The organism is Rhizobacter sp. Root1221, assembly GCF_001425785.1.
Taxonomy (GTDB): Bacteria; Pseudomonadota; Gammaproteobacteria; order Burkholderiales; family Burkholderiaceae_C; genus Rhizobacter.
Genome location: NZ_LMDI01000003.1, coordinates 55,323 through 110,789 on the forward strand (window position 1 = coordinate 55,323; position 55,467 = coordinate 110,789).

Below are 55,467 nucleotides of genomic sequence, written 5' to 3' on the forward strand. Positions count from 1 at the left end.
ACATGCTGGTGTTCCGCGACATCCGCGAACTCTGGACACTGCCGTTCGACGGCGCCGACCTGCTCGCCGCCCGTTCGGCCGACCACACCGCGCGCCGCCCCCAGTTCAGCGTGATGCTGCTGGATTGCGAGCGGCTGAAGTGGGATCCGGCCTCGGTGGTCGAATCGCTGGATTCGGGCCGCCTCGACTACGAGCGGCTCATGTACGACATGGCGCTCGCGTCCGAGGTGCGCGCCGGCATCGACCCGGAATGGAACTCGCTCGAACACCACGAGCCCGGCCGCACCGCGCTGCTCCACTACACCGACATGAGCACGCAGCCGTGGGTGTATGCCCGCAATCGCCATGGCCGGCTCTGGATGCGCGAGCTGCTGTCGGCCGTGGACGACGGGTTCATCTCGGTCGACGAGATCCGCGACCACGTGGAACGCCAATGGGTGCGCCCGTCGCTGCTCAAGCAGGTGCTGGCCCACAAGGAGCGGCTGTCGCCGCTGTCGGGCTGGGGCTGGCTGGACGACCGGCGTTTCGTGGCGCCCTACCGCAGCATCAAGCGGGCCTGAGCGCCGCCATCACCCATCACATCAGCACGATGTCATAAGCCTCCGGCGACCCGGTGGCCTCGGCCTGCAACGAGATGGGCTTGCCGATGAAATCGCTCAAGCCGGCCAGGTGCTGGCTTTCCTCGTCGAGCAGCATTTCCACCACGGTGGCCGATGCGATGACGCGGAATTCCTTCGGGTTGAACTGGCGGGCCTCGCGCAGGATCTCGCGCAGGATGTCGTAACACACCGACCGCGCCGTCTTGACCTGCCCCTTGCCGCTGCAGATGGGGCACGCCTCGCACAGCATGTGCGCCAGCGACTCGCGCGTGCGCTTGCGCGTCATCTCGACGAGGCCCAGCTGCGTGAACCCGCTCACCGTGATCTTCGTGCGGTCGCGTGCGAGCTGCTTGCGCAGTTCGGCGAGCACCGCGTTCTGGTGGTCCTCGCGGGCCATGTCGATGAAGTCGATGATGATGATGCCGCCCAGGTTGCGCAGGCGCAGTTGCCGCGCGATGGCCTGGGTGGCTTCGAGGTTCGTCTTGAAGATGGTGTCGTCGAAGTTGCGGGCACCCACATAACCACCGGTGTTCACGTCCACCGTGGTCAGGGCCTCGGTCTGGTCGATGATCAGGTAGCCGCCCGACTTCAGGTCCACGCGGCGCGCCAGCGCCCGGGCGATCTCGTCGTCGATGTTGTACAGGTCGAAGATGGGCCGCTCGCCCTTGTAGTGCATCAGCTTGCTGACGGACGTGGGCGTGAACTCGTTGCCGAACGCCACCAGCTGGTCGAACTGCATGCGCGAATCGATGCGGATGCTCTGGGTGTTGTCGCTCGCCAGGTCGCGCAGCACCCGCTGGACGAGGCTCAGGTCCTGGTGCAGCAGCTCGCCCGGCGGGGTCTTGAAGCTGCGCTCGCGGATCAGGCCCCAGGTCTTGCGCAGGTAGGCGATGTCGTCGCCCAGTTCGTCGTCGGTGGCATCCTCGGCGTTGGTGCGCAGGATGAACCCGCCGCCGTTGTACGGGGCCGTTTCATCGGCGGGTTTGCCGGCCAGCAGGTTCATGCGCGTGCGCAGCTGTTCGCGCAACTCGTGCGAGCCGATCTTCTGCGAGATGCCGATGTGGTCGTCCTGCGGCAGGAACACCAGCAGGCGCCCGGCGATGCTGATCTGCGTGGACAGGCGCGCGCCCTTGGTGCCGATGGGGTCCTTGATGACCTGCACGGTGAGCGTCTGCCCTTCGAAGACGAGGCGTTCGATGGGGGGTGGCGGCGCGGCGCCCGGGCCGTGTTCGGCACGCGGCGAGCCGGCCACGTGGACGTCAGCCACGTGGAGGAACGCGGCGCGTTCCAGGCCAATGTCGATGAACGCGGACTGCATGCCCGGCAGCACCCGGGCCACCCGGCCTGCATAGATGTTGCCCACGAGGCCGCGCTCGAGGGTGCGCTCCACATGGAGTTCCTGCACCGCGCCGTTCTCGACGACACCGACACGCGTTTCCTGGGGCGACCAGTTGATGAGAATGTCTTGCATTGGAGAACGGGGTGTCCGGTGAGGCCGCGTCAGGCCGACGCGGCGGGGAAGCGCAAGCCTGCCTGCCGAAGCAGTTCTGCCGTCTCGTACAAAGGCAAACCCATGATAGCGGAGTAGCTGCCTTCGATCCGCGAGATCCAGGCCGCGGCGGCACTCTGGATCGCATAGGCACCGGCCTTGCCGAACGGTTCACCGCTGGCCACGTAGGTGGCGATCTCGTCGGCCGCCACGGAGGCCATGTGCACCTTCGACACGTTGACGGCGATGGCCTCGAACGCACCATGGGCCACCGCCACCGCGGTGATCACGCGGTGGGTGTGGCCCGACAGCTTGGACAACGTGCGTTGTGCATCGGCCGCGTCGGCCGGTTTGCCCAGGATGCGGCGCCCGAGGGCCACCGTGGTGTCGGCGCACAGGATGGGCGCGGGGGCGAGGCCCCGTGCCGTCCAGCGCGCGCGGGCGGCGCCGAGCTTGGCCCGCGTGACCCGCGCCACGTAGTCTTCCGGGCGTTCGCCCGCACGTTCGGCCTCGAGGGCCTCGGTGTCCTCGTCGGGGTCGGCCAGCAGCATCTCGTGCCGCACGCCGATCTGCTCGAGCAGCTGGCGCCGGCGGGGGCTTTGCGAGGCAAGGTAGATGAAGTCGGTCATGGGGGCGCCGGGCCGCTCACTCCCGGTGATAGGGGTGGTTCACCAGCACGGTCCATGCACGGTACAGCGCTTCGGCGAGCAGCACACGCACAAATGCATGAGGCAGCGTGAGATCGGACAGGCGCAGGGTTTCATCGGCGGTGGCCTTCAGGGCCGGGTCGAGCCCGTCGGGGCCACCAATGAGAAGCGCCACGTCACGGCCATCGTGCTGCCAGGCCTCCATGCGGGCGGCCAACTGCACGGTGGTCAGGCGGGTGCCGCGTTCGTCCAGCACGACGCGCCGCACACCTTTCGGCAATGCGGCCTCCAGGCGGGTGGCCTCCGCGGCCATCAGCTGTTCGGCCGTCTTCGAGCCGCGGGCTTCCGCCTTGACGGCCTTCAGCTCCAGGCGCATTTCCGGTGGAAAGCGCTTGGCGAAGTCGTCGTAGGCGGTTTCCGCCCACGACGGCTGCCGCTGCCCGACCGCGGCGAGCAGCAGCTTCACTTGCGGGCGGCAGGCTTCTTGGCCGGGGCCTTCTTCGCGGCCACCGGCGTGGACTTCACCCCGGTGGTGCGCGTGACGCCGGCCTTCGGCGCCGCGGCCTTCCTGGCCACGACCTTCTTGGCCGCCACCTTCTTGGCGGGCGCCTTCTTGGCCACCGGCTCGTTGACCTTCATCGTGCGCACCGGTGCCGCCGCCTTTTTCGCGGCGACCTTCTTGGCCGGTGCAGCCTTCGCTGGAGCGGCCTTGGCCGGGGCTGCCTTCTTCGCCGCCACCTTCTTGGCTGCGGGTTCAGCAGCCTTGGCCGGGGCCTTCTTGGCAGCGGCCTTCTTGGCAGCGGCCTTCTTGGCTGGCGCCTTCTTGGCCGCGGGTGCCGGCTCCTCGGCCTTGACGAGCTTGGTGCTGCGTTCGGTCTTGTTGAGCTTGACCGGTTTGTCGCCCCAGATTTCCTCGAGGTGGTAGTACTCGCGGATGGTGGGTTGCATCACGTGCACGACGGCAGCGCCGCAGTCCACGATGATCCATTCGCCGTTCACCTCGCCCTCGGTGCGGGGCACCTTGAAGCCTTCGGCTTTGACCGCATCCCGCACGCTGGCAGCAAGTGCCTTGGTTTGCCGGTTCGAGGTGCCCGAAGCAATGATCACGCGCTCGAAGAGCGGCGAAAGGTGTTCGGTGTCAAAGACGGCGATGTCCTGGGCCTTGACGTCTTCAAGGCCATCGACGATGGCGCGCTGCAGTTTTCGGATGTCCATTCAGCTCCCGTGGGTTCCTCGATAGAGGTGGTGTAGGTCAATATAGCGCGCCACGGCGGCAGGCACCAGCGCATCTACGCGCTGTCCGGCCGCCACCTGGGCGCGAATGTGGGTGGACGAGATGTCCATCATGGGGAGCGCCACCGCCTGGTGGGCTACCTGCTCGACTTCGGGACTCGCCTGCAACGGCGCCCCGGGCCGGTTGGCGACCGCAAGTGTCACACGCTCCAGCAACTTCTGCCAGCCGAGCCACGTGTGGAGGCCCGCGTACTGGTCCTGGCCGATGATCAGGAACCACTCTGCGCCCGGCTGCGCGGCCTGAAGCTCCCGCACCGTGTCATAGGTGTAGCTGGCGCCGCTGCGGTCGATTTCGCAGCGGTCCAGCACGAACCGGGGTTCGTCGGCGATGGCAAGGGCCACCATCGCCGCCCGGTGGGTGGCGGACGTGAGCGACCGGGCCTTCTGCCACGGCCGGCCCGCGGGGACCCAGTGCACCTCGTCGAGCTGCAGCTGGTCGAGCGCCACCCGGGCCAGCGTCACGTGGGCCAGGTGAACGGGGTCGAACGTGCCGCCGAAGAGGCCGATGCGTTTCAACGCGATCCCTCGTCCGCCCAGGGGCGCGGACGCAGGAAGTCCGAGTACAGCCGCGCCTCCGGCGTGCCGGGCTCAGGCGCCCAGTTGTACCGCCAGGTCACGACCGGCGGCATCGACATCAGGATGGACTCGGTGCGGCCACCCGATTGCAGGCCGAACAACGTGCCCCGGTCGAAGACCAGGTTGAACTCGACGTAACGGCCGCGGCGGTAGGTCTGGAAGTCGCGTTCGCGTTCCCCGTGGGGCATCGCCTTTCGGCGCTGCACGATGGGCAGGTAGGCACCCAGGAGTGCGTCGCCCACCGCGCGGGTCACCGCAAAGCCGTTGTCGAAGCCGCCGTCGGTGAAATCGTCGAAGAACACACCACCGATGCCGCGCGGCTCGTTGCGGTGCTTGAGGAAGAAATAGTCGTCGCACCACTGCTTGAAGCGCGGGTACAGCGTGTCGCCGAACGGGGCGAGCGCGTCGCGGTTCACCCGGTGGAAGTGCGCGGCGTCTTCCTCGAAGCCGTAGTACGGCGTGAGGTCCATGCCGCCGCCGAACCACACCACGGGCTCCCGCCCGGCCGGCAGCGCGGCGAACATGCGCACGTTCATGTGCACCGTGGGCACATACGGGTTGCGCGGGTGGAACACAAGCGACACCCCCATGGCCTCGAACGGCGCGCCCGCCAGTTCGGGCCGGTGGGCGGTGGCCGACGGGGGCATGGTGCGCCCGCGCACGTGCGAGAAGTTGCAGCCGCCGCGCTCGAGCAGCGTGCCGTTCTCGATGAGCCGCGAACGGCCGTCGCCCTCGAGCGGGCCACCCGGCTCGCGCGCCCAGGCGTCGGTGGCGAAGGTGTCGCCGCCTTCGGCCTCCAGCGCCGCGACGATGCGGTCCTGCAGGCCGAGCAGGTACTGGCGAACGGCAGAGAAGTCCATGCGGTGGTTCAGCGCGGTTTGATGGCGCGGTGGCCGATGTCGCGGCGGAACTGCGCGCCGTCGAAGTGGATGCCCTGCAGCACGTCGTACGCGCGTTGCTGGGCCATTTTCACCGAGTCGCCAAGGGCGGTGACACACAGCACCCGGCCGCCGGCAGACGCGGTGCTGCCCTTGCCTGCCGGCGTGGTACCGGCGTGGAAGACCATCGCATCGGGCAGTTCGGCCGGCAGGCCGGTGATGTCGTCACCCTTGCGCGGCGTGAGCGGGTAGCCGTGGGCGGCCATCACGACACCCAGCGCGACACGGCGGTCCCACTGCAGTTCGACCTGGTCCAGCGTGCCGTCGGTGGCGTGCAGGAAGACGTCCACCAGGTCGCTCTTGAGCCGCATCATGATGGGCTGCGTTTCCGGGTCGCCCATGCGGGTGTTGAACTCGAGCGTCTTGGGCACGCCGTCGTCGTCGATCATCAGGCCGGCGTACAGGAAGCCCGTGAACGGGATGCCGTCGCGCGCCATGCCGGCGATGGTGGGCAGGATGATGTCCTGCATGGCCCGGGCGTGCACGTTGGGCGTGACCACCGGGGCGGGTGAATACGCACCCATGCCGCCGGTGTTGGGGCCTTCGTCGCCATCGAGCAGGCGCTTGTGATCCTGGCTGGTGGCGAGCGGCAGCACGTTCTTGCCATCGCACAGCACGATGAAGCTGGCTTCCTCGCCGCGCAGGAATTCCTCGATCACGACGCGCGCGCCGCCGGCGTTGTGCTGCACGCCGAGCTTGTTGTCGTCGCCGGCGAGCATCCAGTCGACGGCCTCATGGGCCTCGGCCAGCGTCATGGCCACTACCACCCCCTTGCCCGCCGCCAGGCCGTCGGCCTTCACGACGATGGGCGCGCCGATGCGGTCCACGTACGCGTGCGCGGCGGCCACGTCGGTGAACGTGTCGTAGGCGGCGGTGGGGATCGCGTGGCGCTTCATGAAGTCCTTCGCGAAGGCCTTCGAGCTTTCGAGCTGCGCCGCGGCCCGCGTGGGGCCGAAGATGCGCAGGCCGCGGGCCCGGAATTCGTCGACCACGCCAGCGGCCAGCGGCGCCTCGGGGCCCACCACGGTGAGACCGATCTTCTCGGCCTCGGCGTAGTCGGCGAGCGCCTTGACGTCGGTGATGGCGACGTTGCGCAAGTTCGGGTCGAGCGCGGTGCCACCGTTGCCGGGGGCCACATGGACGGCCTGGACGCGCGGGGATTGCGCCAGCTTCCAGGCCAGCGCATGTTCGCGGCCACCCGAGCCGATCACGAGAATTTTCATGGGGTCACCAGTGTGTCTTGCTTGGTCGATCGGTGTGTCGTGTGCCGTCACGGCAGCACGGCGTTGTGGAAGACGTCCTGGGTGTCGTCGAGGTCTTCCATCATGTCGAGCAGTTTCTGCATGCGGGCCGCGTCCTCGCCTTCGAGTTCGACGTTGTTTTCCGCGCGCATCGTCACCTCGGCCACGTCGGCCTTGAACCCGGCGGCCTCCAGCGCGGCCTGCACGGCTTCGAAGCCGGTGGGAGGGGTCAGCACCTCGATGGCGCCGTCGTCGTCGGTGACGACGTCGTCGGCGCCGGCGTCGAGTGCCACTTCCATGATCTTGTCCTCATCGGCGCCCGGTGCGAACACCAGTTGCCCGACGTGCTTGAACTGGAACGCCACCGACCCTTCGGTGCCCAGGTTGCCGCCGTACTTGCTGAACATGTGGCGCACTTCCGCCACCGTCCGGACGCGATTGTCGGTCATGCAGTCGATGATGATGGCCGCGCCGCCGATGCCGTAGCCCTCGTAGCGCACTTCCTCGTACGACGAGCCCTCCAGGTTGCCGGTGGCCTTGTCGATGTTTTTCTTGACGGTGTCGAGCGGCAGGTTGACCGCCTTGGCCTTCTCGATGGCCAGGCGCAGGCGCGGGTTCTCCTTCGGGTCACCCCCGCCGTGGCGGGCGGCGACGATGATCTCGCGGATCACGCGCGTCCACAGCTTGCCGCGCTTTTCATCCTGACGCCCCTTGCGGTGCTGGATGTTGGCCCATTTGGAATGTCCGGCCATGAAGGCTCCTCGTGCGGGCCGTTCCGGGGAGGATTGCTCCCGCCGGCGGCCACTCTGGTGTTCTGAAAAATCAGGGGGTCTTGCGAATAGACTGTGATTTTATAGCCCCCGCACCCACTCCCCGGAGCACCGACATGGCCGAGCCCATCCTGATCGCCCGACACGGCACCGTCGAATGCCATCTTTTGCCTGCGCTGGCGAACCGCCACGGGCTCATCACCGGCGCCACCGGCACCGGCAAGACCATCACGCTGCAGACGCTCGCCGAGAACTTCAGCCGCCTCGGCGTGCCCGTGTTCATGGCCGACGTGAAGGGTGACCTCACCGGCATCACCCACGCCGGCCGCATCGGCGACAAGCTGGCCGCGGTGCTGAAGGAGCGTGGCATCGATGCCCCGGAATCGCTCGCGTGCCCCGCCACGCTGTGGGACGTCTTCGGCGAGCAGGGGCATCCGGTGCGCGCCACCGTGAGCGACATGGGTCCGCTGCTGCTGGCCCGCATGCTGGCGCTCAACGAGACGCAGGCCGGGGTGCTGAACCTCGTGTTCAAGATTGCCGACGACAACGGCCTGCTGCTGCTCGACCTGAAGGACCTGCGCGCGATGCTGCAGCACGTGGGCGACAACGCCAGTGCGTTCACCACCGAATACGGCAACGTGAGCGCCGCGAGCGTGGGCGCCATCCAGCGCGGCCTGCTCCAGATCGAGGAACAGGGCGGCGACAAGTTCTTCGGCGAGCCCATGCTCAACATCGCCGATTTCATGCAGACGGTCTCCGGCAAGGGCGTCGTGAACGTGCTGTCGGCCGACAAGCTGATGAACGCCCCGCGCCTCTACGCCACCTTCCTGCTCTGGATGCTCTCCGAGTTGTTCGAACAGTTGCCCGAGGTGGGCGACCTGGACCAGCCCAAGCTCGTGTTCTTCTTCGACGAGGCCCACCTGCTGTTCAAGGACGCCCCGGCGGCGCTGGTGGAGCGCATCGAACTCGTGGTGCGCCTCGTGCGCAGCAAGGGCGTGGGCGTGTACTTCGTCACGCAGAACCCGCTCGACATCCCCGACACCGTGCTCGCCCAGCTCGGCAACCGCGTGCAGCATGCGCTGCGCGCGTTCACCCCGCGCGACCAGAAGGCCGTGAAATCGGCCGCCAGCACCATGCGCGCGAACCCGGGCCTCGACATCGAGACGGCCATCACCGAGCTGGCCGTGGGCGAGGCCCTTGTCAGCCTGCTTGACGAAAAAGGCCGCCCGAGTGTCACCGAGCGGGTGTTCGTGCTGCCCCCGGGCAGCCAGATCGGCCCCATCACGCCCGAGCAGCGCAAGGTCTTGCTGGCGCAGTCGCTGGTGGCGGGCGTGTACGAGAAGACCGTCGACCGCGAATCTGCGTACGAAAAACTCAAGGGCCGCGCCATCGACAGCGTCGAGGCGGCCGACACCGCGGTGCAGAAGGCGCCGGGCGGGGCTGCACCGGCAGAAGACGGCGGCGGCCTGATGGGCGGCCTGAACGACCTGCTGTTCGGCCACACCGGCCCGCGCGGCGCCAGGCACGACGGCCTGGCCCAGACCATGGCCAAGTCCGCCATCCGCACCATGGGCACCAGCGTGGGCCGCGAGATCGTGCGCGGCGTGCTGGGCAGCCTGTTCGGGGGCAGCACGGCAACGAAACGCCGACGTTAAAAAACGAAGCAAGCGAAGCGCCAGATCAAGCCACCCGCGAGGACCGGCTCCGCCGGCCGACCCGGGGTCGCCCCCTGGGGGCAGGAGGCGAACAGCCGACTGGGGGGCTAATAGACCTCAGGGACGACGATCTCTTGGGGCACCGGCTGCCGCTGATAGTCCTCCCGCCGCTCCCGCTTCGGCAACACCACCGACGGATGCTCCGTCTCCTGGTACGGCATCTGGCCCAGCAGATGGTGGATGCAATTGAGGCGGGCCTTCTTCTTGTCCACCGCCTGCACCACCCACCAGGGGGCCTCCGGGATGTGCGTGCGCTCGAGCATCACTTCCTTGGCCTTGGTGTAGTCCTCCCAGCGGCGGCGGCTTTCCAGGTCCATCGGGCTCAGCTTCCATTGCTTGAGCGGGTCCTGGATGCGGCCGAGGAAGCGCGAGTGCTGCTCCTCGTCGGAGATCGAGAACCAGTACTTGATGACCTGGATGCCCGAGCGCACCAGCATGCGCTCGAACTCGGGCACGGAGCGGAAGAATTCCTCGTACTGGTCGTCGGTGCAGAACCCCATGACCCGTTCGACACCTGCACGGTTGTACCAGCTGCGGTCGAACAGCACGATCTCGCCGGCCGCAGGCAGGTGCGACACGTAGCGCTGGAAGTACCACTGCGTGCGCTCGCGGTCGTTCGGTGCCGGCAGCGCGGCCACGCGGCACACGCGCGGGTTCAGGCGCTGCGTGATGCGCTTGATGACCCCGCCCTTGCCTGCGGCATCGCGCCCCTCGAACAGGATCACGACCTTGTGCCGGCTCGACACCACCCAGTCCTGCAGCTTGACCAGTTCCCCCTGCAGGCGGAACAGTTCCCGGAAATAGCGCTGGCGGTTCTCGCGGTACTCGTCGGAGCGGTGCACCCCGCCCTCGCCGGCATAGGCCTCGAGGGCGCGGTCGTCGAGTTCGAGCTCCAGCTCCTCGTCGTAGCTGTCGATCAGGTCGTCCTGGAGCCGCTGCAGCAGCGCATCGTCTTGGGTGGTCACGGGCAGATGGGGCAAAGCGAAAGTACCGCCACCCTAACCGCTGCCCGTGGCAATTTCGTGAAGGTCAGGGCACCAGCGTGCGGCGCACCTTCGGCACCGCGGTGACCTTGCGCAGGCGTGCTGGCGATGACACCACCTTGTTGGCCAGGAACCCCTGGGCCGAATCGGGTTCCAGCGCGGCCACGACGAGGTTGCCCCACGGCTGGCTCAGTGGCACGTAGTAGCTGCCGGCCGGTGCCTTGAACTCCAGCGTCTCGCGCTCGCCCGCCACCGGCGCACCCGAATTGGCATCAGCCTGCATGCCGTCGAACGCTTCGCTGAGCTGCTCCACCCGCAGGCCGAGGCCCCGCAGGCGGCCCACGGCATTCGACTGGTCGGCACCGAGCCAGTAACCACAGGGGCGGCTGCGGCGCTTGGCGTCGCGCAGTGCCAGCGACGAATCCCAGTTGCTGAGTGCAACGGACTTGTCGGCACCCGTGGACGGGTCCAGCAGCACCAGCGTGTGCTCGGCGGGCGTCAGGCGTGCGTCGATCAGGGCCGTGCCGCTGCACACGTCGGCCCGCACCGACGCATCGACGTACTTGCGGAGCTTGACGAGGTCGTCGGCACGCTGGGCACTGCTCTTGAGCAGCGCACCGATGGCTGCCACGTGGCTGAAGACGCGGCGGCCCAGGTGCGCCCGGCCCAGGTTGCCGCCACGCGATTCGAGCACCACGCTCACCGCGTTGCGCAGGCCGTTGACGTTGCGTGCGGTGTCAGGCCGGGCATTGCCCATCGTCACCCGCTGGCCATCGGCCGCGACACGGTGGGCCCACTCGATCGACAGGCCTTCCTGCTTCAGCGCGCCCAGCAGCGGCTGCCGGAACCACTCTTCGGAGGCCTTCGAGATGAAGTCGGGCACCCCGGCCGTGCCGGCGTACTGCAGTTGCAGGTCGGCCCGCTGGGCACCGCCCACACGTTCCGCGTAAGCCGTGTCCACGGGGTACTCGTGGGCGTCGATGACCAGCAGCGGCCGGTAGTCGGACGCGAGACGCGCCATGGCACGGGCCTCGGGGCTCGTGAGCAGCAGGTGGTCGGTGTCGAGGTCGGTGCCATCCGACAACGCGGCCTTCGCCCGCGCCGCGCCGTCCGGGTTGGCGCGCGGCAGGATGACGACGTTGATGCGTTCCAGCAGGTCCTGCAGGCTGCCGCCCGCCAGTTCCTCGGCGATCAGCAGCAGCGCTTCGGTGCCGGCGGGCTCGTCGCCGTGCTGCTGGGCCACGATCATCACCGTGGGGCGGCCGCCGCGCACGATGACCGCCGGGGTGGGCGACGGGTGTTTGGTGAACACCAGGGCCTGCAGCGGCGCGCCGTCCTGCGAGTTGCCGAGCGGCACCAGCGTGATGCTGGTGGGATTGCCCGTGGGTGTGGATGCGCGGGGCACCACCAGCGCCTGCAGGCGCTCCTGCAGTTCGGCCGGGGTCGTGAATTCCTGCCGGCCGGGCTCGAGCGAGGCCAGCGCATAGGTCACCGGCGGTTCCGGGAACCGTGCCGCGATGGCACCCGGTTCGAGGGGGCTGGTGACGGCCGGCGGAGCCACCGGGGACGCCGGGGACGGTGCCGCGGACACGGTGGACGCAGAGGCAGAGGCCGCCGGGCGCAGCGCACCGGCCGGGGGCAGCACCGGGCCCTTCGGCATCGGGCTCGACCCGCACCCCGCCAGCCAGAGCGCCGGCAGCAGGACCGACATCGGACCCGGCAAACGACGGAGGAAGGTGGGGCGGCGGCGGCGGGACATGCAGGGTTCTCCGGGTTGATCGACCGGACTATAGACGCCAGATCGGAGGGCACCAATCCCTCCTTCGGGGCGCGAACCACACCGGTTCGTGCCGTCTGCACGGCATTTCGCGCCCGCGGGCTGCAGGCCGTCGCAACCGGGTGGTGCAGGCACCGCCGGGCCCCGAGGATCACCCCGTCGACACGCCAACTTGAGGAGACCAGCATGACCCCCGCCCCCACCCAGATCGTCACCCACGCCCCCACCTGGGTCTGGGGCCTGCTGCTGGCGCTGTTGCTGCTGGGCCTGTCCCAGGCCCGCGACCGCCTCGTGGGCCGCCGTGCGGCCATGATCCTCCCGATCGTGATGCTGCTGGTGTCGCTCAACGCCTTGCGCACCGCCTTCGGCCTCGGGACCCTGCCATTCGGCGCATGGGCCCTTGGTGTGGCGGGCACGGCCACGGCGATCGTGCTGGCCGGCTGGCCCCGGGGCATCACGTGGCGCGCCGGCGCCAATCGGTTGGCCGTACCGGGCAGCTGGGTGCCGCTGATGATGTTCCTCGCGATCTTTGCGTTGAAGTTCGCCGTGGGCGCCGCCACCGCGATCGGCGCGCCGGTGACCGGGCATCCCGCGTTTGTCCCGGTGGTTGCATCGGCGTATGGCGCCTTCAGCGGGGTGTTCCTGGGTCGCGCGGCGGCCATGTGGCAGGCGATGCCGACTAGACTCCGGTGCTCCGAAGCGCCGTCCCATTCATGAGCAACCCAGTCGCGCCGCGCCATTTCATCCGTCACCTGGCGATCGTGCTGGTCGTCAACACGGTGATCGCCGCCGCCATGACACTCTCCGGCCGAGGTCCGCTGGCCTATCAGCTCGTGATGTCGCATGCGATCGGCATCACGACCTGGGCCCTGATCGACTTCGGCCGGCTGGCCGTGCGGCGCGACAACGAGAGCGGCTGGCCCGCGGGTTGGCGCGCTTTCGCGCTGCCGGCCCTCGGCGTGGTGGTGGGCAATCTCGCCGGCGGCAAGCTCGGCGACACCATCGTCGGCGGCGACCGCTGGGCGGCGATGTTCACGTCGGCGGACTCCGCGGTGAAGCACGTGTTCCTGCTGGGCGGCATCGGCGCCCTCGTCTCGTATTTCTTCTGGACCACGGGGCGCGCACGGCACTACGCCGAAGCCCTCGTGACCACCCGGCGCGACGCGGCGGAGGCGCAGCTGATGCTGCTGCAGTCCCAGCTCGAGCCGCACATGCTGTTCAACACGCTCGCGAACCTGCGCGCCCTGATCGCCACCGACCCGCCCCGCGCGCAGGAACTGCTGGACCACCTGATCGCGTTCCTGCGGTCCACCCTCGCCAGCTCGCGTGCCACGTTGCACCCGCTGTCGGCCGAGTTCGACCGCACGGCCGATTACCTCGCGCTGATGAAGGTGCGCATGGGTGACAGGCTCACCACCACGCTCGACCTGCCGGACGACCTGGCCGCGGTCCCCGTGCCCACGCTGCTGCTGCAGCCGCTGGTCGAAAACGCCATCAAGCACGGGCTCGAACCCCACGTTGACGGCGGCCGCCTGATCGTGCGGGCCCGCGGCGAGCGTGGCCAACTGGTCATCGAGGTGCGCGACACCGGCGCGGGCCTCGACGCCCCCGCGGCCCACGGCACACGCTTCGGGCTGACCCACGTGCGAGAGCGGCTGGCCACGAAGTACGGCCCGGCAGCTTCGATGACCCTCGCCCCGGCCGCCGATGGCGACGGCGGCGCCCTCGCCACCGTCCGGCTGCCCCTGGAGACCACCCGATGAACCCCACCGCCGTGATCGCCGAAGACGAACCGCTGCTCGCCGCGAGCCTGCAGTCCGAGTTGCGGACGCTGTGGCCGGAGCTCGAGGTGGTGGCCGTGGCGCCGAACGGGCTCGCCGCGGTGCAGCAGGGGCTGGCCCACCGGCCCGACATCGTGTTCCTGGACGTGCGCATGCCCGGCCAGAGCGGGCTGGAGGCCGCCCAGGCGCTGGCCGAGGAGTGGCCCGGCGACACCCCGCTGCCCCTCACCGTGTTCGTGACGGCGTACGACGAATACGCGCTGAAGGCCTTCGACCTGGCCGCGGTGGACTACGTGCTCAAGCCCGTGCGTGCAGACCGGCTGGCCCTCACCTGCTCACGGCTGAAGGACGCGCTGGCCCGCCGCCATGCCGGCGAGACGGGCCACGACGACACCTCGCTCGCGCAGTTGCGTGCGCTGTTGGCCAGCGCGGGAGCGGCACCAGCCGCGAAGCTGGCGGTGATCCAGGCAAGCGCCGGAAACACCATCCACATGGTGCGCATCGACGACGTGCTGTACTTCGAGGCAGCCGACAAGTACGTGCGGCTCGTGACGGCCGAACGCGAGCACCTGATCCGCATGTCGCTCCGCGAGTTGCTCCCGCAACTCGACACCCAGCGGTTCTGGCAGGTGCACCGCGGCACCGTGGTGCGCGCGGACGCCATCGCGACGGCCACGCGCGACGAGGCCGGCAAACTCACGCTGAGCCTGCGCGGCCATGCCGACCGGCTGCCGGTGAGCCGGCTCTACAGCCACCTGTTCAAGGCGATGTGATACCGCCCTGGGCAGGTGCGGCCCCTTCAGCGGCCGTAGTGATCGCGGTGCCCGCGGCGGTCGTCCCAGCCACGGCGCCCATCCCGGTCATGGCGGTCATCCCAGCCGCGGCGGTCGTCGCGCCAATGGTGGCGGTGGTGACGCTCCCACGAACCGCCCACGATGGCAGGCGGGCCCGGGCGGTACACCACCACCGGCGGGCGGTACACCACGGCCGGACGCGGTTCGTAGTAAACCGGCGGCGGCGGCGCGTAGTACACCGGCGGCGGCGCGTAATACACCGGCTCCGAGTACACGACCCCCGGGATGCCGATGTTGACGGACCAGTTGACACCACCCGCATGGGCCACGCCAGCGAACAGGCCACCGGCCAAGGCCAGCGCCGCGAGGAAGGAAGTCTTTCGGACAGTCATGTTTTGCTCCTGGTCAGGCTGCACGCATCCGGCAGCGCCTGACGAGACAACGCACCGGATAGCGTGTCAGACGACACGGCGTTGACCGGAATTCCCTCCGTTACACACCTGATTGTTGCCGTTTGTTAATGCGCGCCGCCTCGCTCGGCGGGCGCCGCGGCTGCGCTGGCAGCGAACCCGATGCCGCACATCGCCTGGATCGGCGGCAAACCCGGGGTCTACAATGGTTCGAGCACGTGCCAGAGATGGCCCAACCCATTGAATTTCAAGCGGATTTCATGAGCGACGACAAGAGCATACCCTCCGGCGCCGACACCAAGCCGAGCAACTTCCTGCGCCAGATCGTCGAGCGCGACCTGGCCCAGGGCACGTACGCCTCGCGCCGGTTCGGTGGCAGCCCCGGAGACGCCGCCCACCACGCCGCCGGCCAGCCCGACCCGGCGCGCATCCGCACGCGTTTCCCGCCCGAGCCCAACGGCTACCTGCACATCGGACATGCGAAAAGCATCTGCCTGAACTTCGGCCTCGCCCGCGACTACGGCGGCGCGTGCCACCTGCGTTTCGACGACACGAACCCGGAGAAGGAAGAGCAGGAGTACGTCGACGCCATCCTCGATGCAGTGAAGTGGCTCGGTTTCGACTGGACGTCGCAGGGCACGAACCACCTGTACCACGCCAGCAACTACTTCGACTTCATGTACCGCGCGGCCGAGGCGCTCGTCGGCGCGGGCCTCGCCTACGTGGACGAGCAGACCCCGGACGAGATGCGCGCCAACCGCGGCGACTTCGGCAAGCCGGGCGTGAACAGCCCGTTCCGCGACCGCACGCCTGCCGAGAACCTGGCGCGCCTGCGCGAGATGCGCGACGGCCAGCACGCCGACGGCGCGATGGTGCTGCGCGCGAAGATCGACATGGCCAGCCCGAACATCAACCTGCGCGACCCGGCCATCTACCGCATCCGCCGCGCCACGCACCACAACACCGGCGACACGTGGTGCATCTACCCGATGTACACCTACGCGCACCCCATCGAGGATGCGCTCGAGAACATCACGCACAGCATCTGCACGCTCGAGTTCGAGGACCAGCGCCCGTTCTACGACTGGCTGCTCGACCACCTCGCCACGCTCGGGCTGCTCGCGCAGCCGCGCCCGCACCAATACGAGTTCGCGCGGCTGAACCTCACGTACATCGTCACCAGCAAGCGCAAGCTGCGCCAGCTCGTGGCTGACGGCCACGTGGACGGTTGGGACGACCCGCGCCTGCCCACCATCGTGGGCCTGCGCCGCCGCGGCTACACCCCCGAGAGCCTGCAACTGCTGGCCGAACGCAGCGGGGTCAGCAAGGCCGGTGGCTGGCTCGACTACAGCGCGCTCGAGATCGCGCTGCGCGACGACCTCGACGCCAAGGCGGCGCGCGCCTGCGTCGTGCTCGATCCCGTCAAGCTCAAGCTCACGAACTTCGCCGACGTGTTCGGCAGCGAGTCGCACCAGGAACCGTGCCACGCCCCGGTGCACCCGGGCCACCCGGAACGCGGCCACCGCGATTTCGTGCTCACAAACGAGGTGTGGATCGAGCGGGAAGACTTCCTCGAGGTGCCCACGAAGGGCTACCACCGCCTCTACCCTGGCAACAAGGCGCGGCTGAAGTATGGCTACGTGATCGAGTGCACCGGCTGCGAAAAGGACGATGCCGGCCAGGTCACCGCCGTGCTCGCCACCCTCGTGCCCGACACCAAGAGCGGCACGCCGGGGGCCGACGCGGTCAAGGTCAAGGGCGTGGTCACCTGGGTCAGCGTGGCCACCGGCCTGCCGGCCGAGGTGCGGTTGTTCGACCGCCTGTTCACCGTGCCACAGCCCGATGCCGGCGGCACCGACTTCCTCACCGTGCTGAACCCGAACAGCAAGAAGGTGGCGCAGGCCTTCGTGGAGCCGTCATTGGCCACCGCGAACGGTGACGACAAGTTCCAGTTCGAGCGGCACGGCTACTTCGTGGCCGACCGCCACGACAGCGCCCCGGGCCGCCTCGTGTTCAACCGCACCACCACGCTCAAGGACACCTGGGCGTCGAAGTGACCGGCGGCACGCCGGGTGCTCAGGCGCCCGGCGGTTTCGGCGGATCGAACGTCACCGGCGAGATGCCGCGGTGCTTGGGCCGTACCACCACCGTGCCGGCCATCTTGTCGTGCCAGCCCTGTTTGCGGGCGTCGAACCCTACCCACATGAAGCCGAGCCCGAGCGGCACCAACGACACGTAGTAGCCGAGGTACCGCACCAGGGATTGGGTGACCGTCACCGGCGCTCCGGTGCGGGCATCGACGATGCGCGAGCCGATCGCCATCTTGCCTGGCGTGGCCTGCTTGTAGACCCAGAATGCCAGCACCGCGGCCGCCGGAAGCACCCATGAGATCAAGCCGTCCGCCGGGCCCGCGAGCATGCCGGTGCGCTCCGGATCGAAGTAAGCCCAGCCATAGACCCAGACGACCAGCGGCGTCACGACGCACATCAGCAGCACCGTGTCGATCAGCGACGCGCCCGTGCGGGCCCAGAAACCGACGTACTCGAGTTCTTCGTCCGCCGGCATGGGGGCTCCCTGATTGGCGGTCATCGCTGGCTGCGCGCCTTGCGCTTGTCCACCTCGGCCAGCTGGGCCTTCAGCAGCTGCTGCAGCACGCGGGCGTTTTCCTCGCTCATGCTGAGCCAGGTGGTGGGGGCGCGGTCTTCGCTGGGCTTGAGCGGCAACACGAGGCAGTCCACCTGTGCGGTGATCAGGCCGTTGCCGTTGTTCATGGACTTGAACCGCTGGACTTCGATGTTGTAGGTTTTCATGACACTTCTCCGTAACAGGATGGAGCGTACCGCACGCCGGCATCGGCAGGCATCCCGAAGAGCCCCTCGGCCACCCGCGCTGGTTCGTTGACGGTGCGCAGCCGGCCGTAGGCTTCCTCGGCCTCGGGGTAGTGGCGGCGCAGGTAGTTCAGCCACTGCTTGAGGCGCCCCGCGCGGGCCTTCGGCTCGATCTTGTCGCACACGAGCGCCCAGAACTGGGCCATCAGCGGCATCAGTGCCACCCAGTCGAGTGGCGGGCGGGCGGGGTTGGCGATGGCCAGTGCCAGGCCCGGGTACGACACCATGCCACGCCCGAGCATCAGGTCATCGCAGCCGGACTGGCGCCGGCACTCGGCCGCATCCGCCACGTTCCAGATCTCGCCGTTGGCCACCACCGGCACGCGCACCGCCTCGCGGATGCCCGCGATGCACTCCCAGCGGGCGGGCGGCTTGTAGCCATCGGCCTTCGTGCGGGCATGCACCACCAGCTCGTCGGCACCGGCGCCGGCAATGGCCAACGCACACTCGACCGCACGCGACGTGTCGTACAGGCCCAGCCGCATCTTTGCCGACACCGGCACGTGCGCCGGCACCGCGCGGCGCACGGCCGACACGATGCGGGCCAGGAGTTCGGGGTCGGCCAGCAGGGCCGCGCCGCCCCCGTGGCGGTTGACCACCTTCGCCGGGCAGCCGAAGTTCAGGTCGATCCCGGCGGGCCCGAGGCCGGCCAGGCGGGCCGCGTTCTCGGCCAAGCACACCGCATCCGAGCCCATCAGCTGCGCGCGCACCGGCACCCCGGCCGTCGTGCGGCCGCCGTGGTTCAGTTCGGGCACGACACGCGTGAACACCCGTTCCGGCAACAGGGTGCCGGTGACGCGGATGAACTCGGAGACACAGCGGTCGATGCCGCCCACCCGGGTGAGGATGTCCCGCAGCGTGAAGTCGAGCAGCCCTTCCATGGGCGCGAGCAGGATGGTCATGGGACAACGGAGCGAAGCCTGCCATTGTCCCCGATGACACCCCTCCATTTGCGCGGAGTCCCGTGAACGGACATCATGTCGCCCTTTCGACCGGAGACTTCGCATGAAAAAACTGCTCTGCCTCGCTGCCCTCACCCTGTCGGCCTCGTTCGCCCACGCCCAGGCCGCCAGTGGCACGCCCGCCGCCGGCGCCAAGGAAAAAGGGTCGGTGACCACCCCGAGCGGCCTCGTCTACCTCTCGCTCAAGGAAGGCAAGGGCGCCAGCCCGGCGGCCACCGACACCGTCAAGGTGCACTACCGCGGCACCTTCCTCGACGGCAAGGAGTTCGACAGCTCGTTCAAGCGCAACGAACCCACCAGCTTCCCGCTCAACCGCGTGATCCCGTGCTGGACCGAAGGGGTGCAGCGCATGAAGCCGGGCGGCAAGGCCAAGCTCACCTGCCCGCCGGCCATCGCCTACGGCGAACGCGGTGCCGGTGGGGTGATCCCGCCGAACGCCACGCTTCAGTTCGAGATCGAGCTGCTGGAAGTGGCGGGGAAATAACTCGCGGGGGGCGGCGCAACGGCCGCCCCCCTTGCCCGTCACTTGGGCGCGGTGAGATAGGCGATCAGCGCCTCGAGCGACTTCGGATCGGCCAACCCCTCGTACTTCATCTTGGTGCCGGGATTCGCCTTCTTGGTCGGCTGAGACAGGTAGCTGCGCAACGTCTCCTGGTTCCACGTCCAACCCGTTCGGCGCAACTCTTCCGAAAACTCGAACCCGGGTTGGGTGCCGGCCTTTCGTCCCAGCGTGCCGAACAGGGTGGGCCCCTTCTTGTTGCGCCCTTCCTTCAGGCTGTGGCACTCACCACATTCCGCCGAGAAGACCGCCGCGCCCGGCGCGTCTCCGGCGGAGAAGGCCGGTTGCGTCCATGCGACCAGGGCGGGCAGAAGCACGGCGCCCCCCACCTTGCGGGCACGTGCGCCCCACGAATTACGTTCCATCATCGCGCAGCCTCCCGGGTCAGAAGGCCGTTCGCAGGGAGAGCGAGAACTGGTCCAGGTCCTTCGCGTTGGTCAGCGGCGCGCCAGATCCCGCGTTCGTGCCGAAAATATCGGTGGCGCTGCCATTGAACTTGCTGAACTTGAACCAACCGGCGGAGAGGCGCACGTTGGCCCACGGTGCCGCCCAGGAGTCCTCCTTGCCGAACGGAACCCACGAGACAAGGACCAAGGTACTGGTGGTGTCCGGCCGGCCGTACGGGAGGAAGCGGACGGCGTCATCCGCGGCTGTCCCGATCATGCGCGCCACCGTGATGTCATAGCTCTGCTGGTAGACGTAGGTCATGGCCAGCGACTGGTCACGGCTGCGCCCGGTAGCGTTGGCCACCAGGCCCGGCACGAACGGGCTCGCCGGCGTGCTGCCGTACTTGCGGCGCTCGAGGATGTTGACGTAGCGCAACTGCAGCATGTGTTCGCGCGAGCCCAGGTATTGGTAGCTCAGGTCGACACCCAGGTCCTTGATGTCATCGGCCGGGCCACTGCGATTCAGCTGGCGCTTGGTGTTCAGCCCCACCAGGCCTACCGAGAAGAACTGCGTCTTCAGGTCCTTCATGTAGGCAAGCCGCCAATAGCTGGTGCCGCTGAGCTTGCCGGGATCATCGGCCGGGTCGAAGCCCAGCCGGTCCTGCGCGGAGACCGACATGGAACGGTAGGTGCCGAGTTCGCCGTACCAGCTCCCGTCGTGGAGGCCGTAGACGCTCGTGCCCAGCACCCTGTTGGCGAGACGCCGCGTGCTGGCCGGGTTGAGCAACGTTCCGTCGGTGCTGGGCACCGTGAAGCCCCGCGCCGGGAGGATCGCGATGGGATCCTGCACGCCCGGGCTGTTGTTGAAGCTCAGGCCGACGAGGGTGTCCTTGTCGGTCACCTTCAAGTCCTGGACGAAGCGCAGGTCCAGGTTTTCGAAGGTGGTATTGACCGTGCTGCCATCGTCGCGACGGCTGACACGCGCCATGCCGCCGACCTGGTCAGCGAACTTGCCCGCCACGTAGAGATCCGCCTCGGACAGGCGTGTTCGCGTCGACCCGGTTTTCGGGTTCACGTTTTCGCCGATGAGTTGAACCGCCAGCGGGATCTTCAGGCCCTTGCCGTCGGAGTCGACGTACCCGCCCGCCTTGAAGCGGATGCCGTAGGGTGTCAGGTTCAGGCCGTACGAGCCCATGTGGCAGGCCGCGCACTCGGAGCCGGTCTGGCGGCTGAAACTGGGCACGGCATGGGCTGCGCCACTGGCCGCGAGCAGCATGACGCCGATCCCCCCTGGTAGCGCGAAAAAGCCCAGCAGCCGCGTCAGGCACTGGCGCAGGATTGTTAGCATGTTGAAGTCCTCGTCTTGATGAAAAAACTCATGGCCGCGGCCGCGGCAACATCGCCGACAGCACGGAGTCCCGCAGCACGAAGTGATGCCACAGCGCAGCCGCTGCGTGCATGACGCCCAGGGCGAGCAGCGCCCACGCTGCGTTCACGTGCCAGGCCAGCAGTTCGTCGCCGAGGTCCTCGTCGGCACCCACGAGGGCAGGCAGAGGCCAGCCAAGCAAGTCGACCGTCCTGCCCTGGGCGTTGATCGAGGCCCAGCCGAGCAAGGGCAACGCGAACAGCAAGGCATACAAGCCGGCGTGCGCAAGGCCCGCCAGGACGCGGCCCGCGAAGCCACCGTCGCCCGGCAGCTTGCCGAGCCTGAGCCGCAGCAGGACGCGGGCGACTCCCAGGCCCAGCACCAGCAGGCCCATGTGCGCGTGCCCCTCGAGAAGCCAGGAACGCAGCGCCTTGCCGTCGAATGCCTCGCGCATCCAGATGAACGAGACACCTGCGCACAGCGCGAGAAGCGTCGTCCAGTGAAACCACACGAGGAGCCGGGGACGTGCGGCCGGCGGTGAGGCGGCCTGTTGTTTGTTCATCACGTCGCGCACGGTGTTCACACGCAAGTGGCCGTCACGTCGTGCGCGTGCTGGAACGTGGTGGTGGACGCCACCGTGACGCTTTGTCCGGCCTTCAATGCCTGCAACTGCGCCGGCGTGAACGTCACCGAATGGTCGTGGCTGGACGTACCGGCAATGCTGTAGGTCTTGTCGGTCGCCGAATCGAGGTCGGCCGCGGCGATCGCGAGCACGTGCCCATGGTTGCCGGAGATCGCGGCGCCCGTGGAACTGCATTGGGGGGCTGCTGCCGCGCCACTGTTGCTGCTGCCGTTGCTGTTGTCGTCATCGCCGCCACCGCAGGCTTGCAACAGCAACAGAATGGCGCCACCAGTGGCTGCGCCCAGGAATCCCTTGCGTGTCATCGTCATTCAATCGCTCCTTGCTTCGACCTGCCGCCCATGTCCCGGCCACGAAGCCATGCCCTCCGGACCGCAGTCCACGGAGGTCATCGCTGTGACCAGGTACTTCTGTCGGTGAGTGCGGCCTGCGCCGCAAGCGGTTGCGGCGGCGTCGAAACAATTTGTTCGAGCGCCCCCGGGCCGGGGGCGCGGCGCGTCAACGCGGAGGCGTGGCCTCGCGGGCACCCGCGGCTTGCAAGACCTTGCGACGCGACGTGCAAGTGGCTGCATGGCGCAGCCCGCCCAAGGCCACGCAGGCATCGATCGAACCGGTGGCATCCAGGGGCTCCTGGCTGCGTTGCAGCAGTGCCCGCATGGCCGTGGCATCGAGCCCCGGCACTGCGCTGAGCAGCAGGGCCGCCACCGCGCTGACGTGCGCGGCCGCGAGCGATGAGCCCGAGCCGAAGTCGTAGTGCCCCCCGGGCTCCAGCGTCAGGATGTCTCGCCCGGGCGCATGCAGCACGTCTCGCCGAGCGGCCCCCCGGCCGGTTGAATCGACCACGATCACGCCCGGGACGCCGGCGGGGAATCCCGACAGGCGGCCGTCTGCCGGCATGGCGCCCACCACGATGCGCCCCTGCTTCAGTGCATGCTCGACCAGGCGGCCGAGCAGTGCGTCAGCAGGCCCGCCCAGGCTCAGGTTGATGATGTGCGAGCCCGCGTCGAGGCTGGCCGCGAGCGCCAGGGCCAGCGTGTAGGAGTTGCATTGCGCACCCGCGCCGCTCGCGTTCTGCCAGCAGGCCTTGTGCACCGTGAGACTGGCTTCCGGGGCGATGCCGACGATGCCCTGGCCGTTGTTCGCGACGGCGGCAATGATGCCGGCGACTTCGGTGCCGTGCCGGTCGCGATTGAACTGGGCTTCATCGCGGTCGACGAAGTTTCGCGTCGCCTCGATGCGGCCCTGCAGGTCGGGATGTGTCGCGTCGACACCGGTGTCGATGACCGCGATGCGCACGCCCTTCCCCCGCGAAGCCTGATGCGCCTCGGCGGCGCCGATTTCGATGAAGCCGCGCTGGAGTCCCACATAGGGGTCGTTGTAGCCCGTCGGGTTGTCGGTCAAGGTACCGAAGTTCTGCAGCGGCTGCGCGATCTCGACCCGCTTGTCTTCGGCGAGGGCCTTCAGCAATTCATCGCGCGACTCACCCGGGGCGATCCCGAGCACCACGCAGTGCAGCCGCAACGCGGTGATCGGCCAGCCGGTGAGCTCGCTCAGGCGGTAGTCCTTTTTCAACGCTGCCACGGTCGCCCTGGCGGTGCTGCCCGCTGAATAACGCTGGGATGCGGCATAGCCGGCCAGCGTGGAGCCCGCCTGGGTGGCCAGTGTTTCCTGCGGGTTGGTGACCGCCACGACGATGAAGCGCTCGGGATGCTCGCGCATCGCCTGGCCCTCGGTGCCGGTGCCCGGCAAGGCAACCGGCGCGCTGCCGCACGCACCGAGCAGCAGGGCAACGGCCAGGCACCAGAAGCGGGCGCAGATCATCATCGGCCGGGTTCGCGCGCCTGGATGGGCTCGACGAGGCGCATGCCCGGTTCAGCGCGCAGGCTCGCGAGTTGTTTGTCGAGCGAACGCCCTGCGGACAGCGGCGCCAAGGCATAGGCCCCCACCGCATTCGGTCCCGCCACCACCTGGAGTTCCTGGGCCGCGAGGAGTGCCTGCAGTTCACCCAGGCTCATGCTTGCGGCGGGCACCACCCGGATCGTGGCACCACGGTCGTGGGCCACCGGGTCGCTCAACGTCTCATAGCTTGGCGCGGGCGTGGTGCGCGAAAGCAGTCCCACGCCCAGCACCGAGATCCCGATCGCTTCGACAACGACGGCGATCGTCAGGCCGAAGATCAGCGTGCCGGCACCGAAACGCCGGCCAGTGTGCCGGCCGTGGTGCCGCGACCCGGCGGCGGATGCGCTGTCATCGGCCGCCTGGTCGATGCGCTTCCACAGGTGCCGCAGCCCTGCGGCGGGGTCGGTCACGACGGCTTGTTCATGCGTCATGGCCGACTGCAGCTCGCGCTGGCGCTCGAGTTCGTCGCGGCAGTCCGCGCAATCGCGCGCATGCGCCTCGACCAATCGGCGCTGCGCGTCGCTGGCGCTGCCGTTGACGACCCAGGGGATGTTGTCCCAGGCCCGATGGTGTTCGGACACGCCTTCAGTTCGATTGTTCATCTTCGTTCTCCTCGGCACGCGCACCGCCTTGCCCGGCCAGCACCGGCAGCAGGTTCCGCAGCTTGACACGCGCGTGAAACATGCGCGCCTTCACCGTGCTGACCTGGCATTCCATGATGCTGGCGATCTCTTCCAGCGAATGGCCCGCGCCGTAGGCAAGCTCCAGGGCCATGCGTTGCTCGGCCGGGAGGCGGCCCAGGCCCTTGGATACCCAGTCCTGCAGTTCATGCGCCGCGTGCGGGTCGACGAGGGAATGCCCCCCTTCGGCCTGCTCGGTCAACTCCAGCGGATCGCCGCCATGCTGACGCAAGGTTTTCAGCGCGCAGCGGTAGGCGATCCCCACGATCCAGGTGGACACGCGCGAGTCGCCTCGAAACTGGTCCGCCTTCTGCCAGACGATCCAGAAGGTGTCGTTGATCACCTCCTGCAACAACCTCGCCTCCGCTTCGTCATCGGACGCGCCAGCGCGTAACCGACGAGGGATCAAGGAGAGTAGCGGCATGGCGTGCGTACGGGGGGCTATTCAGCGGTATCGGTCGGTGAGTGCGCCGGGGCGAGGAAAAAGTTGCGGAAATCTGCTCGGGTCGGGCGCAGCCTGGCCCTGGGGGGCCTTCAGAACGTCCACGTCAGCCCGGCCGCCCAACGGTCCGAGGCGCCCTCACCGTACTGCGCCTTCGCCGTGGTGTCGGTCATGATGTACGACATTTCGAAACGAGCCTGGCCCATTCGCACGCCGATACCGCCATGGCCGTAGGCGTAGCCAAAGCCCGAGCGGCGGTGGAGATCCTGGTAGCCGACGCCTGCGATCAGCGACAAGCCGGGCCGCACGGGGTAGCGTCCGGTCAGGTCATAGGCCACGCTGGCGCGGCTGCCGCCATCGTCCAGCCGCGCATTGCGCAAGCCGGAGACGGACAAGGCCACCAGGTCGCGGTAGAGGAAGGTGGCGTTCAGTTCGTCGCGATCGAAGGGCCGCAGCGATTCACTCGAAGGGTAGGCGTACCGCGCATAGTCCAGTTGCGCGCCCCAGTCTTCGGACAAGGTCCAGACGTAGCCCACCTTGCCGGTGACCAGCCACGCCCCGGCGTCGTCCGACGGCGAGCGCAACGACGTGAAACCGATGCCGGCAAGCCACCTCGACGCGCCGTAGAACGTGGCCGCGGCCTGCACGGACGGCTCGTTGCGGCCCAGGAGAAGGCCCCGGATGACCACGCCGGAGTTCAGTCCGAGCACCAGGTTGGTTTCCTGGGCCTGGGCTGCGCCGCAGCCCAGCGTCAAGGCGATGGCCACGGCGCAGGCGCCCGGCACGCGCGCACGCATGGAATGATCTGGGAAGCGCGCCTCGGTACGCGCCGTGGGGAATGTGTCGTCTGAAGCCATTGATTTGTGTGACGGGATACCGGAGGTCGACGATCCACCGAGGGCCCGGGCATTGTCCGTCGCCTTGCATGCGGAACCGCTCGAACGGCCACGAGGTCGTGTGATTTTGTTACACGCGACACCGCGATAATCCGAGGGTGAGCTTCTCCTTTCAGTCCCTCTGGCGCGGGCAGCCCGGCGCCGTGTTTCGCAGTGCGTCGATGGTGCTCGTGGCCCTGTTTGTCGCGGTGTTCTTCACCGCGGCCATCGGTGCCACCCTGCTGTACCAGCGCCAGCCCGACCTTACTGCGCTGACCGACTACCGTCCGAAGCAGCCGCTGCGCATCTTCACCGACGAAGGCGTGGAGATCGGCCAGTTCGGTTCCGAACGCCGGTACCTGATGCCCATCGGGCAGATCCCGAAGCAGTTGCAGGATGCCGTGCTGGCGGTGGAAGACAAGCGCTTTCGCGACCACTTCGGCGTCGATGCCCGCGGTGTCGTGCGCGCGGTGCTCACGAACCTGTGGCGCTCGCGGCGCAGCCAGGGCGGCTCCACCATCACGCAGCAGGTGGCCCGCACGTTCTACCTCTCGTCGCGCAAGACCTACGTGCGCAAGATCAACGAGATGCTGCTCGCGGTGAAGATCGAACGGCAACTCGGCAAGGACCAGGTGCTCGAGCTGTACATGAACCAGATCTTCCTCGGGCACCGTGCGTACGGGTTCGAGGCAGCGTCGCAAGCCTACTTCGGCAAGACGCTGTCGGACCTCTCGCTGGCCGAATGCGCGATGCTCGCCGGGCTGCCGCAGAACCCCGTCTACGCGAACCCCATCACCAACTTCGAGCGGGCGCGCCAGCGCCAGTGGCAGGTGCTCGCCCGCATGCGCGACGCCGGCATGATCACCGCCGAGGCCGAACAGGCCGCGCGCATCGAGGCGCTGCACATCCACAACGACCGCGACACCACGCTGCACGCCGAACACGTGGCCGAGATGGCGCGGCAGATCGTGTTCGCCCGCTACGGCGACAGCGCCTACTCGCTCGGCCTGAAGGTCACCACCACGCTGCACGCCGAGGACCAGCAGGCCGCCTACCGCGCGTTGCGCAAGGGTGTGCTCGACTTCGATCGCCGCCAGCCCTACCGCGGCCCGGAGGACCAGGAAGACATGCCCGACGGGATGGGGCCGCACGACGCCGGCGTGGCCCAGTTGCTGGCCGACTACCGCGACGACGACGACCTGCGCGTGGCCATCGTCAGCGAGGCCAGTCCGCAGCAGGTGGTGGCCACGCTGGCCACCGGCGAGGTCGTGCAGGTGCGTGGTGACGGGTTGAAGCAGGCGCAGCCGGCCCTGTCGTCACGCGCCAAGGGGGCCGAATCCATCCGGCGCGGGTCGGTGATCCGGCTCGCGCAGGACCTGGGCTCGTCCGGCCAATGGGCCATTCGCCAATGGCCCGGCGTGGAAGGCGCCCTCGTGGCCACCGAACCGGCCACCGGCCGCGTGCGGGCACTCGTGGGCGGGTTCGATTTCGCGCGCAACCAGTTCAACCACGCGAGCCACGCGTGGCGCCAGCCCGGATCCAGCATCAAGCCGTTCCTCTACTCGGCCGCACTCGAACACGGGGTCATGCCGGCCACGCTGATCAACGACGCGCCGCTCGTGCTGCCGGGCGACGTCGAGGCGTCCGGCTGGGACCCGAAGAACTCCGACGGCGGCTTCGACGGTCCCATCACCCTGCGCCAGGCCCTCGCCCGCTCGAAGAACCTCGTGACGATCCGGCTCGTCAAGATGCTGGGGCCCGACGTGGCCCGCGAGTGGCTGGGCCATTTCGGTTTCGATCCCGCGCTGCAACCCGACAACCTGACGCTCGCACTCGGTTCGGGCCAGACGAGCCCGCTGCAACTCGCCTCCGCGTACGGGGTGCTGGCCAACGGGGGCTATCGCGTGGAACCCCGGCTCATCCAGCGCATCACCGACGCCAAGGGCAACGTGCTGTTCGAGGCCCCGCCCACCGAACTCGGCGACGACGCGCGGGCCATTTCGCCCCGCAATGCCTTCGTCACCAACAGCCTGCTCAACGAGGTCACGCGCAGCGGCACCGCCGCGAAGGCGCAGGCGCTGCTCAAGCGGCCGGACCTGTACGGCAAGACCGGCACCACCAACGATGCCGTCGACGCGTGGTTCGCGGGCTTCCAGCCGAGCCTCGTGGCCGTGGTGTGGATGGGCCACGACAACCCGCGCAGCCTCGGCGCGCGAGAATCGGGCGGCGGCCTGTCGCTGCCCATCTGGATCGACTTCATGGGACACGCGTTGCGGGGCGTGCCGGTGGACCAGCCTGCCGCGCCCGACGACGTGCTGAAGCTCGGCGGCGACTGGGTCTACATGGACTGGGCGTTCGGCGGCGCGAAGACCCACGTGGGCTTCGACGATGCCACCGAGGCACTCGGGGCACCCGGCTCGGCCGCCTCCGCCCCGGTGCCCAAGGCCCCCGAGCCGCCGCTGCCCGGCGTGGTCATGGGGCCGAACTGAACGCGGTGTTGTATGCTCGGTTCCGTGAACGCCTCCCTCACCCCGCTTCCCGTCCGGGCCTCCACCCGACGATCCGCTCGACGTCGACGTTGAGCGGTTTCGCCCTGCCCGAACGCAAGTAGCCCGCGTTCATCCTCCAGGCCACGAGACCCCTCGTGGCCTTTGTTGTTTCTGGGGGTGCCGCCGCGGTGGGGTCCCCGGCCCGAGGTGGTTCCGTTCCCGTCTGGTTGTTCCGTCCTCCCTCCACCAGGAACTTCACCGATGACATCCTCCCCTCGCCTTCCCGTCGACGCCCTGATGACCGTCGCCAACCGCCCCGACACCGTGTTCACACGCGGCGACGGCAGCTGGCTCTGGGACGAACACGGCCGCCGCCACCTCGACCTCGTGCAAGGCTGGGCGGTCAACACGCTCGGCCATGCCGCGCCCGAGATCGCGGCCGCACTGGCCGCGCAGGCCGGGCGGGTGTTGCACGTGGGCCCCGGCTTCCACAACGACCGCGCCATCGCGCTCGCCGGACGGCTCACGGCGCTCAGCGGCCTCGACCGCTGTTTTTTCACGAACAGCGGTGCCGAGGCGAACGAAGGGGCCATCAAGCTCGCCCGCAAGTTCGGCCAGGTGCACCGGGGCGGCGCGTACGAGATCATCACGTTCGAGCACAGCTTCCACGGCCGCACGCTGGCCACGATGAGCGCGAGCGGCAAGCCCGGCTTCGACACCCTGTTTGCACCCCAGGTGCCGGGGTTCCCGAAGGCGCGGCTCAATAACCTCGCCAGCGTCGAGGCACTCGTCAACGCCAACACGGTGGCCGTGATGCTGGAGCCCATCCAGGGCGAGGCCGGGGTGGTCGAGGCCACGCCCGGGTTCCTGCAGGCCCTGCGCACGCTGTGCGACTCACGTGGGCTGCTGCTGGTCCTCGACGAGGTGCAGACCGGCGTGGGCCGCACCGGCACCTGGTGGGGGCACGATGCCGCGGGCGTCGTCCCCGACATCATGACGCTCGGCAAGGGCCTCGGAGGCGGTGTCCCGATCGGGGCCCTGCTGGCCCGCGAGGCCGTGTGCTGCTTCGCCCCGGGCGACCAGGGCGGCACCTACAACGGCAACGCGCTCGTGTGTGCCGCGGCCCTGGCCGTGGTGAACGCCGTGGACGCGCCCAGTTTCCTGCCGAACGTGCAGGCCCGCAGCCACCAGCTGCGCACGGGCCTCGACCGCATCGGACACCGGGTAGGCAGCCCGCCGGTGCGCGGCCGCGGCCTGCTGCTGGCACTGGACCTGCCTGGCGCCGGGCAAGCGCTGCAGGTGGCCGAGACGCTGCGCCTGCGCGCGGAGACGGGCGTGCTGGTCAATGCCGTGCGGCCCCAGCGCCTGCGCCTGATTCCGGCGCTGAACATCACCGAGGCGGAGGTTGCCCTGGCGCTGGCGGCGCTGGAGGAGGCGATCCCCTAACGCGGAGGGCGTTCCACGAGGGACGCCATCTCGCGGGCCTGCGCGTCGGCTTCGGCCCGCAGGCCCGTGGCCACGCCTGCCCGGTCGGCTTCGCCGCGGTTCTGGCTCACCTTCCATTTGCCGACGAGCCGCGTGAGGGGAATCTCGATGCCCACGATCACCCGGGCGAGTTGTGCCGTGTACTCGGCCGGGGCATCGGCCACGCGCCACGGGTGCTCGCGGCCCGCCTCGAAGTGGTCGGTCAACTGGCTCACGATGCGCAACACGTCGGCCGGGTCTTCCAGCGCGCGGGCCACGCCGTGCGCCTGCACCGTGGCGTAGTTCCAGGTGGGCACCACCTTGCCATGTTCGCGCTTGCCGGCGTACCACGATGGCGACACGTAGGCCTGCGGCCCCTGGAAGACCACCAGCGACGCCTCGCCACGGGCACACGTCTTCCACACCGGGTTGGCGCGGGCGACGTGGCCCACGAGCGTGCCGAACTCACCGCGCGACGGATCGAGCAGGAACGGGACGGGGTTGGCCACGGGTTCACCGTTGTCCACGACGATCCACGTGCCGAGCGGGTGGGCGTGCACCAGCTCGTGCTGGGCGGCTGTGTCGGCGATGCCGAAAGGAGGAAGGACGTACATCAGGTATTCCAAGGCGGTGGGGCTCGGCCCGACGCGTTGCCAAGCGAACGGCCGCGGCGAACGATGCTGCGAGTATGACGTGGACGTCTCGACCTCGACCGGCACCGACCTGCCTCAGGTTTCCGCGAAGAACTGGCCGGGCGGCTGGCCGAACTGCTTGCGGAACATGCTGGCGAAAGCGCTTGGACTCTCATAGCCCAAGGCCAGGGCGACGTCGATGACTTTCTCGCCGGTGGCCAGCAACTCCAGCGCGCGCAGGAGCCGGGCCTGCTGCCGCCATTGTCCGAACGTGAGCCCGGTCTGCTTCAGGAACAGGCGTTGGATCGTCTTGACATCCACCGCCAGGCGGCGCGCCCAGTCCGCCATGGTGGAGGCGTCATCGAATCGTTGTTGCAAAGCGTCGCAGATCCGAAGCAGCCGAGCGTCGGTGGGCATCGGCAGATGCAGCGGCAGCACCGGCAACGCGCGCAGTTCATCGAGTATCAGCCGCATGACCCGCCCGTCGCGGGTGCCGGGCACATGCGGTTGTCGAACGTCCATCGCGGCACGGATGAGTTCACGCAGCAGCGGCGAGATGCCGACGGCTTGCGTCTGGTCCAACAGCTTTGGCGCGGCAACGGGTGCCACCCGGAGGCTGCGCATGTGCACTTCGCCCACGCAACGAATCGTATGGGTCATGCCCGCCACCATCCAGATGGCACGCGTTGGCGGCACCACCCAACGGCCGGCCTCGCTCTGCACGACCATGACACCTCGCACGGCGTGGATCAGTTGATGTTTCGCATGCGAATGCGGTTCGATGCGCCAGCCGGCCGGGTAGTCCGTCGCTCGCCCCGTGACAGGCGAGGTGGCCCCCTCGACCTTTCCGGGTGCTTCAGGCAAGGGAGTCGGGTCCATGTCCTTTTCGAGATGGTTCGTGGCCGATTGGCGCGAGACAGGCGCAACGGCGCTTCCGATAATTCTGACATGCCAGCCACCGGCCGCGCTCGATCAACTCACAGGACACGCCACATGCATCACCACACACTGCTCGTTCACGCGGGTCGGGAGACCTCGGCTGCCGCGCACTCCGTCAGCCCACCGCTCGTACGCACCTCGACCACGGTGTTCGCCACGTTGGAAGACTACAAGCAGGCCCAGCGCGGGCAGGTCTTCGACGCCCCTCGCTACGGCCGGTCCGGCACCTCCACCACCTTCGAGCTCCAGCGCGCGATGGCGGCCCTGGCGGGCACCGAGGCGTGCATTGCAACGAGCTGCGGGCTTTCGGCGATCACCGCCGTGCTTGCCGCCCACGCAGGCCCAGGGCGGCACATCCTGCTGAGCGATGGTGTCTACGGACCGACGCGCGTGTTCTGCGAGAAAGACCTGGCGCCCTCGGGCACCACCGTGGAGTTTTTCTCCCACGGCGCGGACATCGCGACGCTCCTTCGCGGCAACACCAGCCTCGTCTTCATCGAGACACCGGCCTCCTTGACGATGGAGATGCTGGACGTGCGCGCGATCTGCACGGCTGCGCACGGGCGTGGGGTGCCGGTGGCGTGCGACGCCACGTGGGGAACGCCCTTGTTCTTCGACGCGCACCAACTCGGCATCGACATCTCGGTGCACGCCGCCACCAAGTTCATCAACGGTCACTCCGATCTGCTGCTGGGCCTGTGCACGGGCACCTCCGAAGCGCTGTCGCCGGTGCGCGCCTACTGTGATCGCAGCGGGGCCCATGCCGCACCCGACACCTGCTGGCTGGCACTGCGAGGGTTGCGCACGCTGGCCGCCCGACTCGCGCGCCACCAGGCCTCGGCCTTGACCTTGGCGCGATGGCTTCAGGCGCAATCCGCCGTGCAGCGCGTGCGCTTTCCCGCGCTCCAGACGGACCCGGGCTTTGAATTGTGGCGCTCGCAGTTCTCGGGTGCAGCCGGCCCCTTCACCGTCGACCTCGCGCCGTGCAGCGAGGCCGCTTTCAGCCGGTTCATCAATGGCCTTTCCCTCTTCAGCCTGGGCACAAGCTGGGGAGGGTTCGAGAGCTTGGTCATGCCGGCGGTGCCTCACCACCTGCGGGCCCTTGCCGCGCCCGAGGATGCACCGAGGCTCGTGCGGCTGCACATCGGATTGGAAGACCCGGCAGACCTTTGCGACGACCTGCACTCAGCCTTGCGGAGGATGCATCAGGGTGAAGACGCTGCCACGTGACACCGGCGCTTCTCACGCCGCTGCAGGTGACAGGTGCAGCACCTGCCGCACTTCACGCAACGAGACCCCGCCCACGTTGACGACCTTCAGCGGCCCGGCATCGGCGGCGAACCCGGCGCGCTCGTAGAAGCGAAGCGCGCGTTCGTTGTCGTCGATCACCCACAGTGTGACCGCGGACGCGCCCTGGTCATTCAGTTGGTCGAGCGCCGCATGCCACAGGGCCTGCCCCACCCCGGTGGACCAATACGCCGGCTCCACGTAGAAGGCCCAGATCTCGGCGACACCCTCGCGGGCATCCCCATCGCGCGACGGGCCGAACGCCACGAACCCCACCAGGTCGTCGTCGACGTGGGCCACCACCAGTTCGGGACGGTGCTTGGTCATGGACTCGAGCCACATCGCCTCGCGGCGGGCCACGGACAGCCCGGACAGGTACGCACGCGGCAGGATGTTGCGGTACGCCTGCTGCCAGGAGCGCACATGCACCTCCGCGATTTCGCGGGCGTCATGCAGGCAGGCCGGGCCGGTGCGAATGGGGTGGGGGCTCATGGCCCCATGTTGAACCAGACGGCGTGGCTTGAACCCCCTATCCCGTGGGATGGACCGGCAGCGCACAAAGCATGTGGACGTCGTCATGGAACCTGCCGTCGGCATGCAGCGCATCGGGCTCGCGGCCCCAGATGGCGAATCCGAGCGATTCGTAGAGGGCGATGGCCCCCGTGTTGTTCGCCGTGGCCACGAGCGACACCTGGCGCACGCCGGCCAGCGTGGCGGCAAAGGCCAGCGCCTCGTGCATCAGTTGCCGCCCGACACCACGGCCGCGGGCGGCCTGGGCCACGTAGATGCCGCGCACGAAAGCCTTGTGGGCCAACTTGCGGGCCGCCTCGCGGCCGACGCCCACGCACCCCACCAGGGTGCCATCGGCGAACGCGCCGAACAGGTAGCGGCCCGAGCCGGGCCGCATGCGCGCCGCCACGACCTCCAGCGGCAACTCGGCCTCTTCCTCGAGGCTGGCACTGAACGCGGCCGGGCAGTCGCGCAAGGCCACCAGGCGCAGTGCCTGGAAGGCCTCGGCGTCGGCAGGTTCCAGCCGGCGGATCTCGACAACGGAAGGCATGTGGCAGCGTGCAATGGCGGATTGGCGGACCGGGGCCGACAGCTTACCGCCGGAACCGGGCGGCAGGGGGAAACCCCGCCGCCCGCTTGTCTCCCGCCCCCGTCCCCCACCTTCCACACACACACTCAGTTGCCGGACGCCACCTCCAGCAGCACCACCCCGGCGCTGCCCACGTCCACGCTGGCCTTGCCAGCCGCCACGGTGGCAAGTGCACCGGTGTAGGCATCGCGCACGACGGTGCCGTCGGCGAAGATGCCGGCCACAGTGATCGCGGCCCGGCCGCCCGCGCCGATCGCCACCACCACCTTGTCGCTGTCCTTCACCCGGGCGAAGGTGAACGGGGCATCGGCCAGCTTCGAATGCGTGCCGGCACCGACCGCCGGGTGGGCGTTGCGGAACTGGCCCAGTTTCTTTGCGTGGGCCAGCAGCGTGGCGTTCGGGGTGCTCCAGTTCATGTCGCCGCGCCAGGCGTGGTCACCGGTCCAGTTGCCCATCAGCGGCCGGGCGCTTTCGTCGCCGTAGAAGAGCTGCACACCGCCCGGGGCCAGCAGCAGGCTCGTGAGACCGGTCTGCAGGTTGTTGCGGTCGAACAGGCCCTTGTCGTGGCTCGAGATGTACGACAGCACGTTGTAGGGCGTGCTGTTGTTCGCGTTCACCGTTGCCAGTTCGGTGTACGTGGCGTTGAGACCGCCCGTGTTGCCCGCCGCGCCCTGGAAGTTGAAGTTGATGATCGAGTCGAAGCCGTTGTCGAAGTACGCGGAGCGGCCCACGCCGTGGCCCCACACCTCGCCCGTCATCCAGAACGCCGTCTCGCCCTTGAGCAGCGCGGCCTTCACCGGATTCGCGGCCAGCCACGCCTGGCGGGCCTTGACGGCCTCGGTCTTCAGGTCCTTCAGCACGTTCATGTCCACGTGCTTGGCGGTGTCGACGCGAAAGCCATCGATGCCGAACTCGCCCACGTAGTCGGTCAGCCACTTGACGAGGTGGTTGGCCGGCGTGCGGGCCTTGCCCGTCTGCGCGAACCAGGCGTCGAGCTTCTGCTGCTCGGTGGCCAGGCGCCCTTCACGGCCCCATTTGACCGTGAGGATCGACGGCAGGCCCACGTTGCTGGTCACCTCGGTCTTGAGGTCCGGCAGGAAGCCCACGCAGCCCTTCAGCCCGTCGGTGCCTTCGCACGGGTCCATGCCGGCCACCGCGTTCATGCGGATCCAGTCACGCGTCCAGTAGGTGCCGGCCCAGTTGCCGCTGGTGTAGTCGATGTACCGGCCCACGTCGTTCTGCCAGTCGGTCAGCACGTCGGCCGGCTTGTACGCGGTGGCCTCCCAGCCGCTGTTGAGCTTGCCGTAGCCGTACTCGGCCATGTCCTTGATGTTCTCGTAGCCCGTGTGGTTGAGCACGACGTCCATCACGACGCGGATGCCTTGGGCGTGGGCGGTGTCCACCAGTTCCTGCAGGTCGGCGCGCGAGCCCATGTTCTTGTCGATCGCCGTCCAGTCGAGTGCGTAGTAGCCGTGGTAGGCGTAGTGCTTGGCACCGTTGCCGCCGAACACGAACCCGTGGATCTGTTCGTACGGCGCGGTGATCCACAACGCGTTGACGCCCAGGTCCTTGAAGTAGTTGGCCTTCAACTTGGCGGTGATGCCCTTCAGGTCGCCCCCGTGGAAGCCGCTGGGCATCTGCGTCAGGTCGTTGCCGAACGGCACGCAGGCCTGCGACGACTCGCGGCAGTAGCTGCGGTCGTTCGACGTGTCGCCGTTGGCGAACCGGTCGTTGAGCAGGAAGTAGACGGTGGCGTTGTCCCACGTGAACGCCGACGACACCACGGTGAGTTCACCGGTCTTCACGGGCACGATGTTGCTCGCGCCCGAGTCGAGGCCCACCGCATTCCTGGCGGAGACGACGTAGTTGTAGACCGTGTTGGCCGCACCGGTGGTGTCGGTGTAGGTGGTGATGGCCGACGTGAACGAGACGGTGCCCGACGTGCCGCCGGTGCGGGTCACGAGGTACGACAGGCTGCTCTCGGGGTCGGTCGAGGCATCCCAGGTCAGCTTCACCGAGGTCCCCGTGGCGGTGCCCGCGAGGTTCGTCGGCGTGGTGGGTGGCGTGACGTCGACCACGCATGGACTCGGTGCGTTCGAGGTCACGGCACCGTTGACGACGGTGGTGACCCCGGTGCCGAGCGCGTAGTTGCGCCCGCCGTTGTTGTCCCACGTGGTGCCGTTGTTGAACGTGACGGCCAGGCCCGTGGCGGTGCCCAGCGAGACCGTCTTCTTGCGCCAACCGGTGCAGGCCACGTCCATCGACACGCCGGGTGGCGTGGTCCAGAGGCCGCCGTTCGGGGCGTAGTGGATGTTGACGGTGGTCCATGCGGTGTTCGGCTTGTAGAACACCGTGGCGGTCTGCTCCTGCACCGCCGCGCACGGGTCACCGGCGTTCGCCACGATGGCGCCGTTCTTCACCTGGTGGACGCCCGCGGGCACCGTGTAGTTGCCGCCGCCGCTGGGGTTGTCCCACGCCGAGCCGGTGCCGTTGTTGAACACGGCCTGGAAGTTCGTGGTGCTGAAGTCGATCGTCTTCTTCTTCCAGTCCGTGCAGCCGGCGTCCATCGCGATGCCGGGCACGCTGGTCCAGCTGCCGCTGGCGTTGTGGTGGATGTTCGCGGTGCTCCAGCCCTTGTACGGGGTGTAGTAGTAGACGGTCGCGGTGGCTGCGAAAGCCGCCGGCGCGGCGCCGGCGAGCAACAGCCCGGCCAGCGCGTGCATGCGCCAGTTTTTCATGGAAATCTCCTTGCGAGCGCAGCCCGTCCTCCCGGGGTGTGCGCAGGTGAATGCCGTTCGCGAGCGTGCACCGTCCCACGGCGCATGGACGTCGCGAAGTCCTCGAAGACGTGCCCGGACAGGACGTTCGGGGTGCTTCGACGGAGCGGATTCTGAATTGATTCAGAGTTGCTGTCGGCTTGGGAGTTTCCCTGACGGTAGAAACGGGTCAGCCCCGGATCGCGGGGTTGCCGCGACCCGCCCGGAAAGCGAAGATCAGATGGCCTACAAAGCCACACCCTGTCGACCATGAACGCAGACCAACCTTCCGGCCAGAAAGTCGGTGCAGCCACCCCCGCGCTGGCACTCGCTCGCTGGGCAGAACTGCTCGCTGAAATGTCCGAGCTGCACGCCAAGCTCGAATACGTGAACCTGATGCTGCGCCTCGGCAGCCCCCGCAGCCCCGAAAGCACGCCCGACCGCTGAGCGGCCCAGCTGGCCCGCCTGGTCCTTCAGGCTTTCGCCGGCCGCGCGCCCTGCTCCACCCGCCTGCGCCACCCGCGCGGCGTTCTGCTGCGTCGCCGGAGGCTGCTACGCTCGGAGGTCTCCCCACCGTGACCGAGCGTTCGTGACCCCTGTTCCCCCCCCGCTGCGATGCCTGTGCCTGGCCGGGCCCACCGCGTCCGGCAAGACCGCGGCCGCTTTGGCCATTGCCCGCGTGCTGCCCGTGGAGGTCGTCAGCGTCGATTCTGCGCTGGTGTACCGGGGCATGGACATCGGCACCGCCAAACCCACGGCCGCCGAGCAGGCGGCGGTGCCACACCACCTGATCGACCTGATCGAGCCCACGCAGTCGTACTCGGCGGCGCAGTTCGTCGCGGACACGCAGCGTGTGGCCGCCGGCATCACCGCGCGGGGCCGGCTGCCGCTGCTCGTGGGGGGCACGATGCTCTACTTCAAGGCGCTGTTCGACGGGCTCGACGAGATGCCCGCGTCCGACCCCGCGGTGCGCGCCGCACTCGATGCCGAGGCCGCGGAACGCGGCTGGCCCGCGCTGCATGCCGAGTTGCAGGCGGTGGACCCGGTCACCGCCGCGCGCCTGCCCCCCACCGACGCACAACGCATCCAGCGTGCGCTCGAGGTGTACCGGGTGAGCGGGCAGCCGCTGTCGTCGTTCCACCGCGAACGCCGGGCCGCGGAAACGCCCCCGATGATTTCGCTCGAGCCCACCGACCGCGCGTGGTTGCACCACCGCATCGGCCAGCGATTCCACCAGATGCTTCACGACGGCCTGGTGGACGAGGTCACCGCCCTGCGGGCCCGCGGCGACCTGCAACCGTCGATGCCGTCAATGCGCTGCGTGGGCTACCGCCAGACCTGGGAAGCCCTCGACCGCGGTGACCTGGCCGGCCTGCCCGAGCTGGGGGCCGCGGCCACGCGACAGCTCGCCAAGCGCCAGATCACCTGGTTGCGCAGCATGCCGCAGCGGCACGTGGTCGCGTGTGACACGGCGGACGCCACCGCGCAGGCCGTGGCCCTCGCGGTGCGCTTCGCGGAGTCGCTGCGTTGACGGCGCCGCTCGTCGACGTGCGCGGCCTGGCGAAGGCCTACCCGGGCCAGCCGCTCTTTGCCGGCGTGGACCTGCAGATCGCACCGGGCGAGTTCGTCGCGGTGGTGGGTGAGTCGGGCGTGGGCAAGTCCACGTTCCTCAACTGCCTGGCCGGGCTCGACACGGTGGACGCAGGCACGGTCACCATCGCCGGCCACGAGGTGACCCGGCTAGGTGACACGCAGCAGGCCCTCTTCCGCCGCGAACACCTAGGTTTCGTGTTCCAGGCCTTCCACGTGCTGCCGCACCTGACGGTGGCCCACAACGTGGCGCTGCCACTGTTGCTGCAGCACCGGCCCGACGACGCCCGCGTGGCCCAGGTGCTCGCCGCGGTGGGCCTCGACGGCCTCGGCGACCGGCTGCCGCAGACGCTGTCGGGCGGACAGCTGCAGCGGGTGGCGATCGCCCGCGCCCTCGTGCACCGCCCCGCGCTGATCCTCGCCGACGAACCCACCGGCAACCTCGACCCCGCCACCGCCACGCGCGTGATGGACGTGCTGGTGGCGCAGGTGCGCGAGGAAGGGGCCGCCTGCGTGCTCGTCACACACTCGCACACCGCCGCGGCCCGCGCCGACCGGGTGCACGTGCTCACCGCGTCGGGCCTGGCGGGCTGACATGCTGGCCCTGCTGCGCCAGCTGTCCTGGCCGGAGCTGCGGCACCACCCGTGGCGCAACCTCGCGGCACTGCTGGCGGTGATGCTGGGTGTGGCGCTCGCGTTTTCGGTGCACCTGATCAACGCGTCCGCGCTCAGCGAGTTCAGCGCTGCCGTGCGCTCCGTCAACGGCGACCCCGACTTCGAACTGCGCGCCCAGCGAGGCGGTTTCGACGAAGCCCTGTACGAACGGGTCACCACCCACCCCGGCATCCTGGTGGCGAGCCCGGTCGTGGAGGTGGACACCTACGCGGTCGATGCCGCAGGGAAGCGTGTGCCCTTGCGCGTGCTGGGGCTCGACGCGCTGGTGTCGGGCGCCGTGTCGCCCGCCTTGACACCGCGTCCGGCCGACGGTGACGACCGCTTCGCAGCGCTGGCCCCCGACACCGTGTTCCTCAACGCCACCGCCCGCGAAGCGCTGGGCCACACCGGCCCGCTGCGGCTCCAGACGCCCACGGGCAGTGCCACCCTGGCCATCCGCGGCACCGTGAGTGCCACCGGTGCGCCGATGGCCGTGATGGACATTGCCGGGGCCCAGGCCACCTTCGGCTGGCTCGGCCGGCTGAGCCGCATCGACGTGCGCCTGGCCGAGGGGGCCGACCGCGCCCGGGTGGTGGCCGACCTGGCCCTGCCCGCCGGCGTGCGTGCGGCATCCCCGGACGAAGCGGCCCAGCGCGTGTCCAACGTGTCGCGTGCCTACCGCGTGAATCTCACCGTGCTCGCGCTGGTGGCCTTGTTCACCGGGGCGTTCCTCGTGTTCTCGATCCTGTCGCTGTCGGTGGCCAAGCGGCAGGCCCAGTTCGCGCTGCTGGGTGTGCTCGGGCTCACCGGGCGTGAGCGGCTCGCGCTGGTGGTGGCCGAATCGGCCGTGCTGGGCGCTGTAGGCAGCGTGCTCGGCATCGCGCTCGGCACCGCGCTGGCGGCCACGGCGCTGAAGCTGCTCGCGGGCGACCTGGGCGGCGGGTACTTCCCTGGCGTGGTGCCCACCCTCCAGTTCAGTGCCGGCGCCGCGCTGCTCTACGGTGGCCTCGGCGTGCTGGCGGCGGTGGTGGGCGGCTGGTTGCCCGCGCGCTCGGCACAACGCCTGGCACCGGCCCTCGCGCTGAAGGGCCTCGGCGGCGAGGCGCATGGCACCTGGCCGTGGTTCGGCCCCATCCTGATGGTGCTCGGCGCCGGGCTCGCGCTGCTCCCGCCGGTGGCCGGCGTGCCGCTGGCCGCCTACGCCGCCGTGGCGTGCCTGCTGCTCGGGGGCATCGCCTGGGTGCCCGCCGGCCTCGCCCTGCTGCTGCGGGCGGTGCGGCCGCCGCGCGAACCGCTCGCGCTGCTGGCGGTGGAGCGCGCCCGGCACCAGCGCAACGCCGCCACCGTGGCGGTGGCTGGCGTGGTGGCGAGCCTGAGCCTCGCCGTGGCACTCACCGTGATGGTGGCGAGTTTCCGCGACGCCGTGACCCAATGGCTCGACACCGTGCTGCCCGCCGACCTGTACGTGCGCGCCGCGTCGGCGGGCGCGGCCGGCGACCTCGTCGCGCTGCCCGACGCGCTCGTGCAGCGCGCCACCACGGTACCGGGTGTGCAACGCGCCGAACCGCAGCGCGTGTCGCAAGTCCTCGTCGACGCAAGTCGCCCTCCGGTGACGTTGATCGCCCGGCCGTTGACCGACCCGGCCCGCGAACTGCCCCTCACCGGCGACCTGCGCCCCCTGCCCGCGGGCGCCACCGCGGTGTACGTCAGCGAAGCGATGGTGGACCTGTACCGCGCAGCCCCCGGCACGTCGTTCGACCTGCCGCTGCCCGATGGTTCGCACACCCGCGTGTTCGTGCGCGGCGTGTGGCGCGACTACGCGCGCCAGCACGGCGCCGTGATGCTGCATGCGGCCGACTACCGGCGCCTCACCGGCGACACCCGTGTCAACGACCTGGCGATGTGGCTCGCCCCCGGCACCGACCCGCTCGCGGTGCAGCAGGCCCTGCGGGTGGGGTTCGACAGCGCGCTGCTGGAGTTCGCGTCACCGGGCGAGATCCGGGCGCTGTCGCTGCGCATCTTCGACCGCAGTTTCGCGGTGACCTACTGGCTGCAGGGCGTGGCCATCGCGATCGGGCTGTTCGGCATCGCGGCCAGCTGGTCCGCGCAGGTGCTGGCGCGCCGCAAGGAGTTCGGCTTGCTGAGCCACCTCGGGCTCACGCGGCGGCAGGTGCTGTCCATCGTCGCGCTCGAAGGGGCCGTGTGGACGGGGGTGGGCGCGGTGCTCGGGCTGCTGCTGGGCATCGCCGTGAGCGTGGTGCTGGTGAAGGTGGTGAACCCGCAGAGCTTCCACTGGTCGATGGACCTGCTGCTGCCATGGACTCGCCTGCTCGGGTTGTGTGCCGCGGTGCTGCTGGCTGGCACACTCACGGCCTGGGCTTCGGCCCGAAGCGCTGCGTCCCGCCAGATGGCCCTGGCCGTCAAGGAGGATTGGTGAACCCCTTCCCAGCCCCAATGAACGATTTCCTCGCCCCCCTCCCCGCCGCGCTGACCAGCAACCTCGCGGCCCGCTACGCCGAACCGCACCGCCACTACCACACGCTCGCGCACGTGCAGGCGCTGCTGCGCCACCTCGACACCCACCGCGCGCTCGTGCGCCAGCCGGCCCACGTGGAGGCGGCCATCTGGTACCACGACGTCGTGTACGACACACACCGGTCCGACAACGAGATCTGCTCGGCCGACGTGGTGCGGTTCGAGCTGATGTCGATCGGCTGGCTGGGCGTGGACGTGGAGCGTGTGGCCGGCATGGTGGAAGCCACGCAGCACCACCGCGCCGCCGAAGGCGACACCGACACACAGCTCTTCCTCGACTTCGACCTCTCGGTGCTGGGCGCCGCACCGGCGGTGTACGACACCTACCGCGACGCGATCCGCGCCGAGTTCAGCTGGGTGCCCGAGGCCGACTACCGCGCCGGCCGCACGAAGGTGCTGCGGTCGTTCCTCGACCGCCCGGCCATCTACCGCACCCCGGCGCTGGCCGCCCTGTGGGAGGCGCCGGCGCGGGCCAACCTGCAGCGTGAACTGGTGGCGCTCGGCGCGCCTGCGTGAGCCGTCGGCCGGAGGGCCGTCCCGTACACGGATGAGCCGGCCCGCCCCGGCTACTGCAGCGCGGCCCCCTTCGCTGCCATTGAGCCGGCAACGTTGCATGCGGTGGTCTTGCCCGGTATGTCCGATCGCCGGTTCGACGGCCTGACGCCGCTTCAGCCAACGCCCCTGCACTGCCGTGAGGCAGAAGTCATCCAGTCAAGCACCTTCTCGGACTAGGGATGGTTCTTTCACGAAGTGTTTGCTGAAATGCTTGCAGACCCTGGCACGCGCACAGGAGCGTGGTCAGCAGGCGAATGATCAATGCGAGCACCGTGCACGACAAGTTCCTGTCTCCTGGTCCCTCTCGGCGAGGCCATTGATCAGGTCCGTCCGTCCCTGAGTCTGCACGCCTCATCACATGCGCATTCAAGATCAAACCATGGTCTCCGCAGTTGGACCTGTCTGCACGTGGGGGGAGCTTTGTCCAACACATCCCAGGAGATCAAGATCGATGAACGTTTCAAAGGCGTGTCGAGCCATCGTCGCAAGCACGGCGGCACTGCTGGCCACGTTGGCACACGCCCAGGGTGTCAGCTCACGCGAGATCGTCCTCGGCCAATCGGTCTACCTCACCGGTGCGCTGGCGGAACTGGGGAATGACTTCACGAACGGCGCGAACGCCTACTTCAGCAAGGTCAACGCATCGGGCGGCGTCCATGGCCGAAAGATTCGCGTGATCACCATGGACGATGCCTACGATCCGAAGAAGGCATTGGCCAACGTGGACGAACTGGAACGGCAGGGCGCATTCGCGCTGTTCCAGTTTGCAGGAACGGGCACGGTGCACGAGGTTTCAACCGTCGCGGCGTCTCGGCAAATTCCGCTTGTAGCCGCCGTGGCCACCGGCCCTCGGCTGCGCGCAGCACACAACCCCTACACCTGGTACGTGCGGGCCGGAAACACCGAAGAACTGGAAGCAATCATCGATCACCTCGCGACGATCGGACACAAGCGCGTGGCCACCGTCTACGTCGACTCGCCGTACGGACTGGAAGCGTACGAGGCCATGCAATCGATCATCGCCAGGAAGAGCGGCAGCTTCGAGGCTGGCCGCTTGGTCGCTGCGGTAGCGATGAAGACCAATGGGGACGGTGCCGAAGCGGCGGCGACGCAGTTGCGAGATGCCGCTCCGCAAGCGGTCGTCATGATCACCGTCCCGGCGTCCAGCAAGGCGTTCATCTCGGCCGCCAAGCGGGCGGGCCTGCGCTCGACGCTGTACTCGCTCAGCGCCGGGCTTCCAGTGGGAGCCCTGCGAGAGCTGGGCGGTGAGGCCCACGGCGTGATCGTCAGCCAGGTCATGCCCAGCGCCAACCGGGCAGCGATCCCCGTGGTGCGGGAGTACCAGCAAGCCTACCTCGGCGCGGGTTTCGACAAGTTCACCAGCGCCTCCCTGGAAGGCTACATCAATGCCAAGGTCATGGTCGAAGCACTCACGCGGGCGGGCAGGAACTTGACACGAGCCGGCCTGGTTCAGGCGCTCGACTCGATGAGCAGCTACGACATGGGCGGCTACAAGGTCCGCTTCTCCAACACCGCACACGGTGGAAGCCGCGCCGTCGAACTGACCATCATCGGCAGTGGCGGCGGACAGTTCATCTACTGACTCGCACCAATACCATCATGAAGCGAAAACACATCCGCAGGGCATGCGCAGCCGCCCTTCTTGGCGCGCTGGCACTCGGGGCACGTGCGCAGGAACCCGTCTTGTATGTCTATTCCACGATCGACGCGCTTCTCGCCGGCGCGTACGACGGAGACCTGACCGTCCGGCAACTGGCGACCAAGGGCAACTTCGGACTGGGAACATACAACCACCTGCATGGCGAGATGGTGCTGCTGGATGGCACGATGCATCACGTCAAGGCCGATGGCACGGTGACGGTCGCCGACCCGGGCGAGCGCGTGCCCTTGGCCTATGTGGTTCCCTTCCTGCCGACAGACACGTTCGTGGTCGAGTCACCGGCATCAGCCAGGCCCTTGGCGGAACTGGAAGCTTCCATCGACGCACGACTGCCGAACAAGAACCTGTTCTACGCGGTCAGAGTCTCCGGCGCGTTCACCAACGTCTCGACGCGTGCGATCGCTCCCCAGGTGCGGCCGTACCGCCCGCTGGCCGAGGTCGCCAAGGAACAGGTGGTGTTCAAGCGCGCGGAGGTTACTGGCTCGTTGGTTGGTTTTCGGAGCCCCGCGTTCTCGAAAGGCATCTCGGTGCCGGGTTGGCACTGGCACTTCATCTCTGATGGCAAGGACTATGGCGGCCATGTGCTCGCCGGAAGCCTGGTCCGCGGGGTCGTGACGGTCGCATCCGTCCGGAAGTTCGATGTGCAACTGCCGGCGAATGACGACTTTGCCAATGCCGACCAGACCAAGGACCGCTCCGTAGAACTCCACCAAGTGGAGAGTGGCAAGCGCTGACTCCGTCAGCATCAAGGTCCGGGACATCTGCCGTGGCGACCAGGTGGCAACTCGCGCCGTGGTAGCGCAACACAAGAACCAGCGACCAGCGCAGTTCGAAATCACGCAGGCGACCCGCGAAGCCGTACAGAAGTGATCAAGCAAGCGAGCCTGGCCGGCGTCAACCATCTTGTCCGCCGCCGGCGGCCAAGGCAAATTGTCGTGCATATGTCGCAGCAACCGGTGTCGAAGCGAGGGAGGCGCTGCCCATAATTCCTGGGATGAACAATGCGTCCAGCGAGAGAAGCAGATGAGAAGCAACGCCATCGGGAAACGTGGGCCCGGCGTGGCGGCAGTGGTCGCAACATGGGCGACGGTATTGCTGGTCAGCGGGTGCGCCGTACCCATCCGCCCGTCGGATCTGCCGGTGCCGGCGAAGGTCACCTGCCTGCAGTTGGCGACACCGTTGGAGTCCACCGAAACGCGTGGCCTTCTGAGCATCGTCTGGATCACCCGCCTGGAGCGAGGTCCCTACGTCGCAGAGCGCGAAGACGACGAGGGAACCTATTTCCGGGCACCACCGGGAGGGATTTCCGTCACTGCGCCTGCCGAAGCGAAGAGGATGCCGTTGGCCTACCGGAGCGTCGCGGACGGTGGTTTCTGGATCCCGCGCGATCCGTCGAAGCTGCCGCGTGTGTACAGGTACCTCTCGGCCGAATCCGCGGCTGTCACAGTGCCTCCGGCGAGTGCGCATTGCGCGACGTCGACCTACACCCGCGACCCCGTCACGCAAGACCTCCGCCTGATGGATTTTGCGGCAGGAGGCGCTGTGGCCGGGGCGACAGGGGCCGTCGTGGCCCGGAGCATGGGACTTGGTGCTCCGAGCGGCATGAGCTACGGGCAGTCGGCCGCGGTGGGCGCGGTAGGGGGAGCCATCGGAGGCCTCATCGTGGCATCACTCATCAACATGGACATGGGCAAGATCACGTTTGATTCGACGACCCTCGAGGGGCCGTTTGTCGACGCGCTGCGGCGCGCCGCGCAAGACCCCATTACGCTCGACGACATCAGCCCTCGCCGCCAAGACTAGCGGCATCTGCTGTCGACGGCCAGCCATGCGGCATCGATTCGGATTACCGCAGCAGCGCTCACCTTGCCTCCGCGCAACGCTGCGGTGGTCCGCCCCTCGCGCGTGGCCACCTGGTGGCCCAGCGCGTCGTAGTACACGAACGATTCGGCACCGTCCGGCTTGTGCTCGGACGTGAGCTGGTTGTTGGCGTTGTAGGTGTAGGTGGTGTTCCAGCCCCCGTAGCGGGGGTCGGACACCGACACCACGTTGCCCCAGCGGTCGGTCGTCTGCGCGATGGCTGGGCGCACGGCGGTATTGCTGCCCGAACCCGGCTCGCTCGATCCACCGATCGTGATGACACCGGTGCGCGTGGTGGCCGGGCCTTGCCACGCATACCAGAGGCTCGACGTGCGCTGGTACTCGCAGGTGCCCGGTGGCAGCGCGCTGGACGGGTAGCGCAGCGTGTCGCCATAGCGCACCGGCATGCCCGGGATGGTGGTCCATGCATCGTTGGAGCCGACCACCCGTACCACCAGGCTCATCGCCGCGCCACCGTCGGCAGGCGCGGCCACTTCCACGGCATTCGTGGTGGCGTCAGGAGCGCCATCGCTGACCAACTGCCAGACCCCGGCACTGTCCGGGGGCAGCTGGCTTCCTCAGGGCGAAGCACCTGCCTTCAGGATTGCCCAGTATGTCGGGGGTTTTGATGGGTCAGGCAAGACGCAAGACTTGACCCCGGCTCCCCCGCCAGCGGCGTGCTGCTCGACGCCAAGAACAAGAAGACGCTCGACGGCGACGGCGATGGCGTGGGTGACCTCGACGGCAAGCGCGTGACCGGCACGTCGCGGGGCCAGGTGACCGGCTACGTCGAATACAGCGTGCCCTCGTTGCCGCTGGTGGTCACCGGTGGCGGCCGCTACGTCAGCGCGCGGTTCCACGACAACCAGAACCGCTACACCCTGCCCGCCTACGCGCTGATGGACCTCGGTGCCCGCTACACCACCCGCATCGGCGGCACCGACACCACGTTCCGCTTCAACATCGACAACGTNTTACACCCTGCCCGCCTACGCGCTGATGGACCTCGGTGCCCGCTACACCACCCGCATCGGCGGCACCGACACCACGTTCCGCTTCAACATCGACAACGTGGCCGACAAGGCCTACTGGCTCGGCAGCGACGAGCGCCTGATCCAAGGCGCACCGCGCACCTACAAGCTGAGCGCCCAGGCGAAGTTCTGACGGTCGCACTGCCCCCCGAAGTCCCCCGAAAGGCCCCCGGTGTTGCAAGGCACCGGGGGCCTTCTCGATCAGGTGTCGATGACGATCGGCTCTGGAACTCACCGCAAGCGGTCTACCACCTGCGGCCTTGCGCACGCAGGTGAAGTTCGAGCTCTACATCAACGAACTGAACGCGAGGTCGGTCGACTGGAAGCCCTGACGCATGGATGCCGCGCTGGCGATGCCCGACGTCGGCGCGTTGAAGCCCGCCATCGCGCTGACCAGTCCTTGCACCTGGGCGTCCGGTGACGAGGTCGTGTTCGACTTTCAGGCTCTGGAATCTGCGTTCAAGACGGTCATTGAGACTTGGATGTTCCGGCCCACGGCGTTGTTCCAAATGTCCATGCGGGCGGCCGGCGCTTCAGCGGGCCCACGTGCGACGATAGAAAGACTCTGATGCATTGCCGAGTAGTTCCGCGGTTCGCGGCCCCCATTCTCGGCTCATCACAGCGCTTCCATACGCGTGGGTAAACGCGTCCGCGGCCCAGCCCCCGCTGATACCATACTGTTGGGCGTAAGCCGCGGCTTGCGCTCTCATTTCGGCCATAGTGGTCGGCATGACAATTACCTTTGTTTAAGTGTGATCCCAGTTCCGAATGGGTAGCCTGAAAGTGAAGCTCTGGTCAGAATTGCGTCTTCATAGGTTACGCACTTTTCTACGGGCGTCTGAAACGCGACTTGGTGAGAATCAATAACCATCTTCTTCACCGAATTACGTGACCCGAATATAATCTCCCACTCGCCTTCTGCATTCACTGGGTCTTGACGACCAAGATCCGCGTTGATTTCAGCAAGTGCCTCCACTAAGGACGAAGCACTAGAAATAGCTGCGACACCTCGTGCATAACCGGTAAATAGCCCCTCGAACGGTCCGCGTACGCACACCAATACCCAGCCTTCAGCGCGGGATCCGTCCGGCAACAGGTCCTTCGCGCTCAAATATTTCAGCGGATCGCCCCCGTCTAGGACGCTTTTCATCATCCTCTCGGTTGGAGTTAACCAATAGCGACTGACCAGGATACTTCCTGGCAAGAGGAAAAAGAGTCCTGCCAGAAGCAGCGCGATGATTGGCTTCATACTTTTTTTCCACGTTTTGAGCCAACGCGGTTATATGGGGTTAAAAGAGTTGCGCCGCGCTTCTCGACGATCTCTGCATCGGGCTCACTCTCGCCACCGTCGTCGCATCTGCCGTTCCGTACCGCATGAACTGAAGCGCTTCCAGCTTGCTGGCGGAGATCTGGCCGACGTCGACGAAACCGATGTCCTGTTGCCCACCACCTTGGCTGAGATACGTGCGTCCGCACCCTCAGCACCCGGGCGGGGGCTCATCGCTCCCCAAGGCTCTCGTCCATCGTCTCGTGCATTGGCCGCAGCAGGTAGTCGATCACCCGCCGCCGCCCCGTCTTGATCTCTGCCGTTATGTTCATCCCCGGCCCGAGCCCAAGCGTTCTTCCAAGGCCATCGAGAGCCGAATATGAGCGAAGAGCGCTTTCAACGACAATCCCAGCGGCCAATTGGGCCGCAAGTTTTTCAATGACTGAGAAAAACAGGTACTTCGACTGATAAAGGGCAGGGCCATTGATCGCGACTGATCGAACGAAAAGCCCCATGAAAATCAGCAACCAAAAGAACACGCTTCTTCCAACATCAGTTCGGACCAGTGCTCATAGTTTGCTGTTGCCATTAGATTAGGTGTACCTGGATCAACGGTTGTTGGTTGGGGAGGCGGTGGCGGGCTTTTCTGCCTTCGGAGCAGGCGTCATTTCGGGGTCGAGCAGACCTCGCACCAACTGACGAATGTCGCGATCACCTTCGATGAGAATGCTGGGATTGCAAACTGGGACTTGGCCATATGGAGGCCGTGTACAAGGCTCGCCGACGCTTGCGAGCGCGAGTGACTTGTCCCAGCGATAGAAAACAATGAAGTTCCCCTGCATTACTATCGAGCCCCCCGACGGAACAAAGAAAACTCCTCCGACCGGTGTGCGATAGAAGTCCGAATCAACCTTCAGGCTGACAAAGGCATCGATTCCCTCGTTGCGAGGCGTGGCCAGACTCATGCTGATCTCGGCACTGCAATATGTCCAGTGCGCCCCTCGCCGACAAGTGGACTCATGTGGCCGGAAGTCGTCTCGCATGTCGAGCATGTGATCCGGCGTGGCGGCAATATCAAACAGTCTCAGGTTCCGCATCTGCTCGGGCTTGCGATCCATCGGGCCGGCCAATTGCAGCGCGGCCACCCGCAAGGGCGCAGTTTTGCAAGCCTGCCTTGGAATGCTTTGAGACGGGGCTCTCGAAAGCAGAGCGCGGGGGCTGACAAGCCACCGATCGGGGTCTACCCGAACCAAGTGCTCGCCGATTTCGAAATACAAGTCACCACCGCTGGCGCAGCCCACGCTGATATCCATGGACTTGTCAATCGGTCGGGCGAGGGTGGACTGATTTGCCTTGGAAGGCCACGTCTCTGCCGCGTGAACTGTCATCACACCAGACGTCAAGCCCAGCGCACCAGAGCAGAGCGCAATGCGCGACACGTCAGCAACGACCGTCCACAACGAGCATGCGCGTTGTGTTCTCGGTTTCTTTTCCAACTTTGGGGGTTGGGGAAAAATGCCCATGCACCCGTTAATATCGACGTATTTTCGTGTAGTTGCTGAAGGCGAACGCATGAGAGTGGGATCAAGGCGATCGCTAGGCAAAGTTGCTTGCCCATATGGACATAAGTTAGCTATCTCTTCTGCTCCCAGGGAACGCTTTCATAATGGAAATATGTGCGAAACGCTCGCAAATAGAGACCGACGGCAACTCATTGCGTCGCCGCCTCCGCACTGTGCCGACGTCGTCTGGCTTGGCTAAAAACTTATCACCTCTCACAGGCAATTCTCTCTTGTAACAAGTGTTCGTATCGCATCAATCCAGCCGACTGAGTATATTTCGCCGCGTCTGCCTTGGCCCGAGCGCGCATCCGCAAATGCTCATTGGTATCGCGCAACATGTCCAAGACATTCCGCTCCAGTGCCAGTGGTTCGAAGAAGTCCACGAGCCGCCCGTTCTGCCCATTCCGGATCACTTCCCTCACCGGCGCAGTATCGGAACCCACGATCGGCACCCCACACGCCATCGCCTCCATCAGCGACCAACTCAACACGAACGGATAGGTGAGATACACATGTGCCGCCGACACCTGCAAGACCCGCAGGAACTGCGGGTAGGGCACCCGCCCCAGGAAGTGCGTGCGAGCGGCATCGAGCTTGACTTCGCGCAGCATCTGCTCGCGCCAGTTCGCTGCATCCGTTGGGCGCTTGCCGTAGCTGACGTCATTGCCTCCGACGATCAGTGCATGGCAGGTCGGGTGGGCTGCCTGGATCTTCTCCAGCGCCCGCATGAACACATGAAACCCTCGATATGGCTCCAGGTTCCGGGCGACGTAGGTAATGACAGGGTCTCCAGCCTTCAACGTCACCCCGGTCGGCGTCGTGAACGTGGCGTTCGCGTCCGGCCCCAGCCGCTCGGTGTCGATGCCTTCGTGCTGCGCCGTGATCTTGGGCTGGAAGATTTCCGGATGCCGGCTGCGCTGCCAGTATGTCGGGCTGATCGCTGCGTCGCAGTTGGTCAGGTTCAGCGTGTGCAACGCATTCCACGTGCGGATGCGCGCCCGATTGTCGAACGTCAGCGGAAACTCCGGATCGAACCCGAGGTCCGCGCCCTCCGCGCTGTAGTACCACTCGCACAGGTGCACCAGCCGCGCGTCGGGGAACACGTCCTTCGCATACAGCGTCTCGCCCCACCCGGGATGGGCCAGGATCGCATCCGGGGTGAAGCCTCCTTGTTTCAAGCGCAGCAGCACCCGCGCCACCGCCTGGCCGTGTAGCGTTGCGGCCTCCATCTGGCGCAGGTAGGGGTGCTGCTTGTCCGCGCCCTTGCGGGCCAGCCGGTATCGGATGAGCTTGTCGAAGCCGGGCAGCCCCGGCGCGCTCTCGCGCCCGATGCCTCGCACGTCCCACCCTGGCCGCTGCGCCCAGGCCTTGACCATGTGGCCGAACTGGCCGGGGAAGTTCTGGTGAATCACCAACAGCCGCATCAACGCTCTCCCAAACTCTCGTCAATCGCCTTGCGCGCCGGGCTGAACAGGTAGTCGATCACCCGCCGTTTGCCAGTCTTGATCTCGGCCGTGACGTTCATGCCCGGGCTGAGCGCGATTCGCTTGCCATCAACGAGAATGCTGCTCTGTTCGAGGTGCAGGACAGCCGGAAAGATCGCCCCCCGCTTCTCGTCATTCACCGCATCCGCCACCACGCTCTTCACCCGCGCGTCGATCGTCCCGTACCGCGTGAACGGAAACGTCTCGAGCTTGATCGTGGCCACCTGCCCGGCGTTGACGAAGCCGATGTCCTTGTTGTCGACGACCACTTCGGCGGTGACCTGCGCATCCGTCGGCACGATGACCATCAGCACCTGGGCCGGTGTCACCACCCCACCCTCGGTATGAACGGCCACCTGCTGAACGGTGCCGGCCACCGGGGCCGCGAGCTGGGTCAGCCGGGCGCGCTGGTCGGTCTTGCTGTGCTCCTGGGCCAGTTGCTCGCGCCGTGACATGGCCTGGGCCTGCCGGTCGCGCAGGGTGCGCTCGATCTCGGCCTGCTGGGCCTGGCGCCCGCTGTCGCTTTCGGCCAGGGCCGCCCGTGCTTCGGCCAGGCGGGCCCGTGCCGTGGCCAGGTCGCGCTCCTGCTCCACCCGTTCGCGCTCCCGGTCCTGCCCCGCATGGTCCGACACGAACCCCTCCTGGCGCAGCCGCTTGAAATCGGCCTCGCGCTGGCGCGCGATGGGCAAGGTGGCTTCGAGCTTCGCCACCGTCTCGCCCGCGGTGACGATCTCGGCCTGGCGGCGCACCTGCTCGGCCGACCAGCGGGCGATCTTGCCGTTGATGTCGCGCCACTCGGCTTGCATCTGGGCCAGGTCGCGTGCGGTGGTGTCCTTGTCGCGCGGCAGTTCAGGCGCACGTCGGCTGCTCAACGCCGCGAGCAGCGCCGTGGTGCGAAGCTCCTCCGACCGCATGGCGCTCAGCTGCTCCTGCACGCTGGCACCGTCGGCGCTGGCGTTGGTGGCGTCCAGCTCCACCAGCACCTGCCCCGCCTGCACGACGTCGCCGTCCTTCACGAGCACCCGCTTGACCACGCCGGCTTCCAGCGGCTGCAGCAGCTTCGTGCGTTCGCTGACGATGATGCGGCCCGAGGCCACGGCGACGATGTCGATCTTGCCCACGCAGGCCCACACGAGCGCGATGGCAAACAGCGCGCAAAGCGCCCACGCCAGGCGCCCCGGGGTGGGGTGCGCGGGGGTTTCCTGCAGGCTCAGCGCCGCCGGCAGGAACGCCGTTTCGTCGCTCAGGCGCCGCGGGCCCACCAGGTCGGCGCGCGCTGCCCAGGCCGCCTGGAAGACGTCGCGATATCGCGCGAACAGCTCGATGGCCGGGTGCCGCGGCGGCAATGCCTTCGCCTCGGTTGCCTGCGTCATGTGGCGGCCCCTCCGGCCTGCATGGCCCACAGGTGGGCGTAGAGCCCCTTCGGTTGGGCGAGCAATTCGTCGTGGGTTCCTTGTTCGACGATGCGCCCCTTGTCCATCGCCACGATGCGGTGCGCTTGGCGAACCGAACTCAGGCGGTGGGCAATGATGATCACGGTGCGGCCCTTGCAGATGCCGGCCATGTTGCGTTGGAGGATGGCCTCGCTTTCGTAGTCGAGCGCACTGGTGGCCTCGTCGAGGATCAGCACGCGCGGGTTCGTGAACAGCGCGCGGGCGATGGCGATGCGCTGGCGTTGGCCACCGCTCAGCCCGCTGCCCTGCTCGCCCACCACGGTGTCGTACCCCTCGGGCAGTTCGCTGATGAAGTCGTGCGCGCCGGCCAGCCGGGCCGCATGCATCACCGCCTCGATGGGGGCAGCCGGGTCGGTGATGGCGATGTTCTCTCGCACGCTGCGGTTGAACAGCAGGTTCTCCTGCAGCACCACGCCGATCTGCCGGCGCAACTGCGCCGCGTCGATCAGGCTGATGTCGATGCCGTCCACCAGCACACGCCCCTGCTCCGGCGAATACAGCCGCTGCACGAGCTTGGTCAGCGTGCTCTTGCCCGAACCTGAACGGCCCACGATGCCGATCACCTCGCCCGCGCGGATGTCGAGCCCGAGTGAATGCAGCACGGGCGGTGCTTCCGGGCGGTAGCGGAACGTCACCTGGTCGAACTGGATGTGGCCCTTGAGCGGTGGCAGCTGCGCGGCGGCCGTGGGCGGCACCTCGGTGCGGGTGTTCAGGATGTCGCCCAGGCGGGCCATCGAGATGCCGGTCTGCTGGAAGTCGGTCCACATCTGCGCGATGCGCATGATGGGCTGGGCCACCCGTTGCGCGAACATGTTGAACGCCACGAACTCGCCCACGCTGAGCTTCTGGTCCATCACCAGGTGGGCGCCGTACCAGAGGGTGGCCGCACCCACGAGCTTGCCGATCAGGTTGATGCCTTCGTGCCCGTAGCTCGCGAGCGTCTGGGTGCGAAAGCTCGCCGACACGTAGGCGGCCAGCTGGTCGTCCCAGCGCTTGGCGATGGCCGGCTCCAGCGCACTGGCCTTGACGGTCTGGATGCCGGTGACCGACTCCACCAGCAGCGCCTGGTTCTCGGCGCCGCGCGCGAACTTCTCGTTGAGCCGCGCCCGCAGCACCGGCACCAGCGTGAGGCTCAGGATGATGTACAGCGGCAGGCTCAGCAGCACGATCAGCGTGAGCGGCACGCTGTAGAACAGCATCACCGCCACGAACACGGTGGAAAACAGCAGGTCGAGCACCAGCGTCAGCGCGTTGCCGGTGAGGAACCCGCGGATGTTCTCCAGCTCGCGCACCCGCGCCACCGAGTCGCCCACGCGGCGGGCCTGGAAGTAGGCCAGCGGCAGCCGCAGCAGGTGGCGGAAGAGCCGCGCCCCCAACTCCACGTCGATGCGGCTCGTGGTGTGGCTGAAGATGTAGGTGCGCAGCGTGGTGAGCACGCTCTCGAACAACACGACCACCACCAGCCCGATCACCAGCACGTCGAGCGTGGACACGCCCCGGTGCACCAGCACCTTGTCCATCACCACCTGGAAGAACAGCGGGCTGATGAGCGCGAACAGCTGCAGGAAGAGCGACACGAGCAGCACCTGGCCGAACAACTGCCGGTACTTCACGAGGCTCGGGATGAACCAGCTGAAATCGAACTTGGCCAACGTGCCGGCCAGCGAGGCGCGGCTCGTGACCAGGATCAGCTGGCCGGTCCACTGCGACACGAACACGTCCAACGGTTCGATGACCGGCCGGCCGCCCTGCAGTTGGCCGCTCGGGTCCTGCATCAGCACCCGCTGGCCGTCGGACTGGGCCAGCACCACCACGAGGCCGTCCTTCATCAGCGCCAGCGCCGGCAGCGGGGCCAGGCCCAGGCGGTCGGCGGACGTGCGGCTGAGCTTGGCCTTCAGGCCCAGGTGGCGAGCGGCGAGCAGCAGGTCTTGTGGCGTGGGCTGGTGGCTGGGGGGCCAACCCATCTGGTGGGCCACGTGGGCCGGGTCGGCCGCGATGTGGTGCAGCCTGGCCACGACACAAAGGGCTTGGAGCCCCGCCCCGGCCTCACCGTGCCCCGCGGGCACGGGTGCGGCTTCCGGGCCCGTTCCGGGCTCGGTCAGTGATTGACTCGACACGTCCTGCGCTCCCCGCCTGTTCCTGGCTTTTGTGCGCGCATTCTGCCCGAGCCGGGCCCGTCAAGGCATCAACGGCCCACTTCCCGACGCCAACCCCGTGTCACTCCGCACGCTACCCACGGAATGCGCCGAGACGTGACCCTGGGTCCGGCGGCTCACCGGCGTTTTTTTCGCTTGCCCGGCGTGAACAGAAGCACCAGCAGAGGCAGCAGCGCCACCGTGAACAGGGTGCACAAACAGGCGACCCAGAGCGGAAAATCGTCCGGGTTGCCCAGGACGAAGTACTTGAGCGCCGAGTAACCCAAGGCCAGCGCCATCAGCAACGTGATGCCCGGCAGGAGGAACCGGAACACAAAGGCCATGCCGAAGGCCTGCACACCGGCCATTGGATGGCCCAGCGCATACCAGACAGTGGCCCACAGACAATAGCCGAGGATGAACAGCATGACACTCGCCCCGAGCCACAGGCCCACACTGCGGGCGCTGAGCTCGGTGGCCGCCCGGTCCCCCGGGGCGTACACCACCCTGAGCGGGGCCCCTTCGACGGGCTCCTCGGTCGATGCCACCGAGTTGGGCAACTCCAGCGGCTCACCATCCGGTCCGACGAACCGCACTTGGGCGGTGTGCATCAGGCGCTGGCCGCGGACCGTGCGCCCTCGCGAGTCCTTTTCCTCATAGTCACGGTACTCCGAGGTGTGCCCCACCACGGTAGCGTCATACATGGGCTTGGTGGCGAGGGCATAGAGCGCCTGTCCGGTCCAGTAGCTGAAGGGCACGAACAAGGCAATCAACGCAAAGACGATGAGCACGACCAGCGTGCTGGTCCCCTTCCCTGGGCTTGCGCGCCGCGAAACGCCCCGCCCCACCCAGTAGGCGGCGCCCAGGAACACCGCGCTGCTCGCAAGCAGGACCTGGCCTGCAGAGGTCAATGCCATGGAGTGGACAGGCTCCGGATGCGGTACATGAAAGGCAGGGGATTCACGTGGAGAAGACCGGTTCGTCGGAAATATCGAGTTGGGTGAGGTACATCCGCAGGTCGAATTCGATCTGGTGGTACGCGGGCTCCATGTGCTCGCACAGCTGGTAGAACGCCTTGTCGTGGTCGCGCTCTTTCACGTGCGCCAGCTCGTGCACCACGATCATCTTCAGGAATTCGGGTGGCGTCTGCTTGAACAGGCTCGCGATGCGGATCTCCCGCTTCGACTTGAGCTTCGTACCCTGCACACGCGACACCGTGGTGTGGGTGCCGAGGGCATGCTGGATCACCTTCAGCTTGTTGTCGTACGCCACCTTGGCCAGCG

The 55,467-nt window shown here is 67.9% G+C and carries 56 protein-coding genes and 1 pseudogene (2 of these 57 running past the window's edge); 21 read left to right on the plus strand and 36 right to left on the minus strand.

The window, feature by feature from the left end; all coding sequences use genetic code 11:
- Nucleotides 1–560, plus strand: partial view of a glycosyltransferase gene (locus ASC87_RS03280; RefSeq protein WP_056656619.1) — the final stretch only. The gene continues 868 nt to the left of window position 1, outside the view; the window shows 560 of its 1,428 coding nt (coding positions 869–1,428); its start codon lies beyond the left edge, outside the window; its stop codon occupies nt 558–560.
- Nucleotides 561–576: 16 nt separating this feature from the next.
- On the opposite strand, the gene rng is transcribed toward ASC87_RS03280, so the two are convergent.
- Genes rng through ASC87_RS03320 form a run of 8 tightly spaced genes read right to left on the minus strand, consistent with a single transcriptional unit; the run spans nt 577 to nt 7,535 of the window.
- Nucleotides 577–2,070, minus strand: a complete 1,494-nt coding sequence (rng, locus tag ASC87_RS03285; RefSeq protein ID WP_056656622.1) for a ribonuclease G — start codon at nt 2,068–2,070, stop codon at nt 577–579.
- Between the two features lie 29 nt (nt 2,071–2,099).
- Nucleotides 2,100–2,717 carry a nucleoside triphosphate pyrophosphatase gene (locus ASC87_RS03290; protein ID WP_056656625.1) on the minus strand — a complete coding sequence of 206 codons (618 nt, stop codon included), beginning with the start codon at nt 2,715–2,717 and terminating at the stop codon, nt 2,100–2,102.
- 16 nt (nt 2,718–2,733) lie between these two features.
- A complete protein-coding gene (gene rlmH / locus ASC87_RS03295; RefSeq protein ID WP_056656628.1) occupies nt 2,734–3,201 on the minus strand; it encodes a 23S rRNA (pseudouridine(1915)-N(3))-methyltransferase RlmH in 468 nt (155 codons plus the stop codon).
- Nucleotides 3,198–3,950 (minus strand): ribosome silencing factor, encoded by a 753-nt coding sequence (rsfS, locus tag ASC87_RS03300; protein ID WP_056656631.1) that lies wholly within the window; start codon nt 3,948–3,950, stop codon nt 3,198–3,200. Before rsfS ends, rlmH begins: the two co-directional genes overlap by 4 nt.
- Nucleotides 3,951–4,544, minus strand: a complete 594-nt coding sequence (gene nadD / locus ASC87_RS03305; protein WP_082568350.1) for a nicotinate-nucleotide adenylyltransferase — start codon at nt 4,542–4,544, stop codon at nt 3,951–3,953. It abuts the gene before it with no gap.
- A complete protein-coding gene (gene hemF / locus ASC87_RS03310; RefSeq protein ID WP_056656637.1) occupies nt 4,541–5,464 on the minus strand; it encodes an oxygen-dependent coproporphyrinogen oxidase in 924 nt (307 codons plus the stop codon). The genes nadD and hemF overlap by 4 nt, the downstream gene beginning before the upstream one ends.
- 8 nt (nt 5,465–5,472) lie before the next feature.
- Nucleotides 5,473–6,765 carry a phosphoribosylamine--glycine ligase gene (purD, locus tag ASC87_RS03315; RefSeq protein WP_056656640.1) on the minus strand — a complete coding sequence of 431 codons (1,293 nt, stop codon included), beginning with the start codon at nt 6,763–6,765 and terminating at the stop codon, nt 5,473–5,475.
- 47 nt (nt 6,766–6,812) lie between these two features.
- The gene (locus ASC87_RS03320; RefSeq protein WP_056656643.1) at nt 6,813–7,535 is read right to left on the minus strand and encodes a YebC/PmpR family DNA-binding transcriptional regulator; all 723 of its coding nucleotides are present in this window, start codon (nt 7,533–7,535) and stop codon (nt 6,813–6,815) included.
- A gap of 134 nt (nt 7,536–7,669) precedes the next feature.
- On the opposite strand from ASC87_RS03320, the gene ASC87_RS03325 reads away from it, so the two are divergent.
- Nucleotides 7,670–9,208: a helicase HerA-like domain-containing protein gene (locus tag ASC87_RS03325; protein WP_056656646.1), complete on the plus strand. Its 1,539-nt coding sequence runs from the start codon at nt 7,670–7,672 to the stop codon at nt 9,206–9,208.
- Nucleotides 9,209–9,315: 107 nt separating this feature from the next.
- Here the strand turns inward: ASC87_RS03325 and ppk2 are convergent, their stop codons facing one another.
- Together ppk2 and ASC87_RS03335 are read right to left on the minus strand one after the other, a co-directional pair.
- Nucleotides 9,316–10,233 carry a polyphosphate kinase 2 gene (gene ppk2 / locus ASC87_RS03330; protein ID WP_056656649.1) on the minus strand — a complete coding sequence of 306 codons (918 nt, stop codon included), beginning with the start codon at nt 10,231–10,233 and terminating at the stop codon, nt 9,316–9,318.
- A 64-nt stretch (nt 10,234–10,297) separates the two neighbouring features.
- A complete protein-coding gene (locus ASC87_RS03335) occupies nt 10,298–12,010 on the minus strand; it encodes a M14 family metallopeptidase (protein WP_056656652.1) in 1,713 nt (570 codons plus the stop codon).
- Between the two features lie 204 nt (nt 12,011–12,214).
- On the opposite strand from ASC87_RS03335, the gene ASC87_RS03340 reads away from it, so the two are divergent.
- Genes ASC87_RS03340 through ASC87_RS03350 form a run of 3 tightly spaced genes read left to right on the plus strand, consistent with a single transcriptional unit; the run spans nt 12,215 to nt 14,582 of the window.
- Complete coding sequence (locus tag ASC87_RS03340) at nt 12,215–12,745, plus strand: DUF6622 family protein (protein WP_056656655.1); 531 nt, start codon at nt 12,215–12,217, stop codon at nt 12,743–12,745.
- Nucleotides 12,742–13,791 (plus strand): sensor histidine kinase, encoded by a 1,050-nt coding sequence (locus tag ASC87_RS03345; protein ID WP_056656659.1) that lies wholly within the window; start codon nt 12,742–12,744, stop codon nt 13,789–13,791. The genes ASC87_RS03340 and ASC87_RS03345 overlap by 4 nt, the downstream gene beginning before the upstream one ends.
- Nucleotides 13,788–14,582: a LytTR family DNA-binding domain-containing protein gene (locus tag ASC87_RS03350; protein ID WP_056656662.1), complete on the plus strand. Its 795-nt coding sequence runs from the start codon at nt 13,788–13,790 to the stop codon at nt 14,580–14,582. Before ASC87_RS03345 ends, ASC87_RS03350 begins: the two co-directional genes overlap by 4 nt.
- 26 nt (nt 14,583–14,608) lie before the next feature.
- Here the strand turns inward: ASC87_RS03350 and ASC87_RS03355 are convergent, their stop codons facing one another.
- Nucleotides 14,609–14,995 carry a hypothetical protein gene (locus ASC87_RS03355; RefSeq protein WP_082568351.1) on the minus strand — a complete coding sequence of 129 codons (387 nt, stop codon included), beginning with the start codon at nt 14,993–14,995 and terminating at the stop codon, nt 14,609–14,611.
- 278 nt (nt 14,996–15,273) lie between these two features.
- On the opposite strand from ASC87_RS03355, the gene ASC87_RS03360 reads away from it, so the two are divergent.
- Nucleotides 15,274–17,070: a glutamine--tRNA ligase/YqeY domain fusion protein gene (locus ASC87_RS03360; protein WP_056656665.1), complete on the plus strand. Its 1,797-nt coding sequence runs from the start codon at nt 15,274–15,276 to the stop codon at nt 17,068–17,070.
- A 19-nt stretch (nt 17,071–17,089) separates the two neighbouring features.
- Here ASC87_RS03360 and ASC87_RS03365 read toward each other — a convergent pair whose 3' ends face one another.
- The 3 genes from ASC87_RS03365 to ASC87_RS03375 are packed head-to-tail and all read right to left on the minus strand — an operon-like array spanning nt 17,090 to nt 18,803.
- Complete coding sequence (locus tag ASC87_RS03365) at nt 17,090–17,602, minus strand: RDD family protein (RefSeq protein WP_056656668.1); 513 nt, start codon at nt 17,600–17,602, stop codon at nt 17,090–17,092.
- Nucleotides 17,599–17,823 (minus strand): hypothetical protein, encoded by a 225-nt coding sequence (locus ASC87_RS03370; RefSeq protein WP_056656671.1) that lies wholly within the window; start codon nt 17,821–17,823, stop codon nt 17,599–17,601. The genes ASC87_RS03365 and ASC87_RS03370 overlap by 4 nt, the downstream gene beginning before the upstream one ends.
- Complete coding sequence (locus tag ASC87_RS03375; protein ID WP_056656674.1) at nt 17,820–18,803, minus strand: tRNA-dihydrouridine synthase; 984 nt, start codon at nt 18,801–18,803, stop codon at nt 17,820–17,822. Before ASC87_RS03375 ends, ASC87_RS03370 begins: the two co-directional genes overlap by 4 nt.
- Nucleotides 18,804–18,906: 103 nt before the next feature.
- Here ASC87_RS03375 and ASC87_RS03380 point away from each other — a divergent pair, with 103 nt between their 5' ends.
- Nucleotides 18,907–19,347, plus strand: a complete 441-nt coding sequence (locus ASC87_RS03380; protein ID WP_056656677.1) for an FKBP-type peptidyl-prolyl cis-trans isomerase — start codon at nt 18,907–18,909, stop codon at nt 19,345–19,347.
- Between the two features lie 38 nt (nt 19,348–19,385).
- On the opposite strand, the gene ASC87_RS03385 is transcribed toward ASC87_RS03380, so the two are convergent.
- The 8 genes from ASC87_RS03385 to ASC87_RS03420 all read right to left on the minus strand — a co-directional run bounded on the left by ASC87_RS03385 (nt 19,386) and on the right by ASC87_RS03420 (nt 25,632).
- Nucleotides 19,386–19,790 carry a c-type cytochrome gene (locus ASC87_RS03385; protein WP_200954291.1) on the minus strand — a complete coding sequence of 135 codons (405 nt, stop codon included), beginning with the start codon at nt 19,788–19,790 and terminating at the stop codon, nt 19,386–19,388.
- A 16-nt stretch (nt 19,791–19,806) separates the two neighbouring features.
- Nucleotides 19,807–21,156: a hypothetical protein gene (locus ASC87_RS03390; RefSeq protein ID WP_200954292.1), complete on the minus strand. Its 1,350-nt coding sequence runs from the start codon at nt 21,154–21,156 to the stop codon at nt 19,807–19,809.
- Nucleotides 21,157–21,184: 28 nt separating this feature from the next.
- On the minus strand, nt 21,185–21,757 hold the full coding sequence (locus ASC87_RS03395) for a cytochrome b (RefSeq protein ID WP_200954293.1): 573 nt from the start codon (nt 21,755–21,757) through the stop codon (nt 21,185–21,187).
- Nucleotides 21,754–22,125 (minus strand): hypothetical protein, encoded by a 372-nt coding sequence (locus ASC87_RS03400; protein WP_056656683.1) that lies wholly within the window; start codon nt 22,123–22,125, stop codon nt 21,754–21,756. The genes ASC87_RS03395 and ASC87_RS03400 overlap by 4 nt, the downstream gene beginning before the upstream one ends.
- Before the next feature lie 187 nt (nt 22,126–22,312).
- Nucleotides 22,313–23,638: a S8 family serine peptidase gene (locus ASC87_RS03405; RefSeq protein WP_056656687.1), complete on the minus strand. Its 1,326-nt coding sequence runs from the start codon at nt 23,636–23,638 to the stop codon at nt 22,313–22,315.
- Complete coding sequence (locus ASC87_RS03410; protein ID WP_157603817.1) at nt 23,635–24,315, minus strand: zf-HC2 domain-containing protein; 681 nt, start codon at nt 24,313–24,315, stop codon at nt 23,635–23,637. The genes ASC87_RS03405 and ASC87_RS03410 overlap by 4 nt, the downstream gene beginning before the upstream one ends.
- Complete coding sequence (locus ASC87_RS03415) at nt 24,299–24,736, minus strand: RNA polymerase sigma factor (RefSeq protein WP_235582033.1); 438 nt, start codon at nt 24,734–24,736, stop codon at nt 24,299–24,301. Before ASC87_RS03415 ends, ASC87_RS03410 begins: the two co-directional genes overlap by 17 nt.
- A gap of 191 nt (nt 24,737–24,927) precedes the next feature.
- Entirely contained in the window at nt 24,928–25,632 is a 705-nt protein-coding gene (locus ASC87_RS03420) for a TorF family putative porin (RefSeq protein ID WP_056656695.1), read from the minus strand.
- Between the two features lie 197 nt (nt 25,633–25,829).
- Between ASC87_RS03420 and ASC87_RS03425 the strand changes: the two genes are divergently transcribed.
- Nucleotides 25,830–28,199 carry a penicillin-binding protein 1A gene (locus ASC87_RS03425; protein WP_235582034.1) on the plus strand — a complete coding sequence of 790 codons (2,370 nt, stop codon included), beginning with the start codon at nt 25,830–25,832 and terminating at the stop codon, nt 28,197–28,199.
- Nucleotides 28,200–28,460: 261 nt separating this feature from the next.
- Nucleotides 28,461–29,645, plus strand: coding sequence for an acetylornithine transaminase (locus ASC87_RS03430; protein ID WP_056656698.1), 1,185 nt, complete (start codon nt 28,461–28,463; stop codon nt 29,643–29,645).
- Here ASC87_RS03430 and ASC87_RS03435 read toward each other — a convergent pair.
- Nucleotides 29,642–30,277: an FMN-binding negative transcriptional regulator gene (locus tag ASC87_RS03435; protein ID WP_056656963.1), complete on the minus strand. Its 636-nt coding sequence runs from the start codon at nt 30,275–30,277 to the stop codon at nt 29,642–29,644. The two genes, ASC87_RS03430 and ASC87_RS03435, sit on opposite strands and share 4 nt — an antisense overlap.
- A 114-nt stretch (nt 30,278–30,391) precedes the next feature.
- A complete protein-coding gene (locus ASC87_RS03440; RefSeq protein WP_056656701.1) occupies nt 30,392–31,174 on the minus strand; it encodes a helix-turn-helix domain-containing protein in 783 nt (260 codons plus the stop codon).
- 114 nt (nt 31,175–31,288) lie between these two features.
- On the opposite strand from ASC87_RS03440, the gene ASC87_RS03445 reads away from it, so the two are divergent.
- Nucleotides 31,289–32,464, plus strand: a complete 1,176-nt coding sequence (locus ASC87_RS03445; protein WP_082568353.1) for a PLP-dependent aspartate aminotransferase family protein — start codon at nt 31,289–31,291, stop codon at nt 32,462–32,464.
- A 12-nt stretch (nt 32,465–32,476) separates the two neighbouring features.
- On the opposite strand, the gene ASC87_RS03450 is transcribed toward ASC87_RS03445, so the two are convergent.
- The 3 genes from ASC87_RS03450 to ASC87_RS03460 all read right to left on the minus strand — a co-directional run bounded on the left by ASC87_RS03450 (nt 32,477) and on the right by ASC87_RS03460 (nt 36,358).
- Nucleotides 32,477–33,013 carry a GNAT family N-acetyltransferase gene (locus tag ASC87_RS03450; RefSeq protein ID WP_056656707.1) on the minus strand — a complete coding sequence of 179 codons (537 nt, stop codon included), beginning with the start codon at nt 33,011–33,013 and terminating at the stop codon, nt 32,477–32,479.
- Between the two features lie 37 nt (nt 33,014–33,050).
- A complete protein-coding gene (locus ASC87_RS03455) occupies nt 33,051–33,581 on the minus strand; it encodes a GNAT family N-acetyltransferase (protein ID WP_056656710.1) in 531 nt (176 codons plus the stop codon).
- A gap of 125 nt (nt 33,582–33,706) precedes the next feature.
- Nucleotides 33,707–36,358 carry a carbohydrate binding domain-containing protein gene (locus tag ASC87_RS03460; RefSeq protein ID WP_056656713.1) on the minus strand — a complete coding sequence of 884 codons (2,652 nt, stop codon included), beginning with the start codon at nt 36,356–36,358 and terminating at the stop codon, nt 33,707–33,709.
- Between the two features lie 288 nt (nt 36,359–36,646).
- Between ASC87_RS03460 and ASC87_RS32585 the strand changes: the two genes are divergently transcribed.
- The 9 genes and pseudogenes from ASC87_RS32585 to ASC87_RS03495 all read left to right on the plus strand — a co-directional run bounded on the left by ASC87_RS32585 (nt 36,647) and on the right by ASC87_RS03495 (nt 45,194).
- Entirely contained in the window at nt 36,647–36,823 is a 177-nt protein-coding gene (locus ASC87_RS32585; RefSeq protein ID WP_164491994.1) for a hypothetical protein, read from the plus strand.
- Between the two features lie 142 nt (nt 36,824–36,965).
- The gene (gene miaA, locus ASC87_RS03465; RefSeq protein ID WP_056656716.1) at nt 36,966–37,907 is read left to right on the plus strand and encodes a tRNA (adenosine(37)-N6)-dimethylallyltransferase MiaA; all 942 of its coding nucleotides are present in this window, start codon (nt 36,966–36,968) and stop codon (nt 37,905–37,907) included.
- The gene (locus ASC87_RS03470; RefSeq protein ID WP_056656719.1) at nt 37,904–38,560 is read left to right on the plus strand and encodes an ABC transporter ATP-binding protein; all 657 of its coding nucleotides are present in this window, start codon (nt 37,904–37,906) and stop codon (nt 38,558–38,560) included. The genes miaA and ASC87_RS03470 overlap by 4 nt, the downstream gene beginning before the upstream one ends.
- A gap of 1 nt (nt 38,561) precedes the next feature.
- Nucleotides 38,562–41,057, plus strand: a complete 2,496-nt coding sequence (locus tag ASC87_RS03475; RefSeq protein ID WP_056656722.1) for an FtsX-like permease family protein — start codon at nt 38,562–38,564, stop codon at nt 41,055–41,057.
- A 17-nt stretch (nt 41,058–41,074) separates the two neighbouring features.
- Nucleotides 41,075–41,671: a hypothetical protein gene (locus tag ASC87_RS03480; RefSeq protein ID WP_056656725.1), complete on the plus strand. Its 597-nt coding sequence runs from the start codon at nt 41,075–41,077 to the stop codon at nt 41,669–41,671.
- 397 nt (nt 41,672–42,068) lie between these two features.
- Nucleotides 42,069–43,313 carry an ABC transporter substrate-binding protein gene (locus ASC87_RS03485; RefSeq protein WP_082568355.1) on the plus strand — a complete coding sequence of 415 codons (1,245 nt, stop codon included), beginning with the start codon at nt 42,069–42,071 and terminating at the stop codon, nt 43,311–43,313.
- 101 nt (nt 43,314–43,414) lie between these two features.
- Entirely contained in the window at nt 43,415–44,125 is a 711-nt protein-coding gene (budA, locus tag ASC87_RS03490) for an acetolactate decarboxylase (protein WP_056656731.1), read from the plus strand.
- Nucleotides 44,126–44,129: 4 nt separating this feature from the next.
- A pseudogene (locus ASC87_RS32990) lies at nt 44,130–44,255 on the plus strand (integrase); the annotation flags it as partial.
- A gap of 159 nt (nt 44,256–44,414) precedes the next feature.
- Entirely contained in the window at nt 44,415–45,194 is a 780-nt protein-coding gene (locus tag ASC87_RS03495) for a hypothetical protein (RefSeq protein ID WP_056656734.1), read from the plus strand.
- On the opposite strand, the gene ASC87_RS03500 is transcribed toward ASC87_RS03495, so the two are convergent.
- Nucleotides 45,191–45,745 carry an RHS repeat domain-containing protein gene (locus ASC87_RS03500; protein WP_235582035.1) on the minus strand — a complete coding sequence of 185 codons (555 nt, stop codon included), beginning with the start codon at nt 45,743–45,745 and terminating at the stop codon, nt 45,191–45,193. The genes ASC87_RS03495 and ASC87_RS03500 overlap by 4 nt on opposite strands.
- 183 nt (nt 45,746–45,928) lie before the next feature.
- Here ASC87_RS03500 and ASC87_RS33660 point away from each other — a divergent pair.
- Both ASC87_RS33660 and ASC87_RS03505 read left to right on the plus strand, forming a co-directional pair.
- Nucleotides 45,929–46,224, plus strand: a 296-nt coding sequence (locus ASC87_RS33660) for a TonB-dependent receptor domain-containing protein (protein ID WP_369820730.1), incomplete at its 3' end; no start/stop codon positions are given.
- Between the two features lie 393 nt (nt 46,225–46,617).
- The gene (locus ASC87_RS03505) at nt 46,618–46,851 is read left to right on the plus strand and encodes a hypothetical protein (RefSeq protein WP_056656740.1); all 234 of its coding nucleotides are present in this window, start codon (nt 46,618–46,620) and stop codon (nt 46,849–46,851) included.
- A gap of 167 nt (nt 46,852–47,018) precedes the next feature.
- Here ASC87_RS03505 and ASC87_RS31545 read toward each other — a convergent pair whose 3' ends face one another.
- From ASC87_RS31545 to ASC87_RS03535, 8 genes are all read right to left on the minus strand, one after another.
- Nucleotides 47,019–47,531 carry a hypothetical protein gene (locus tag ASC87_RS31545; protein ID WP_157603820.1) on the minus strand — a complete coding sequence of 171 codons (513 nt, stop codon included), beginning with the start codon at nt 47,529–47,531 and terminating at the stop codon, nt 47,019–47,021.
- Between the two features lie 248 nt (nt 47,532–47,779).
- Entirely contained in the window at nt 47,780–48,088 is a 309-nt protein-coding gene (locus tag ASC87_RS33575) for a hypothetical protein (RefSeq protein WP_056656743.1), read from the minus strand.
- 69 nt (nt 48,089–48,157) lie between these two features.
- Nucleotides 48,158–49,072: a hypothetical protein gene (locus ASC87_RS31550; RefSeq protein ID WP_235582036.1), complete on the minus strand. Its 915-nt coding sequence runs from the start codon at nt 49,070–49,072 to the stop codon at nt 48,158–48,160.
- Nucleotides 49,073–49,317: 245 nt separating this feature from the next.
- Entirely contained in the window at nt 49,318–50,535 is a 1,218-nt protein-coding gene (locus tag ASC87_RS03515; protein ID WP_056656746.1) for a glycosyltransferase family 4 protein, read from the minus strand.
- Nucleotides 50,535–51,968, minus strand: a complete 1,434-nt coding sequence (locus tag ASC87_RS03520) for an HlyD family type I secretion periplasmic adaptor subunit (RefSeq protein WP_056656749.1) — start codon at nt 51,966–51,968, stop codon at nt 50,535–50,537. The genes ASC87_RS03515 and ASC87_RS03520 overlap by 1 nt, the downstream gene beginning before the upstream one ends.
- On the minus strand, nt 51,965–54,166 hold the full coding sequence (locus tag ASC87_RS03525) for a type I secretion system permease/ATPase (RefSeq protein ID WP_369820731.1): 2,202 nt from the start codon (nt 54,164–54,166) through the stop codon (nt 51,965–51,967). Before ASC87_RS03525 ends, ASC87_RS03520 begins: the two co-directional genes overlap by 4 nt.
- Before the next feature lie 155 nt (nt 54,167–54,321).
- Nucleotides 54,322–55,101, minus strand: coding sequence for a hypothetical protein (locus ASC87_RS03530; protein ID WP_056656755.1), 780 nt, complete (start codon nt 55,099–55,101; stop codon nt 54,322–54,324).
- Nucleotides 55,102–55,144: 43 nt separating this feature from the next.
- A protein-coding gene (locus ASC87_RS03535; RefSeq protein ID WP_056656966.1) for a M48 family metallopeptidase crosses the window boundary here: on the minus strand, nt 55,145–55,467 show its 3' portion. 190 nt of this gene lie beyond the right edge of the window; 323 of the gene's 513 nt are visible here — the last part of the coding sequence; the start codon falls outside the window, past its right edge; it ends in the stop codon at nt 55,145–55,147.

Excerpts from the sequence above, each read along its gene's own strand:
- ASC87_RS03290 (WP_056656625.1), bottom strand. The coding sequence starts at position 2,717 with ATGACCGACTTCATCTACCTTGCCTCGCAAAGCCCCCGCCGGCGCCAG.
- ASC87_RS03320 (WP_056656643.1), bottom strand. The coding sequence starts at position 7,535 with ATGGCCGGACATTCCAAATGGGCCAACATCCAGCACCGCAAGGGGCGT.
- ASC87_RS03400 (WP_056656683.1), bottom strand. The coding sequence starts at position 22,125 with ATGACGATGACACGCAAGGGATTCCTGGGCGCAGCCACTGGTGGCGCC.
- ASC87_RS03495 (WP_056656734.1), top strand. The coding sequence starts at position 44,415 with ATGAGAAGCAACGCCATCGGGAAACGTGGGCCCGGCGTGGCGGCAGTG.
- ASC87_RS03460 (WP_056656713.1), bottom strand. The coding sequence starts at position 36,358 with ATGAAAAACTGGCGCATGCACGCGCTGGCCGGGCTGTTGCTCGCCGGC.
- ASC87_RS03370 (WP_056656671.1), bottom strand. The coding sequence starts at position 17,823 with ATGAAAACCTACAACATCGAAGTCCAGCGGTTCAAGTCCATGAACAAC.
- hemF (WP_056656637.1), bottom strand. The coding sequence starts at position 5,464 with ATGGACTTCTCTGCCGTTCGCCAGTACCTGCTCGGCCTGCAGGACCGC.
- ASC87_RS03355 (WP_082568351.1), bottom strand. The coding sequence starts at position 14,995 with ATGACTGTCCGAAAGACTTCCTTCCTCGCGGCGCTGGCCTTGGCCGGT.
- ASC87_RS03335 (WP_056656652.1), bottom strand. The coding sequence starts at position 12,010 with ATGTCCCGCCGCCGCCGCCCCACCTTCCTCCGTCGTTTGCCGGGTCCG.
- ASC87_RS03345 (WP_056656659.1), top strand. The coding sequence starts at position 12,742 with ATGAGCAACCCAGTCGCGCCGCGCCATTTCATCCGTCACCTGGCGATC.
- ASC87_RS03455 (WP_056656710.1), bottom strand. The coding sequence starts at position 33,581 with ATGCCTTCCGTTGTCGAGATCCGCCGGCTGGAACCTGCCGACGCCGAG.
- ASC87_RS03530 (WP_056656755.1), bottom strand. The coding sequence starts at position 55,101 with ATGGCATTGACCTCTGCAGGCCAGGTCCTGCTTGCGAGCAGCGCGGTG.
- ASC87_RS03390 (WP_200954292.1), bottom strand. The coding sequence starts at position 21,156 with ATGCTAACAATCCTGCGCCAGTGCCTGACGCGGCTGCTGGGCTTTTTC.
- ASC87_RS03435 (WP_056656963.1), bottom strand. The coding sequence starts at position 30,277 with ATGTACGTCCTTCCTCCTTTCGGCATCGCCGACACAGCCGCCCAGCAC.
- ASC87_RS03385 (WP_200954291.1), bottom strand. The coding sequence starts at position 19,790 with ATGATGGAACGTAATTCGTGGGGCGCACGTGCCCGCAAGGTGGGGGGC.
- ASC87_RS03520 (WP_056656749.1), bottom strand. The coding sequence starts at position 51,968 with ATGACGCAGGCAACCGAGGCGAAGGCATTGCCGCCGCGGCACCCGGCC.
- ASC87_RS03445 (WP_082568353.1), top strand. The coding sequence starts at position 31,289 with ATGCATCACCACACACTGCTCGTTCACGCGGGTCGGGAGACCTCGGCT.
- ASC87_RS31545 (WP_157603820.1), bottom strand. The coding sequence starts at position 47,531 with ATGAAGCCAATCATCGCGCTGCTTCTGGCAGGACTCTTTTTCCTCTTG.
- ASC87_RS03380 (WP_056656677.1), top strand. The coding sequence starts at position 18,907 with ATGAAAAAACTGCTCTGCCTCGCTGCCCTCACCCTGTCGGCCTCGTTC.
- ASC87_RS03360 (WP_056656665.1), top strand. The coding sequence starts at position 15,274 with ATGAGCGACGACAAGAGCATACCCTCCGGCGCCGACACCAAGCCGAGC.
- ASC87_RS31550 (WP_235582036.1), bottom strand. The coding sequence starts at position 49,072 with ATGGGCATTTTTCCCCAACCCCCAAAGTTGGAAAAGAAACCGAGAACA.
- ASC87_RS03485 (WP_082568355.1), top strand. The coding sequence starts at position 42,069 with ATGCGCATTCAAGATCAAACCATGGTCTCCGCAGTTGGACCTGTCTGC.
- ASC87_RS03505 (WP_056656740.1), top strand. The coding sequence starts at position 46,618 with ATGGATGCCGCGCTGGCGATGCCCGACGTCGGCGCGTTGAAGCCCGCC.
- ASC87_RS03410 (WP_157603817.1), bottom strand. The coding sequence starts at position 24,315 with ATGAACAATCGAACTGAAGGCGTGTCCGAACACCATCGGGCCTGGGAC.
- ASC87_RS03340 (WP_056656655.1), top strand. The coding sequence starts at position 12,215 with ATGACCCCCGCCCCCACCCAGATCGTCACCCACGCCCCCACCTGGGTC.
- ASC87_RS03325 (WP_056656646.1), top strand. The coding sequence starts at position 7,670 with ATGGCCGAGCCCATCCTGATCGCCCGACACGGCACCGTCGAATGCCAT.
- ASC87_RS03475 (WP_056656722.1), top strand. The coding sequence starts at position 38,562 with ATGCTGGCCCTGCTGCGCCAGCTGTCCTGGCCGGAGCTGCGGCACCAC.
- ASC87_RS03350 (WP_056656662.1), top strand. The coding sequence starts at position 13,788 with ATGAACCCCACCGCCGTGATCGCCGAAGACGAACCGCTGCTCGCCGCG.
- ASC87_RS03375 (WP_056656674.1), bottom strand. The coding sequence starts at position 18,803 with ATGACCATCCTGCTCGCGCCCATGGAAGGGCTGCTCGACTTCACGCTG.
- ASC87_RS03365 (WP_056656668.1), bottom strand. The coding sequence starts at position 17,602 with ATGACCGCCAATCAGGGAGCCCCCATGCCGGCGGACGAAGAACTCGAG.
- ASC87_RS32585 (WP_164491994.1), top strand. The coding sequence starts at position 36,647 with ATGAACGCAGACCAACCTTCCGGCCAGAAAGTCGGTGCAGCCACCCCC.
- ASC87_RS03440 (WP_056656701.1), bottom strand. The coding sequence starts at position 31,174 with ATGGACCCGACTCCCTTGCCTGAAGCACCCGGAAAGGTCGAGGGGGCC.
- ASC87_RS03450 (WP_056656707.1), bottom strand. The coding sequence starts at position 33,013 with ATGAGCCCCCACCCCATTCGCACCGGCCCGGCCTGCCTGCATGACGCC.
- ASC87_RS03405 (WP_056656687.1), bottom strand. The coding sequence starts at position 23,638 with ATGATGATCTGCGCCCGCTTCTGGTGCCTGGCCGTTGCCCTGCTGCTC.
- ASC87_RS03480 (WP_056656725.1), top strand. The coding sequence starts at position 41,075 with ATGAACGATTTCCTCGCCCCCCTCCCCGCCGCGCTGACCAGCAACCTC.
- ASC87_RS03515 (WP_056656746.1), bottom strand. The coding sequence starts at position 50,535 with ATGCGGCTGTTGGTGATTCACCAGAACTTCCCCGGCCAGTTCGGCCAC.
- purD (WP_056656640.1), bottom strand. The coding sequence starts at position 6,765 with ATGAAAATTCTCGTGATCGGCTCGGGTGGCCGCGAACATGCGCTGGCC.
- rsfS (WP_056656631.1), bottom strand. The coding sequence starts at position 3,950 with ATGGACATCCGAAAACTGCAGCGCGCCATCGTCGATGGCCTTGAAGAC.
- rng (WP_056656622.1), bottom strand. The coding sequence starts at position 2,070 with ATGCAAGACATTCTCATCAACTGGTCGCCCCAGGAAACGCGTGTCGGT.
- ASC87_RS03430 (WP_056656698.1), top strand. The coding sequence starts at position 28,461 with ATGACATCCTCCCCTCGCCTTCCCGTCGACGCCCTGATGACCGTCGCC.
- ASC87_RS03420 (WP_056656695.1), bottom strand. The coding sequence starts at position 25,632 with ATGCGTGCGCGCGTGCCGGGCGCCTGCGCCGTGGCCATCGCCTTGACG.